The sequence below is a fragment of the Vreelandella aquamarina genome (genome assembly GCF_044805175.1).
Classification (GTDB): domain Bacteria; phylum Pseudomonadota; class Gammaproteobacteria; order Pseudomonadales; family Halomonadaceae; genus Vreelandella; species Vreelandella aquamarina_B.
Genome location: NZ_CP085232.1, coordinates 3,153,179 through 3,210,343, shown reverse-complemented (window position 1 = coordinate 3,210,343; position 57,165 = coordinate 3,153,179). Strand labels below are relative to the sequence as shown.

Below are 57,165 nucleotides of genomic sequence, written 5' to 3'. Positions count from 1 at the left end.
GCTATTAGCTCTGGCGCTGTTAGAAGCGCTGTGGATGGCCGGGCGCATTGCGCTACGCGATCCGTCAAGCTTCCGCGAAGCCACCTCCATCGACGATAACGAAGCGCATTAAGCGGCTACCCGGGAGATACCCTCGTGTTACTACTAAGTTTAGCGACTATTTTTACCCTGGTGCTGCTGCTGGGCAGCGGGGTGTGGATTGCCTTCGCCTTGATTGGCACGGCGTGGATTGCCCTGCAGTTTTTCAGCCCCTTCGACCCCGGCCCGATTCTGGCCTCTGATTTCTGGGGGGCAAGCTACGGCTGGGATTTAACGGCGTTGCCGATGTTTATCTGGATGGGGGAAATTCTGTTCCGCTCGGGGCTGGCGGATAATATGTTCCGTGGGCTATCACCTTGGTTGAACCGTCTGCCGGGCCGCCTGCTGCATACCAACATCATTGGCAGCGGCATGTTCGCAGCGGTGTGTGGCTCATCGGCGGCGACCTGCGCCACGGTGGGCAAAATGACCCTGCCGGAGTTAGAGCGCCGTGGTTACGACAGCAATATGGCAATCGGTACGCTCGCCAGTGCTTCCACGCTGGGCCTGCTGATTCCGCCCTCTATCGTGCTCATCGTTTACGGTGTGGTCACCGAGCAATCCATCTCGCGGCTGTTTATGGCGGGCATCGGCCCAGGCCTGATGATCCTGGCGCTATTTATGGCCTATTTGGTGCTCTGGGCGCTGCTCAAAGGCAACCGTGACGGCCTGACAGGCGCTGACGAATCCGATATGAGCTTTACCGAAAAGCTGCGCAATACCTGGTCGTTGGTGCCTATTTTGCTGCTAATCGGCGGGATTATCGTGTCAATTTACGGCGGGCTGGCATCGCCGACGGAAGCGGCGGCGGTGGGCGTGGTGCTGTCGATGATCATTGCCCGGTTCAACGGCCACTTTAATCGGGCGATTTTTACCGATTCGCTGTTTGCTGCGGTACGCACGGCCTGCATGATTGCCTTTATTATTGCCGGGGCGTCGTTTTTAACCTCGGCCATGGGCTTTACCCAGGTACCCATGAAGCTGGCGCAGGCGATTGGCGAAATGGGGCTGTCGCCCACCATGCTGCTCATTGCGCTCACGCTGCTGCTGCTCATCATGGGCTGCTTTCTGGACGGTATTTCGCTGATTCTACTGGTGACGGCGATTATCATGCCGGTGATCAGCGCGGCAGGCTTTGATTTAATCTGGTTCGGTATCTACTTGGTGATTGTGGTGGAGATGTCGCAAATCACCCCGCCGGTCGGGTTTAACCTATTTGTGATCCAGGGGTTAACCGGTAAGGACATTCTGACCATTACCAAAGCCACGCTACCGTTCTTCCTACTGATGCTGCTGGCGATTGCGCTCATGCATTTGTTCCCCAGCATTGCCCTCTACCTGCCTTACGCCATGACCAGCTAATTGCCGGGGTTTAATGGCCGTAAACTGATACACCGCCCCGGCCAGAGCGTTTGACGAAGTACATGCTCTGGTCGGCGGCGTCAATCAGCTCTCGTTCGTTGCCAAAACCACCGTCGGTGAGGCAGGCCACACCAATCGAGACGGAAACATGCACTGGCTCTTGTCCTACCCGTGCCAGGGGGCACTCCCGCAGCCGTCGGGTAATGCGCTCAGCAAAGCGCTTCGCTCCGGTGGCATCTTCATCTGGCAAGATCACCAGGAACTCTTCCCCGCCATAGCGGCCCGCCAAGTCGCCCACGCGAATGAGAGAGGTGAGGGTTTTGCCAAACTGGGCCAACACCTCATCGCCTGCTTGGTGCCCATAGTGGTCGTTAAGCGCTTTAAAGTGATCCAGGTCGATAAATACGACGGACATTGTTCGCTGGGTAGTGAGGCAGAGGTGGAAGCGCTCCCGTAGCTGCTCTTCAAGCCAAGCACGCGTAGCTAGCTGGGTGAGGGGGTCAGTACGGCTCCGCCGTTCCAATGCCGTGTAATCGTTGAGCAGAGTGTCATGGGCTTTTTGTTGAGCATCCAGGCGCGAGCTAAGCAGTAATGTGTGCTCATACAGCAGCTGCTGTGCGCTCTGGAGCAGCTCCAAACTGTCAATCACTGTCGGTGTGCTTAATCCTAGCGTCTCCGTCAGCGGAGGCACTGTTTGCTCTAAGTGCGTTAGCAGTGACGCTAATACCCAGTCATGGGAAGAGGCTAGCGCTTGTAGCTGCCGCATTACACTTGCTAAGGCCAAGGCTGGGTTGGTCGATAGCCACGCATCTGCAATAGGGCCCGACATACGCAAGCAAAGTGCTGCTGTATCGTCTGTCTTAAAACCATCATGGCTGTGGTAAATCGCGCTGACAACGCTATCATGTGCGCCCCATTTGGCCATGAGCCATGCGCCTACCAAGGCATGATGACAGCCGAAGTGACGCTTTTCATTCTGAATCAGCTGCTGATGTGAGAGATGGGCATCATAGGCATCAGCATAGAGACGTTCTGCATCGTCGGGGTAAGCCATTTGCAGGGCCAGTATGCCAATATCCTGAAGGAGAGCGGCGGTGAATACGCTACCTGCTTGATGCGGACAGAGCTGGTGAGCGAGGTAGCTAGCTGCTACTGCTGACGTGAGGGCGCGCTGCCAGAACTGTCGCCTACCGTGCGCCTCATCGCCGTTTCTAAATAAGCTGAAGCTTAGGACGGTGGCCAGGGTAACATCCAGGCCCAGGCGTTGGGTGGCATCGAAGCAAGTATGCGGAGGTTGCGCCGCGCCGAGGTAGTGCACGCTGCTAGCAACGCTCATGATACGGGCGGTAAGGGCGGGGTCATATTCGATGGCTTTGGCATAGTCGCTTAGCGTCGCATCAGCAGCGCGCGCGACATTTAATACCTGAAGCGCTGCCGCCGGGAGCGAAGGCAAACGTTGACACTGCAGCAGGGTGTTACTGAGAAAGCTGGGGAGCTGGTCAGCGAGGGTGGTGTAAAGCGTTTCGCTGACGGCAGTGGTCTCCGTCATCGTTATCTCCTTGTATGCCGTGCAGCGAAGCTGGAAATGCATGCGCTTGGGAAAGACGCTTCTAGCATATTGTGGAATATTGTGAATTACGCCGATATCGCATTAGGCAGCATTGTCAATCAGTAAGGTAGCTGTTTATGCTGCAAACGTCGCTGTGCTTTGTTAAAACAGTGGGAATGCTTAGCTGCTCTAACTGAAATAAGCGAGTGCGACAATGCGCATAAAAACAGAAGCAGCAGAAGTTTTTTGCCAGTTAGCAGAAGTCATTGGATGCACGGGTCACCCTAACTTCTTTGCCACACTGGTTGAACAGCTTGCTCGCCTATTAACGGTGGATCACGCGCTTGTAGCAGTGGTCGCTCAAGATAATATAGCTGAAACATTGGCCGTTTGGTCAAATGGGGCGCTTCAGCCCAACATCTCTTACTCATTAGCGGGTACACCCTGCGAAACGGTAGTAGGCCACCAGCCGTGCCTCTACCCCTGCAATGTCCAGTCGCGCTTTCCAGATGATGACTTGTTATGCCAGCTCAATGCGGATAGCTATATGGGGCTGCCGCTTTATGCCCCTGATGGCTCGGCGATTGGCCTACTGGCGGTGCTGAACAATCAGCCAGTACAGTTTGATGGCCTGGAAAATGAAATCCTTCGTATTGCAGCGGCCCAGGCGGGGGCGGAGTTAGGCCGCCGCCAAGCGGAAAGTGCACTACGCAAAAGCGAGACGGCCTCCAAAGAGAGTGAGCGTCGGCTGAATACGCTGCTTAATCATTTGCCAGGAATGGCCTACCGCTGTTTGAACGATGACGACTGGACGATGCAGCTGGTAAGTCAAGGAGCCGAAGCGCTGACCGGCTATCGGCCTGATGAGTTGGAAGAAAACCGTGTCATCAGCTTTACCAACTTAGTTCATCAGCATGATAAAGAGCGCCTACACAGAGACATACTCAGCGCCATTCGTCAGCGGCGTCCTTACCGTGTGACATACCGCATTCGCCATCGAGACGGTAGTGAACGCTGGATGTGGGAGCAGGGGCAGGCAGTCTTTACGGACACAGGCGAGGTGCACTGCCTGGAAGGTTTTATTACCGATGTGACTGATCAGCAAGAAGCGCAGCGGGTGCAGCAGGCGGTGGTAAAGGTGGCCTCAACGGTTACTTCCCGGGTGGGGGATGACTACTTTCAACAGCTGATTGCTACGCTGACCACTCTGTTAGAAGCCGATGCGGGCTTCATTGCGTTACTGGACCATCCGGTGTCGCCACCGCAGAGCGATACGTCTTACCCGTATGACCTGCTACCAGCCACAACCGCAAGTACGGTTAGTTTGGTGGCCAATGGTGCGGTGCGTAAAAACCACTCCTTTTTATTGCGTGATACACCGCTAGAACGAGTGGTGCTTGAGCAGGAGGGCGTGGTGCATCATGGGCAGCGGTTTATGCTGCCGGGAGCAGCACTAAGTGCCCAAGCGTGGATTGGTAGGCGGTTAGATAATGCCAAAGGCGAGGCTATCGGCGTCATGATGGTGTTTTATAAAGCACCACTGACGACCAACGCCTTTGCCACCTCGGTGTTACGCATTCTCTCCACCGGTGCTGCTGCAGAGTTAGAGCGCCGCCGTGACCATCGTCATATTCATCAACTAGCGTACACCGATAGCACAACTGGGCTGCCCAACCGCGCACGGTTTATGGAATTGTTGGCCAAGATGGGGCAGGCATCGGAGCAGCAGTGCTCGCCACTGGCGTTGCTGTTGCTGGATTTGCGCCGGTTTAAAGAGATTAATGACCTTCATGGCCATCAAGTGGGCGATCAGCTGCTTGCCACAGTGGCGGAGCGAATACGGCATCTTGAGTTGCCAGACGTACACTGTGCACGCCTGTCGGGAGACGAATTCGCACTGCTATTGCCGAGTATTGATCGCACGACATTAGATGAGCTAGTGAAGCAACTGAGTACACTGATTAAGCGGCCTATTCGCTTAGGCCATCGTGTATTTAACTTAGATATCAGTATTGGCTTTGCCCGCTACCCTGGCGATGTGGCTGACCCTGGTGAGCTGTTTAATGCGGCCAGTATTGCGCTACACCATGCCAAAAAGCTTGAGTCTAATCTCTCCCCCTATACCCAAACCATGCGCCATGCCCTAGAGCGTCGCCAGTGGATGACCGAGCGGCTGCATTTAGCGATCATAGAGCGCCGTCTTGAACTCTATTTCCAGCCACAGGTAGACCTGAAAACCCAAGCGCTGACCGGTGCCGAGGCGCTTTGCCGTTGGCACGACCCGGAGTGGGGCTGGGTGAGTCCGGGCGAGTTTATCCCCCTGGCCGAAGAGCGCGGGCTGATTCGGCTATTAGGCGACTGGGTGCTGGAAGAGGCCGCCCGCCAGTTAAGCGCCTGGCAAGCCGCTAAGACCCCACTGCCTGGCAGGCTATCGATCAACATAGCGGCCCAGCAGTTCGCCGATCCGCAGTTAACGGCCCATATTGCTAAGTTGACGCCGGATATCTCGCCCAGTGCCATTGCCCTGGAGCTGACGGAAAGCGATTTTATGCGCGACCCTGATCAAGCGGTGATGATTACCCAAGCCATGCGCCAGGCCGGGTATGCGCTATTTATTGACGATTTTGGTACCGGTTACTCTTCGCTCTCCTACCTGCGCCGTTTTGCTGCCGACGCGCTGAAAATCGATATCTCCTTCGTCCGCGCGATGCTTGATAACCGCCATGATCGGGCGATTGTGCAAACCATCATTGCCATGGCTAAAACGCTGGAAATGAAAACCCTCGCGGAAGGGGTCGAGTGTGAAGCACAAGCAGCGCTGTTGGCAGATATGGGTTGTCATCAGGTACAAGGCTACTGGTTTGGCCGCCCGTTACCGGCTGATGAGTTTGCCAAAACGTGGCTGAACCGCTGAGCGCCGTCATCGTCCTGTCATCATCGCTGGCATACCCTACGCGCGCCAAACCGCGACGATAGGAGTTTTCCATGCGCCTGGCCCTGTTTGACCTTGATGACACCCTCCTGGATGGAGACTGCAGCGACCGCTGGAATTTATGGATGATTGAGCAAGGGTGGATCAGCGATGTAGCGCCTTTTATAGCGCGCGCTGAGCAGATGCAGCAGGCCTACCATGCGGGAAAGCTCAAGTTGGAAGAGTATCTGGCCATGACCTTGGCACCGCTACGTGGGCGTCGGGTCATCGACGTGGAAAAAGAGGTCGAGCGCTTTGTCGCTACCCATTTACAGCCGCGCATTTTTGACCAAGCATGGCGCTGCCTGGATAACCACCGGCAAGCTGGTGATACCCTGGTGTTGATTTCCGCATCGTCACGTCATTTGGTAGCGCCGATTGCCGCCGTGCTGGGGATTGAGCACGTGCTTGCGGTGGAGCTGGAAGTCGCTACGTCTGAGGAGGGGAATATTTATACCGGACGCAGCCAAGGCGAACTCTCTTACCGTGGCGGCAAGGTGATTCGCTTCCAGCAGTGGCTGGCGGAGCAGGCGATTACACCTAGCCACACCACGTTCTACTCCGACTCCCGCAACGACCTGCCGCTACTGCAGCATGTGGATTGCGCCGTGGCGGTGAACCCCGACCCGGTACTTGCCGAGGTGGCTAGTGTTGAAGGGTGGCGGCGCTTAGACTGGCGAGCAGCCGCGCCTACCCCAGTTGCCAAGGCGGTTTAAACCGCCCGCCAAACCCAGTGAATCCACCGCCTGTTGGGCATTTGCTGGATCACAAAATAATCAGCGTAGCCAACCCCAAGAACGACAGAAAGCCCACCACATCGGTGACCGTGGTGAGAATCACCGCGCCGGAGAGGGCGGGGTCAATCTGCAGGCGCTTCAAAACCAACGGGATGAGGACGCCGGAAAGGTTGGCGAGGCTCATATTGATAAAGATCGCCAGGGTAATGACCAGGGTAATCAGCGGGTCGCTGAACCACAGGTAGGAAATACCGCCCACCACCAGCGCCCATACCAGGCCGTTGCTCATGCCTACCCATAACTCCTTGTTGTAGAGCCACTGCTTGTTGTTACCGGCAATTTGCCCAAGCGCTAAACCGCGAATGACCACCGTCAGGGTCTGGCTGCCTGCAATGCCGCCCATGCTGGCAACCACCGGCATGAGAATGGCGAGCGCAACGATTTGATCCAGCACCGCTTCAAACTGCCCGATAACAAAGGCGGCCAAAAAGGCGGTGAGTAAGTTAATACCCAACCAAATACCGCGGCTTTTGGCACTACGCAGAATAGGGGTAAATACTTCTTCCTCATCGCTGATCCCCGACATGTGCTTGAGCGTCATGTCGGCATCGTCTTGGGTAATTTCCAAAACGTCGGCAGCGTTTAACTGGCCTACGAGCAGCCCGTCGCTGTCGCATACCGGCACAAAGGGCAGCTCTTTGGAGCGCAGCAGGGCGGCGGCATCGCTGACTTTCATCTGGTCGTTGAGCGTGTAGGGAGCATCGTCCATGAACTCATCCACAGTGCTCTCCTGATTCTGCTTGACCAAGTCGATCAGTGTCAGGGTGCCCAGCAGGCGCTTCTCCTTATCGGTAATCATGATCTGCTGGGAGTCATCATCCAGCAGGTGGTGGATACGGATATAGCGTTGTACCGCTTCCAGCGAGACCCCTTGCTTTACATTGACCGTTTCTGGGTCCATGTAGCGGCCCACCACGTCCTCTTCATAGGCATGGAGGTTTTCAACCTGGGCGCGGATCTCCTGGTCTAGGCTGGCGTAAACGGTGGTCTTAACCTCTTCGTCAGCAACATCAAGAACCTCAGCGACTTCCTGGGCATCCAGGCCTTTAACAATTTGCTCAACGTCGCTAGCGGTCAGGTCTTCGATGTAGTCGGCACGGATGTCTTCATCTACTTCAGCGAGTACCTCACCGAGCAGTGCTTCTGGAACGTACTGCCACAGCAGGTCGCGGGTTTTGGCGGGAAAAGACTCAAGGGTGCGCGCAATCGCTAAAATATCGAGCTCAGCAAATAGCTCATTCAGGGCGGCTGTATCTTCTTCGTCTAGCAACTTTTGAAGATAGAGCAGCTGCTCCTCGGTGTTGGTGTATTTCTCTTCATCGCGCATAGAGTCCATCCTTTGGGGAAATTAATTTTTAACACAACTACTTGAAAGCGCTTGATGGCTCACGATGAATCTTATCGGCAGGCGGAGTTGAAAGCCACGAAGGCTTTTTTACCTTCGTGGCGAAGAGAGTATGGTGGTAAGTGGGGATATGAAGCGTTTAGTAACGTATTGCCTAGTGCTGCGTTGCAAAGGCCACGCGGACGCCATGCTGCAACCGCTGCTGGGCAGAAACCGGTGGTGTAGGATTGCCAATCATCTCGTCGGCGGCATCGGCCCAAGTAAGAATGCCGTGGGTAAAGCCAAGCGGGGCGAGTGCCCGGCTGACCCACTGTGTACCGCTAAAGCGCTTGGTTTCGCCCTGCGCATTGACCAGCAAGCTGACCGACTCATCGCGGTGTAGCCGCACGATATACCAGCCCATATCAATCCCGTGCAGCTCAACATCAGGCAGCGGCTCGGCCAGTTGAGAAAGCTCATCCAGGGTTAAACGAGGGGGAAGTGCGGGCATGACGTCACCTCATTAGCTTAACAATATCTATATGTAGTCTAATGAGTGCGTTGTATTTGTATAGATATTTTTAATCCGATGTCGCCGGTTGGTCTCTGCCCTGGCTACTGTGCCAAAGCAAGCCACAGTGATCTCCCCTGCTTGCCATCGGTGGAGTGGGAGAGCGCAGTAATCTCTGCCTGATACACCGTCGCGATGCGTTCAGGAACGAGCACGTCGCCGGGCCTGCCATCGGCAATGCGCTGACCTTGATGCAGTAACCAGATACGGTCTGCATAGGTGCCTGCGAGATTTAAATCGTGCAGTACACAGACAATAGCCATACGGTGTTGGGTCGCCCACGTGCGCAGCTGGCGCATTAAGCGCTGTTGTTGGCCGATATCCAGCGCACTGGTTGGTTCGTCCAGCAGTAGAAGGCCACCATCCTTGGCGGCCGGAGAACGGTGAGACAGCAGCTGACAGACCCCCCGGGCAATCATCACACGCTGTCGTTCGCCCCCAGACAGCGAGAGTACGCTACGGGGTGCGAGGTGAGTGATGTCCAGGTCATCCAGTAACGTCGATATTAACGCTCGACTTGGTTGGCTTCCCAGCGCTATCAGCTCTGTCACTTGCCAATCGAACCCCGTGAGTTCCTGCTGTGCGACGAGCGCGCGACGGCGGGCCAAAGCATCGATAGGCCACGATGTCAGTGGTTGCCCATCGAGCAAAAGCGCACCGTGTTCGCAGGGACGAAAGCCCGATAGCATGTTGAGCAGTGTACTTTTTCCGGCGCCATTAGGTCCCACAATGGCAAGTAGCTCACCTGGGTGCAGGGTAGCGCTAAACGGGGCAATGGCGGGAAGCGTGGTTAAACCGGCAGCTTGTAGCGTTAGCATGATGTAGTGCGGCGCATGAGCAGATAGAGAAAATAAGGGCCACCCAATAGGCTGGTCAGTAGCCCCACGGGCAGTTCGGCAGGTGCCGCGAGGGTGCGGGCAAGCGCGTCGGCCATGACCAATAAAATGGCGCCTCCCAACATTGAAGCGGGCAGCAGCAGGCGATGGCCGGGGCCAAGCCACAGCCTCAAGCAGTGGGGCACCAACAGTCCTAAAAATCCAATGACCCCGGTCAGTGCTACGCATAATCCCACCCCCAGCGAAGTTGCCAGCACGATGCGTCGCTTCAGCCGCGTGGCATCGAGGCCGGCAGCATAGGCGGTCGCCTCACCCAGCTGTAAGAGGTCTAGCGCTTTGGCGCTGCCTAGCAACAGCCAGAGGGCAAAAGCAATAAGCACCAAGGCAAGCGCGGTCGTGTGCCATAACGCGTTGGTTAGCGTACCCATGCCCCATAGGCTGAGTTGGCGCAGCTGTTCGTCGCTGGCGACAAAGGCCAGTACGCCGCCCGCGGCGCCCGCGAGCGTGTTGATGGCCAGCCCCGCCAGCAGCAGCGACATGACGGCACCGCCGCTTCCCCCTTGGCGTTTGGCAATGCCGAATACCACACCGCACACGCACAGCGCGCCGAGAAAACCTGCCGCAAATTGCCCATACAGGCTACCGGCACCTTCCTGAAACAGAACAATCCAGAGCGCGACGAATAGCCCAGCGCCACTGGCGAGGCCTAGCAGCGTCGGGTCGGCCAGCGGATTGCGAAAGAGGCCCTGCATTGCGGCACCGCTTCCGGCCAGCATGGCACCTACGGCCATGCCTAGCAGCAAGCGAGGGAGACGCAGCTGCCACCACACCTCAATACTCAAGGTATCGGCATGGCCGCTCAGCACTGCCCACGGAGTGATGCCTAATGCCCCAGTGCTGGCCCCCAACAGGAGCGCTGCGATGAGCGCAACAGTGAGTATGACCAGCACTTGCGTTGAACGGGGCATGAGACACAGTGGCCGTCGGTATAGATAGCTGTGCGTCGTCATGGGTTTACCTGTGCCGTCGCTTGGGCCACCAACTGCTCAACGCGTTGGCGCAGTGCGAGGAGTTGATCGGGCGCACGTGGGCCGAAGCCTAACAGCGCCTGATCATCGATTACGATTAACTGCCGCGCTTGACCAGCGGGCGTTAGCCGCATGCCGGGCAGTTGCCATAGCGCCTGTTTGCCTCCCAGCGCTTCTAGCCCTCGTGCCGACATCACGATGATGTCTGGCGCGTGATGGGCAAGCGATTCAGCCGAGACGCTGTGATAGCCCCGCATCTCTGCAAAGGCGTTATGCAGGCCAACGGCTTCCAAGGTGGCGTGAGCCGCAGTATCGCGTCCGGCTGCCCTGGGCGTTAGCCCGCTATGGTGCAAGATAAACATGGCCTTGAGAGGCGGTAGCGGCGGCTGTTCGGCGAGCCGTGCGAGCTTGGTATCAATTGCGGCTGCCAAGGTGTCGCCGGCCGGTTCATGGCCAAGATGCTGGCTGATCTCGCGCACCTTATCGGCAATCCCGTTGAGGGATGTCGAGGCGGGAATGATACTCACCTCAACGCCAACAGCGGCCAGTTGTTCGAGCACCTCGGGCGGCCCCGCGTGGCCTGCAGTGAGCACGCGGTCAGGCGAAACCGAAAGCACGCTCTCGGCAGAAAGCTGACGAAGGTAGCCCACCGAAGGCAGCGCGGCCATCTCAGGGGGGTAAACAACCGTATCATCCCTGGCGACCACGTTAATACTTGCTCCCAGGGCATCCACCGTTTCAGCGATATCGCCGCCGAGCACTACCCAACGCTCGCTGGCTTGGGCAGCGCTACTCAGCATCATAGCCATAAGGAAGCTGATCGCGTAGTGGCCAAGCTTCATGCGACGGCCTCATGGCGGTGTAACTCATTGAGCAGCTGTCGCCACTCGCTGCGCTCAGCGCGGCCCTCTTGGCGCTCTGCGTAGAGCTGCAAGACGAGCGAGCCTTGGGCATCAAAGGCTTCGACGCTGGTAACTCCGCCATCACGGTTAGGCTTGCTGACCATCCATAGCTGGTCAATGTCGGTGTCGTTAAGGTGCAGGGTGAAGCGTTCACCAAACAGGTTGAGCCAGCCACGCGCCCGCTGAGGAGCAGGCAGGGTGCCCGTGTGAATTTGCACGCAGCCGGGGCTGGCAACGAAAAGCATCAACGGTAACGACCGCTCACTGGCTTGTTGCAGTAGCGTTTCCAATGCTGCCACGGGGAGCGCCTGAGTAAAGCGTCCCTCCATCAGACGGTTGGCTTCCAGGCGCTCTAAATGATGACGCTGTAGCAGCGTGAAGAACTGATGCACATCGCGCATAGCACCCCACTCTTGGGCCAGCGTTGGCGCGCTGGGTAGTGGGCGTTGAGTGCGCGGCATGCATTGCGTAAAGGCCGGTGTATCTTGTGTGCCCATGGCAGCTAAGGTGCCCCAGGCTCTGGGGAGCGGCATTTCCAGCGCAAAGCACTTATGCACGGCAACGCCATGTTGGTTGAAGATTTGAACGCTCCAGCGCCAGGTTGTCTGTTCGCTCGTTGTGGAAGCGGGGTCGCGAATTAAGCATGCCCAGTGCCAGTGTGTGTAGAGCAAGCGCATGTCGAGGCCACCCGGGTCGAGCAGCAGACCTGTGTGAGCGCCGCCGCTCAGTTCGGGGTAGTCACCGGTTTGCTCGAGAACGGCCAGACGCGAGCGGGTGAGCGCTTTAACTCTGCCAAGCTGAGGCAAATAGGCAGCGAGCGCTTGTGGAGACAAAGGCAGTGTCCATACATCACGGCCCAAGCGTGCGGCTTGCAACTCGCCTTCACTAATGGCTAAGCGTTCGGCAATATCGATGGCGGGCAGGCGCGGCTGCGCCGCTCGTGCGGCATCAAAAGCGTCTAAGATTGCCGTTTGCTGCGATAACATCATGATTCACCTCCAGGATTACCACTGCCAGTTAAGCGTGGCGAGCAGGCTGCGCCCATCGCCCAAGCTGCCGTCAGGGCGATACCACTGTTTGTCGCCTACATTCGCTAAACGCAGCGAAGTGTCGACGGTGGGAGTCAGCTGCCACGCCACATGAACGTCGTGCAGGCCGTAACCTGGTAGGCGCGCATCGCTGCCCTGTTTGTCGAAGGATTGCGCGAAGCGGCCTTGCCAACCTAGGCGTAACTGATGGCTATACAGGGTCACTTCGCTGCCCAGCGTGAGCTCCAATGGCGTTTGGCTGCCCAGCGGCTCGTCGCTATCGCGATCTTTCCCCGATACCTCTGATAAGCCAGCGGTGCTGCTGATCATCGGAAACGCACGAGGCTGCCACGTAACGCGGGCATCAAAGCCCCAAAGCTGGGCTCGTTGAACGTTCACGGCTTGCGTGGTGCCGGCCATGATATCGACCTGAGTATCGATGAAGTCATCGGCGCGAGTGTCGAAATAGCTGGCGCGCACCTGCCAGTCGCCTTGCTGCCACACTAGGCCGCTTTCCCAGGTACTACTGGTTTCAGGGGACAGGTTGGGGTTGGGAACCCAGTAGTTATCCGGTGTGCAGAAGGAGGGGCCTGCACAAAAACCTGCAAAGTGGCGCTCATTGGCGTACAGCTCCGAGAGGCTAGGTGCGCGGAAGGCTTCGGCATAGCCTGAGAACAGCATCAGCGCGTCGTCGGGCCGCCATGCTAAGCGCAGCCGTGGTGACATTTGGTCATGGACACTGTCGGTGCCGTTTTGTCCGCTGGCGTCGTAACGGTCATAGCGGCCGCCCAGGCCGATATCGAACTGCCCGGCTCCCCCTTCCGCCCAATAACGGCCCGCCGTGAGCGTGGTGTCAAGATAGGCGGCCTGGGTGTCGATATCGGCGTTGGGAAAACCGTTCGCTTCGCCTGCCGGTCGCTGTCGGGCGCGCTCTAGCTCTGCGCCAAACACGAGGGTTTGGGTGAGCCAGCCGTGCTCTATGGTGTGGTAGCCGTCGCTCTGCAAACCGAGGCGTTCCAGCGTTCGGCTAGCCTGCGGCTCATCAATGTCTTGCTGGCTGAACGTTAATCGGGAGGTCACATCCGTCACGGCGCTTGGCTGCCAACGGTGGCCAAGTTGGGCGTTGTGGCTGGCAACCTCGCGGTCGCGTAAGGGGTTGCTGTCGGTGGCCAACCGCTGCTGCGGGTTCGCAGGTTGGGTCGTGTCTTCATGGTAATGTTGCCAACTAGCGAAAAAGCGCTGCTCGTCGCTGGGCTGCCAGCCGCCTTTGAGTAGCAGGCTGTTTAAGCTCGCCTCTTCCGGTGCCAGTGGGCCTCCTGCGCGGCGAATATCGCCCGACTCACTGTGACCCACGGAAAACACGCCATCTAAGTGGCCATTGTCCGTTTGTCGCTGCCCAAAGGCGGTCACACTGCCCCGTACTTCATCGTTGGCCGTCGCGCCACCCAGGGAAAGGCGGGCGCCGCTCTCTTTTCCCGGTGCCAGTAAGTCGTTTGCTTCTACGCTGGTAAAACTCACCACGCCACCCATCGCATTGCTGCCGTAGAGGCTGGAAAGGGCGCCCCGGGCGACCTGCACTTCTTGGATCAGCGCTGGGTCGAGAAAGAAATTACCCACATGGCCCGTGGATATATCCTGGCGAACGCCATCGAGTCGAACCAGCACGCCGTTGCGACCAAAGCCACGCATGCTCAAGGTTTGGCCATTTCGGCGGCCCTGGCCCGCCACATGCAAGCCGGGCTGGCGGCTAAGCACGTCTTCGACACGGGTGGCCGTGGAGAGCACAGCATCATCACGACGAATCACATCAATGATCAGCGGTGCTCGAGACAGGTCTGTAGGCGCTCGCGTGCCCGTGACGGTCATCGAGGTTAGTTCCGTCTCGCTTGCTTGTGCAGTGAGTAGTGGCAGTAAGGCAAGGCAAACGCCGAGGGGGTAGGTAGGTTTCATGGGCCAGCAGTTCCAACAAAGGGTGATGGAGTGAGTTGCTGGCTGGGTGCGATGGGCTACCTGGCTGGCTGAAGCGAAAAGGGGTTATGCCGTCAGAATTAGTTTGCCGCTTTTAGTGCGGCGTAAAATGTAGCGCCGCTGGTCATGATGAATCACCAGTTGGCCTTCTTGGCCTAGCAGTGCTTGGCTGGTGACCTCACGTTGGGCGCTAGGCGAGCCTTCAGGCGAGGCATATTTCTTCCTAGGCTGCATGAGATGTTATTTCCTGTGCTAATGATAACTATTAGCATTAATGTATCAGTATCTCTCACCTGCTTCAAGCGCTGAGCTGCCTTCCTTGGGGTGACATATACCCATGTGTCAGCTAGCCGTCATTAAATGGTCGCTTGACCGTCATACGCATTTCATTTTGCGCTACTAGCCTCCTTAGCAAACCGTTATGACGATGTCAGTGACTCTGCCAATGACTCTGCCAATGACTACGCCAACGAAAATGAGGGGGACATTATGAGCAAGGAAATCGAAGATCATCGCCTGTTTAACCAAAGCCACAACCAGCCGTTTGCTGAGGTGCTGGCCCAGCACGTTTCTCGTCGCGCTGTGATGCGGGGCGGCCTGGGGTTAGCAGCGGCCTCCATGCTGGGGTTTGGCGGTGCCGCTCAAGCGCTGGCGGGTGATCAGGCGAAAACGCCGTTAACCCTCGCCTTTGAAGCGGTTAAAGGCTCCCGCACGGATGCGGTCGTTGTGCCGGAAGGCTACGTGGCGCAAGTGCTGGTGCCTTGGGGCACGCCGCTGCAGGAAGGCCAGGAGTGGCAGGCTGACCAGCCCATGACGCCCGAGCGCCAAGCGATGAGCGTGGGGATGCACCACGACGGCATGGCCGGTTTTGCCCTGGATGCGGATAACGCCTCGCGCCGTTTTGTACTGGCGCTAAACAACGAGTACATCGACCAAGCAGCGCTATGGGCACCCCAAGGTGGGCCGACCAATGCCGAAGAGGGGGCGCGCCCCGCAGACGAGTCACGCACCGAAATCAATGCCCACGGCGTGACCATTGTTGAAGTGGAAAAAGGCGCCAATGGCCAGTGGACTCACGTTGCCAACTCCCCCTATAACCGCCGCTTCACCAGCGCCACGGTGATGGATCTCGCAGGCCCCGTGGCGGGTAGCGACTATGTGAAAACGCAGTTCTCCCCTGACGGCACGCAGACTCGCGGTACCAATAACAACTGCGGTAACGGCGTGACGCCCTGGGGCACCTATATCGCCTGTGAAGAGAACTGGCCCGATATTTTCGTCAACCGTGGCGAGCGCTTCCAGGATGATGCGCGCATCGGCATTCCCACCGACAAGAGCCGCTACGGCTGGGATACCTCGGCGGGCGACGCCACCGAGCAGAACGGCGAGTTTGCCCGCTTTGACATCACCCCACGCGGTGAGCGTGCCGAGGATGACTACCGCAACGAAGCGCGCACTTTCGGCTACCAAGTAGAAGTCGACCCCTACAGCGGCGCCCGCGCGGTGAAGCGCACGGCGCTGGGGCGCTTTCGCCATGAAGGGTGCTGGCTGGGTAAATTAGAAGCAGGCAAGCCTATCGTCTTCTATTCAGGCCACGACGCCCGTAACGAGTATGTCTACAAGTACGTCTCCGACGCCGCCTGGGACCCCGCCGATGCCAACCGCCCCGGTGAGGAGTACGACCGTCTCGCCATCGGCAGCAAGTACATGGACAACGGCACGCTCTACGTAGCGCGTTTCCACGCGGATGGCAGCGGTGAGTGGCTGCCGTTAACGCCGAGTGCCAAGACTCAGGATGGCCGCACGTTGGCCGCCGCGCTTGGCCTGGCCGAGAGCGATCTTGCCGGTATCATCATCAACACCTGCGATGCCGCCGACCTGATGGGGGCAACGCCGATGGACCGCCCCGAGTGGGCTACGGTAGACCCCGCTTCCGGCGAGGTGTACCTCACCCTCACCAATAACTCAAAGCGCAGTGAAGAGGGTACGGCTGCTACCTTCACTAACGAAGGCAGCGATATTGCCCAGCCGGGGGTAGGGTTTGCCACAGCCCCGACGAATGCCACTAACCCACGGGCCAACAACGAGGCTGGGCATGTGATTCGCTGGCGGGAGAGCCGCTTGCCCAACGCCTTCACCTGGGAAGTATTTGTGTTTGGCGCAGCAGCCGACGACGCGGATAACCACTCCGGGCTAAACGAGATGAACCAGTTCGCCAGCCCCGACGGCCTGTGGTTCGATGAGCGTGAAGATGGCCAAGGCATCCTGTGGATTCAGACCGACAACGGCTACGAAGGCGTTACCGAGCACACCAACGACCAGCTACTGGCCGTAGTGCCCAATGGGCTGGAGGATATTCGCGGCACCGGGCCGGTGATCAACAGCAGCAACCAGCAGCAGCTCAAACGCTTTGCGGTCGGCCCGAACGGGTGTGAAGTCACCGGCATCTTTGCCACGCCGGATAAAACCGCGCTGTTTATCAACATCCAACACCCCGGCAACTGGCCCGCCGATGGCAACGCCCTGGTGCAAGACGCCACCGCTGCCGCCAGCGGCCAGGTACGCCCCCGCGCCGCTACCGTGGTGATTCAGAAGCGCGATGGTGGGCCGGTGGGGGTGTAAACCGCTAGCGTGCTACCGCTGTTTCAAGCAGTCACCAAAGCCTCGCGAATGCGGGGCTTTTTTTAGGAAGGGCATATCAACGCCGCCCATACGCCGCTAAAAACACGTCCACGGCGCTGGTGACTTGGCGCTTGAGTTCCTCATCCGTGGGCGGTGGGCGCACGCCCATACGGACTTCTTTGATGAGCATCCCCTGCCACATGCTGCAGAGTTGATCGGCAGCTAGCGCGGGGGTGGGTAGGGTGAGGTGCCCGGCGCTGGCCAGCCCTTCCAGCTTTTCCCTTAGCCACTGGGTGATGGCCCAGGGGCCCGCCTCAAAAAACGCCTGTAGTAGCTTGGGGTGCTGCTCGCCCTGCTGGCTCATCACTCGCTCAACCGCCAATACGTGGGGTTCCAATAAAAAGCGCACCATACCGATACCCACTTCAATGAGCGATTGGCGTACCGCGTCGTGGGTGTCGGGGAGCTGCGCTAGCCCTTGCCGAATCGTCGCAGTTTCCCGCCGAATCACGCTGCCAAACAGCGCTTCCTTAGACGTGAAGTGCCCATACACCGTTACTTTGGAAACGCCTGCCTCCCGCGCAACGGCCTCCATGGTGACGGCCTCCAAGCCATTACGGAAAAACAGGCACGCCGCAGCGTCCATCATCGCATCGCGTTTCGCCATATCTTTAGGGCGGCCCGCGCTGCGCTTTTGGTCAGATGACGGCGGTTGAGCGTCTGTCATGCAATGAACCCCTGGCCATGCGTAAATAGTTATTGAACGGCAGCGTACACATATTATAGTGAACGATACCGTTCAAGAATAAATCATTTTGAGGCCAACATGGGCACGTTAAACACTTCCTGGGGCCACCGGCTGCGCGGCGCGCTGGCGGCACTGCTGATGATAGGCGCTACCGTCGCCGTGGTGGTACTGCTAACCAGCCAGCACAGCAGCGCACAGCAGGCGCGCCAGCAAGGGGCGGATAACGCCTTGCTCCAGGTGGCCACGCTTCCGCTCTCCCAGGCAGAAACGCTCAGGCGGGAGGTTCGTTTAACCGGACGGGTGGTCGCGCGCCAGTCGGTGTCATTAGCTTTTGAACCCGCCGGGCGGGTGGCAACCATACTGGCCGAGCGTGGTGATGCCGTAGAGCAAGGGGAGGTGCTGGCTACCCTGGATACTCGCCGCCTGGAGAGCCGTTTAGCCGAAGTGGCAGCGCGCAGCGAAGAAGCCCGCGCCAGCCTCGCCCTTGCCCAGCGCCAGGAAGAGCGTGAAGCGCAGTTGAATCAAAGCAACTTCGCCAGCCGCACGGCGCTGGACCAAGCCCGCACCGACCGTTTAACCCTGCAAGCGCGACTCTCTGCCCTAGCGGCCGAGCGCGATAGTCTCACGGCGGATTTAGAAGACAGCACCTTAAAAGCCCCCTTCGCTGGACGGGTGGTAGAGCGCCATATTGATGTGGGCAGCTTGGTGAGCAGCGGCACGGCCGCTTTCGATATCGTGGATACCCGCCAGCTAGAAGCCCACCTTGGCTTGCCAGCTCGGCTAGCGGCGACGTTCACCATGGGGGAGTCCGTCACGCTGCACGTAAACGGCCAGTCAATTACAGGCGAGGTGCGCACTCGCCTGCCCCAGGTGGATAGCGACAGCCGCACGCAAACACTGGTCGTGGCGCTGACAAGTGACAGCCGCGCGGTGCCTGGCGATCTGGCCGAGTTGAGCTACTCGATGACCGAACCCGCCAGCGGTTACTGGGTACCGCTATCTGCACTGCGTGCCGCCGACCGCGGGTTGTGGAACGTACTGGTTGCCGAACCCCAGGAAAATGAGCGCTACCGTGTGGCACAGGCTAGCGTAGAGCTGCTGCATACCGAAGGCGACGACGCCTTTGTACGTGGCACGCTGGCCCCCGGTATGCGGTTAATTAGCAGTGGCACCCACCGCGTTACGCCTGGGCAGCTGGTCACGCTTAGCGAGGAAGTGGCCCATGCAGCGCATTGAGTGGTTGTTTAATCGCCGCTTGTTGGCACTTTCGCTAGGCCTGCTGATTGTTGCCGGGCTGTCGGCCATCCAAACCCTGCCCAGGGCGGAAGACCCGCATCTGGTGGCGCGCAACGCCACCGTGCTGGCGCCGTATCCGGGCGCAACCCCCGAGCAAATCGAAGCCCTGGTGGCGCGCCCGATCGAGCAGGAACTCCGCACGATTGCAGAGATTAACGTGCTGGAGTCCACTTCTCGGCAAGGTATTGCCGTGATTAGCCTGGAGTTGGACGATGCGGTGACCAATGTCACGCCGGTCTGGAGCCGCGTGCGCGATAAGCTGGGTGATGTAGCGTCCTCGCTACCGGAAGGCGTACAAACGCCTGAGCTGTTGGATGACCGTAGCTACGCGTTCAGCATTGTGGCCGCGCTGCGCTGGACGCTGGATACACCGCCCAACCCGCAGCTGATGGAGCGCTACGCAGAGCGCTTGGAAGATGCGTTCCGACAGGTGGCGGGGACCGAATATACCCACCGTTTTGGTGTGGCTGGAGAGCAGGTCGAGGTAATGGTCGACCCGCTGGAACTCAACGCGTTAGGGCTCTCCGTGGGCCAACTGGCAGCGGCCATTGAAGCCAGCGACGGCCGCCGCACGGCAGGCGAGGTGGTCACGCAAGGGCATCGGCTCACGGTGGGCTTAAGCGGCGAATTTGATGCGCTTGACCGGCTGCGGGAGGTCAACGTCACTACTCGGCAGGGCCAGAGTGTCAAGCTGGGGGAAATTGCCGAACTGCGCCGTGGCGTGCAGGACCCACCCCGCGCGGTGGCGCTGCTCAACGGTGAGCGGGCCGTGTTTGTGGGTGCCCGCATGGAGCCTGGCCAGCGGATCGACCTCTGGGTGGCGCGGGCGCAGGCGCGGATGGCGACGTTTGCGGACGAGTTGCCGGTAGGGTTGGCGGTAGAGGAGGTGTTCGAGCAGGCCAGCTATACCAATCAGCGCCTAAGCGATGTGGCACTCAGCCTGCTGATGGGCCTGGTACTGGTGGTAGCGATTCTGTTTCTAACCATGGGCTGGCGCTCCGCGCTCACCGTCGGGCTAGCCATTCCGGCAACGGCGTTGCTCACTCTGGCGCTCTTTAAGCCGCTAGGGATAGACATCCACCAGATGAGCATTATCGGCATTATTGTCGCACTGGGGCTGATGGTGGATAACGCCATTGTAATGACCAATGCCCTGCGCGAGCGCTTCCTCCAAGGGGATTCCGCGCTGGCCGCCACCCGCGATGCGCTGCGCCATTTAGCGGTGCCGCTGCTCGCCAGCACGCTCACCACCATTTTAGCCTTTATGCCCATCGTGCTGATGCCAGGCCCCGCTGGGGAGTTTGTCGGGCCGCTCGCCATGGCGGTGATGGTGGCGCTGGTCAGCTCTTATCTGGTTTCGCTACTGCTGGTGCCCGCGCTATCCCCCATGCTGCTGGCCAAGGTAGCCGCCAAACCGCCCGCCCCGCGGGATAGCGCGATGAAGTGGGCGTTTCGCGGCGCGGTACGCAGCGCCCTGCGCTACCCTGTCGCGGCGATGGTGATCACCCTATGCGTGCCGGTGGGCGGAATGGCGCTGATGCCGACGCTAGACGTGGCGTTCTTCCCACCCGCTGACCGCGACCAGTTCCACATTGAAATACGCCTGCCCGCTGCCAGCAGCATTGCCAAAACAGAAGCGTTGGCCCACGAAGTAGACGGCATGGTGCGCGAGCTGCCGGGCGTGGTGCGCGTCTCCTCGTTTATCGGTGAAAGTGCGCCGATGATGTATTACAACGTGTTGACCCATGAGGATAACAACCCCGCGTTTCTGCATCTGATCGTCGATACGGAGTCGTTAGAAGTCACCAATCAGCAGGTGCCGCGGCTGCAGCAAGCCCTTGACCGACGCTTTCCCCAAGCCCAGAGCGTCGTGCGTAAATACGAGCAGGGGCCACCCTTTAAAGCGCCCATTGAGCTACGTGTGTATGGCGATGACCTGGAGGTGCTTTCATCCCTGGGGCTGGAGCTGGCGGGCCTGATGCATCAGCTACCCCAGGTCACCCACGTGCGCGCAGGAATGCAGCGTGACCTGCCCCGGCTCATGCTTGATATCGACCACACCGCGCTGGGCGATGTCGGGCTGACACCGCAGAACCTAGCGGAGCAGGTGGGTGCCGCGCTCTCCGGCCAGCCTGCCGGTATGTTGTTGGAAGATACGCAGCAGCTGCCGGTGCGAGTGCGTTATGCGGATGAGTGGCGTACCGATGCTGAGCGGCTTGCCGCACTGCGCCTGGTGAGTGACCAGGCCAGCGAGGGTTTGCCGTTAGCCGCCGTGGCCGAAAGCTACCTCGCCCCCTCCTGGAGTGTGATTACCCGCCGCAATGCCGAGCGTGTGCAGCTGGTGCAAGGCTATTTAGTGGCCGATGCGCTACCGGCAGTATCCATGGCGCAGCTGGATGCCAAGCTTCAGGCGGCGCTTGAGAAAGGTGAGCTGACGTTGCCAGCCGGGTATCGCCTCGAGATCGGCGGGGAAGCCGCCGAGCGCGATGAGGCGGTCGGTCAACTGCTGGCATCGGTGGTGTTACTGGTGATTGCGATGGTGGCTACGGTGGTGCTGGCGTTTAACTCCTTCCGCCGCGCTGCCATTGTGTTTATTGCCGGCGCCCAGGCCATGGGCATGGGGATAGTAGCGCTGCTGCTGAGCGGCCATGCGTTTGGCTTCGTGATTATTGTCGGTGTGATGGGCTTGGTGGGCGTCGCCATCAATGCCACGATTATCATTATTGCCGCCTTTGATGACGATGACGCTGCCCGGCAAGGCAATACGGAAGCCATGCTCGCGGTCATCAGCGGCCCCACGAGCCGGCATATTGTGTCTACCACCATCACCACCTTTGCCGGATTGATTCCGCTGATGGTCGCTGCCGGTGGCCTATGGCCGCCGTTTGCCCAAACGGTGGGTTTTGGACTACTGCTAGCTACGCTGGTGTCGTTTTTCTTCACGCCAGCGCTCTATCGGCTGTGGGTGGCGTCTTCTGGTGGTGAAAGCAGCCAGAGCTGATGCCATAGCATCGCCAGTTAAGCGCTCACTGCGCGTCAAGAGCAAAGGAGAGGATAAGGGGCCAAGCGGCCCCTTTATCGTTGATCAGTTTTTAGCGGGTGTGGCGGCGAAAGAGGCGGTGGCGGAGTGATCCACCGCGTCCGCCAGCATTTCGGCGGTAATAGCGGAGAGCGTCCAGCCCAAATGGCCGTGCCCCGTGTTATAGAACACCGTGGGCAGGCGTCCTGGGCCCACTTTGGGTAGCATGTTCGGCAGCATCGGGCGCAGGCCTGCCCAAGGCACTACGCGCTGGGTGCTGACGCCAGGGAAGCACTGCTCTACCCAGCGCACCAGCGGCTGAATGCGGTCGTTACGGATGTCGCGGTTCGCGCCGTTAAACTCGGCGGTACCGGCCACGCGGAAGCGGTCGTTGCCCAGACGGCTGGTCACTAGTTTGGTCTCGTCATCCAGCAGGCTCACCGTTGGCGCGGCCAGCTGTGAGGCTTCGTCGTCCAGCTGTACGGTGATGGAGTAGCCTTTGACCGGATAGATATTCACCCGATCGCCCAGCTTCGCGGCAATGGCGCGGCTGCCAATACCAGCACACACCACCACGCTATCGAAGCTGTGCCGCACCTCTTCGCCGTCCACCGAAGCGCTAACCCACGCGCTGTTCTCATCCGCCCCCAGGTCGGTGACTTGATGGCCGTAGTTAAGATGCACACCCCGTTTGGCGGCTGCGTTCGCCAATCCATTGGTGTACTTATGGATATCCCCCGTGGCGTCGCTTTCGGTAAAGAAACCGCCGTAATAGCTGCCAGCCAGTGTGGGTTCGATAGCGCGCATCTCTTCTGGGGTCACCGCGCGGCGCTCAAGCCCGCCTTTGCTTAGCAGTTGCGAGACCTTGGCGGCATGTTCGTAGCCGGCTTTATCGCGATAGATATGCAGAATGCCTTTGTGCTTCACATCGAAATCGATCTGCTCGTCCTTGGCCCACTGGAACAGGTGTTCCCGGGCAGCAATCGCGAGGCGAGCGGTCTCGGTGGTATTGTCGGCATAGCGGGGAATAGCGGCGATGAATTCTGAGAACCAGCTCAGCTTGTGCCAGGTAGGGCGAGGGTTGACGAGCAGCGGCGCGTCGTTTTTCAGCATCCAGCGCAGGCCTTTGATGACCGTGGGCCAGTGGTTCCATACCTCAGCATTGGAGGCGGAGAGCTGCCCGCCGTTGGCAAAGGAGGTTTCCATCGCGGCGTAGCGATGTTTTTCAAACACGGTTACATCGAAACCGCGTTTAGCGAGGGCGTAGGCGCTGGTAATACCGGTGATACCACCGCCAATCACTGCAATGCGTTGCATGAGTCTCTCCACAGATTGTATGAGCGTCGGGCGATACTCCCGGCCAAGTGATGGCTAGGTGTACCCCTTCCGTCATGGAACCTGAGAGATTCACGCATCAATAGTGAAGCGCTTGCTCCTTCGGTGGGCTGAGTGACGCCGTCATCAACCGCTCTTCGGAACGTATAAAGACATCTGCAGTCGCGGTCCGTGGGCCTGAGAGTTTCCGGGGTCGTTGCTCCTTCGGCGCTGGTGGAGAACACCAGTCTCTCCCGCGATTATCTGGTGAGTGTTTTAACGCGACAGAGACAAAAAGGAAATAGGCGAAAGGTGGAAGCCTTCAATAGTGCCGCTTTGCTAGACCGTGTGTTTTCACCGACAATATTCCCTACCTTCCAGCAACGGACCAACGCGCATGCAGGCAAACGGATTTTTTGAGGGCATCGGCGAAGCGATTGGTGAAGTCATTCGCGTCGTAGTGAAGTTCTTGGTGGGCATCTTCACCAACTTTTTTGGTGCGTTTGACGACTTTATCGGTGGGCTGACTCGGTCGCTGGGGATTAGCGACTCCTTCTTGAGCTTAGCGGTACTGCTTATTGGCCTGCTGGTGCTATGGGGCGGATTGCGGGCGTTTCTGCGCGGCTCCCTCATTGGCGGCATTCTACGCACGCTGATTGGGCTATTTATCCTGTCGTGGCTGATGATGTAGCGCTTATCAACAGCTGAGAGATTCGGCTTCTTGAATGTGTTTCATGAGCAGATGACGCATTGTCATTTGCTTGTTTGGAGCATTTTGTCATCATTTGCCCCCTTTTTGTGCAAAGGCGAGTGCGATGAAGACGTATCTTGGCAAGATGCGGGGAGAACGAACGGCGCGCCCTCGAGTCGGCTGGCAGGATGCTTGCTGGTCCTGGCTTGGAGCGTTTAGTGGCATGGCGCTCATTTGTTGGTTAAGCGCCGAGTGGCTCTCGCATCAACTACTTATCGTGGGCTCTTTTGGGGCAACATCGGTATTGATTTACGCTGCACCGGAAAGCCCGTTTGCCCAGCCTAGCCATGTGCTATTCGGCAGCGTGCTCTCCGCCTGTGTGGGCGTATGCTGCTACCAGTGGCTGGGCGCAACGCCTCTTTCCATGGCATTGGCGGTATCGCTCTCCATCCTGTTGATGCAACTGACCCATACGGTGCACCCACCAGGAGCGGCCGCCGCGCTGATTGCTGTGGCGGGTGGCAGCAGCGTGCATCAGTTGGGATGGTGGTATCCATTGATGCCTATTGGCTCTGGCAGCATCATTATGTTGGTGGTAGCGATACTGGTGAATAACTTAGCGCGCCACCGTCGCTATCCGCGCTACTGGTAACGTTGTAGCTGCTCTTCCAGGGCAAAAATATGCGCATCCTCGGTGCCCAACTCGCGCAGCGCTTGGGCCAGATTCAGCAAATAGGCGCTGTTAGGGCCGCTGGGGCCGTGGGCCTGGGCAATTTGCCGGGCAATCTCGGCCAGCGGCGCGTCACCTAAAAATGCTGGGTTGTCGTCGCTGGCCAGGTAAATCAATCCGTCAGTGGGCGCTTGGGTGGCATCGGGGTTGCCCGTCTCATCCAGAAAGGTCAGCGTAACTTTTTCCCGCAGATAGCCGTTTTTCTCTCGCACATCCAGCGGTGCCAACACCTCTGGGGTGATGCGATAGGCCATACCGTGGCATACCGCGCCTTCGGCACGAATCAGCGTCGCCACACGCCCCGGCGCTTCTGGCGTGCCGCGGTGGTCGTGGGAACCTTGCCAAAAGCGCCGCGCCCAGCCGGTAATCGCCGCAGGCCTGCGCTCTAAATAGTCAAAATCGGCCTTCCAAATCAGCGAACCGTAGCCAAAGAGCCAGATATCCGCATGGCCGTCGAAGAAGTTTCTTTGCTGGTTTAACGTCGTGGTATCAAGCAACATAAGCGATCTACATTTGTGACCAAAGTGGCTGTACGCGCATGGCGTTAACGGTAATTTATCATCCGGGTTATACGATTGATTTGCCAGCCAATTACTTTTTTTCATAGCGAAAGGCAGAGTACGTTGTTCATAACACCGCTACGGTGAGTGGGTCGACGAGTAACCAACGCCCCTATTTAGAAAGGAAACCTGTATGCGCGCTATTTTTCTGGTTGATAACGGCTCCTTGCGGCCCCAAGCGACCCACAACCTGCGCCGCGTGGCGGCGGTGTTGAGCGAGACGCTGGGGGAGACCGTTCAAGCGGCCTCGCTGTTGCACTCCAATAAAATTTCCCCAGAAGAGGTTGATGGCATTCCGGCCATTACGTTAGGCCCCGCTGCCGAACGCAGCGCCGAGGCAGGTGCGACCGAGATTATCGTGCTGCCGTTTTTCTTCGGCCCCAGCAAAGCGCTAACCGGTTACCTGCCGGAGCGTATGGCCGCGCTGCAGGCACGCTTTCCTAACGTGATGGTGCGGGTTGCGCAGCCGCTGGTGGATGAGCTGGGGAATAACGACCTGCGCTTAGCCAGGCTACTGGCCGATCACGTGCGCGCCCAACTGCCTGGCAAGGGCGCGGCCAAGGTAGCGCTGGTGGATCACGGTAGCCCGATCCCCGAGGTCACCGCTGTACGTAACCGCCTAGCCGGGCAGTTAAGCGTGCTGCTGGGTGATGAAGCGCGCTGTGTGGCGGCCGCCTCCATGGAGCGCCGGGAAGGTGACGAGTACCGCTTTAACGAGCCACTGTTGGAGCATTTGCTGGATACCCCCGAATTCAGCAGTGGGGAAGTGGTGCTGGCGATGCTGTTTCTCTCGCCAGGGCGCCATGCCGGTGAGGGCGGTGATATCGCTGAAATTTGCGCCGCCGCCGAGCAGCGCCACTGCGGGTTGAACGTCACGACCACCGCGCTGGTAGGAGAGCACGAGGGAATTGTTGAAATTCTCCACTCGCGCCTGCGCCAAGCGCTTGACGGGGAACGTTTTCTGCTCGAAATGGCCGCGCAGCCCCAAAAGGGCCGGTAAAGGGAGGCTTGCCAGGGAGGTGTAACGTTGCCCAAAGGCGCGTAGAATCGCGGGCTTTTGCAAGCGTGCTCGCTTTCCCACACGCGCTATTTCGCCACTTCCCTCGCCAACCAGGGCCTCTATCTTGATCGCAACCGCCAATATCACCATGCAGTTTGGGGCCAAGCCCCTGTTTGAAAATGTTTCCGTCAAATTTAATAACGGCAATCGCTACGGTTTGATTGGCGCGAATGGTTGCGGTAAGTCCACCTTTATGAAGATTCTCGGTGGCGAGCTGGAGCCCTCCTCTGGGCAGGTGATGCTGGATAGCAGTACTCGGCTGGGTAAGCTGCGCCAGGACCAGTTCGCCTATGAGAACGAGCGGGTGATCGACACCGTCATCATGGGCAACGCCGAGCTGTGGAAAGTCGCCGCCGAGCGCGAGCGCATCTACTCGCTGCCTGAGATGAGCGAAGAGGACGGCATGGCCGTGGCGGATTTAGAAGTACGCTACGCCGAGCTGGATGGCTACACCGCCGAATCCCGCGCGGGCGAGCTGCTGCTGGGCTTGGGTATTCCTATCGAGCAGCACACCGGTCCCATGAGCGAAGTCGCCCCTGGCTGGAAGCTGCGCGTGCTGCTGGCCCAGGCGCTGTTCTCCGACCCGGACGTGCTGCTGCTGGACGAGCCTACCAACCACTTGGATATCAACACCATCCGCTGGCTGGAAGAGATTCTAAAAGCGCGCAGCAGCACGATGGTGATTATTTCCCACGACCGCCACTTCCTGAACAGCGTGTGTACCCACATGGCGGACCTGGATTACGGCGAAATTACCCTGTTCCCCGGTAACTACGATGACTACATGACGGCGGCCACTGCTGCCCGTGAACGTCAGCATGCGGACAACGCCAAGAAGAAGGCGCAAATTGCCGAGCTGCAGCAGTTCGTTAGCCGCTTCTCGGCCAACGCGTCTAAAGCGAAGCAGGCCACCTCGCGGGCGCGCCAGATCGACAAGATCAAACTGGAGGACATCAAACCCTCCAGCCGGGTGAGCCCGTTTATCCGCTTCGATCAAAACAAGAAGATCCACCGCAACGCGGTAAACGTGGAGGCGATTACCAAAGGCTACGACGGCGAGCCACTGTTCAAGCGCTTCTCCATGACCGTCGAAGCGGGCGAGCGCATTGCCATTATCGGCCCCAACGGCATCGGCAAAACCACGCTGCTGAAAACCCTGGCGGGTGATCTACGCCCGGATGCCGGTGAAGTGAAGTGGACCGATGCCGCTGAGCTAGGCATCTTTGCCCAAGACCACGCCGATGACTTCGCCGTGGATGCCACGCTATTCGAGTGGATGGGCCAGTGGACCAAAGGCGGCGAGCAGGTGGTACGCGGCGCGTTAGGCCGCATGCTGTTCTCCAGCGACGACATCAACAAATCGGTGAAGGTGATCTCGGGCGGCGAGCAGGGGCGCATGCTGTTCGGCAAACTGACCCTCACCAACCCCAACGTGCTGCTGATGGACGAGCCCACCAACCACCTGGATATGGAATCCATCGAAGCGCTCAACCTAGCGCTGGAGAACTACCCCGGCACGCTGCTGTTCGTCAGCCACGACCGCGAGTTCGTCTCCAGCCTCGCCACGCGCATCATCGACATGCAGCCGGATGGCATTGTCGATTTCAGCGGCAGCTACGACGACTACCTGCGCAGCCAAGGCGTGGTGTAATGGCGTGGTGTAGTTGCGCCGCTAGCCAATGATTTGGGCTCCCTTGAGAGGGAGCCCGAGCGGTGATGGCGCTAGTGTCTCGGCTTACCCTATGCGGTCATAGCCGTTATCCATGAAGGGATAGTCGGTGTAGCCCTTCTCATCGCCGCCATAGAACGTTTCGTGGTTCGGCTTGGTGAGCGGGGCGTTCACGCGGAAGCGCTCCGGTAGATCCGGGTTAGCGATGTAGGGGCGGCCAAAGGCTACGGCGTCGGCGGTGTTTTCGTTGATGCGTGCCTCGGCGCGCTCGGCGTCGTAGTTACCGCAGTAAATCAGGCTGCCGCTAAAGCGCTCACGCATCTGCTCGCGGAAACCGTTGGGGAAGGTGATATCGCCACCCGCCCAGTTAGGCTCGTTCAGGTGCAGATAAGCCAGGCCGCGCTTGGAGAGCTGCTCTGCCATGTAGAATGCCATGGCTTCTGGCTCGTCGTCGGTCAAGCCGAATAGCTCGATAAACGGTGTCATGCGGATGCCAACGCGGTCAGCACCAAAGACTTCCACCACGGCATCAACCACTTCCAACGGGAAGCGGGCACGGTTCTCCAATGAGCCGCCGTACTGGTCGGTACGCTGGTTGGTGCCGGTGGCCAGGAATTGGTTCAGCAGGTAAGCGTTGGCGGCGTGGACTTCGACCATATCGAACCCAGCACGCTTGGCGCGGATGGCCGCTTGGCGGTAGTCATCTACAATGCCGGGAATTTCGTCGGTTTCCAGGGCGCGGGGCGTGCTAGTGGGGTGCTGGCCAGCGGTACCGTCTTCAAATTCAACAAAACACTGGGCGCCTTCGCCTTTCAGCGCACTGGGTGCTACCGGTTGCTGGCCGTTGGGCTGCACCATTTCATGGGAAACGCGGCCTACGTGCCATAACTGCAGAGCTATGCGGCCACCTTTGGCGTGAACGGCATTTACCACACCCTTCCAGCCTGCTTCCTGCTCATCGGTCCAGATGCCGGGGGTGTACACATAGCCACGGGCCGTGGGAGAGATATTGGTGGCTTCGCTGATGATTAAGCCCGCACCAGCGCGCTGACCGTAATAGGCTTCCTGCATCTTGCCCGGCACGCTATCCGGCGTGCGCGCTCGGGTCAGTGGTGCCATGATGACGCGGTTGGGAATCGTCAGGCTACCCAGCGAGATGGGGGTAAATAGCGTTTCATACGCCATAGGGCAAACTCCTTTTGATGTGGTTAGTGTCATCGTGGCGCATAGAATAGACCAGTTTACTAGTAAGCGCCAACGACGATGCCATGCTCGTGTTAATGGGGACGTGGCGCGCAAAACAAAACCCCGCCAAGGAAATGTTGGCGGGGTTTTCAGTTATAGGCAGGCGTTGTTAGCGCCGCTGCCAAGGCCAGCGGCGTTTGGCGGGAGTGTCGATTTGGCCGATAGCGCTGGTCAGCGGCAGCATAATCGCGCCGAGCTGGCGGTGGCAGACGGCGCTGCTGAGCACGCCGGGGCACTGTTTTAGCAGCAGGTCACACTGCTGCGAGGCGATAAAGAGCTGCTCGACGACCGCAGGTGCGAACAGGGGTTTGGCCTGCTGGCAGCAGCGAGTTAGCTCTCGGGAAAGCATCGAGAGCATGCTGGTGTCTAGCCAACAGGGCAGCGGGTCTTCCAGCCGTCCGGCAATCGAGTGCTGAACGGCTTCAAACGATGTGCGTAAAAACAGCAGGGTTTGACGAAGCTGGCGCTGCTCACTGGTCATGTGACGTCCCTTTACCTCAATGGCTCTTTACCTATCTATTATCTACCCATGCTAGGGCAGATAAAGAGATTGTTTCTCATTTGCATCTTTGGTGAAGATAGCCTCCCTTAATCGTGCTGTCAATCACAGGCTATTTTTAGGCTGGTGTATCGCTTGCCCGGTAGAGCTGCCAATCGTTGTTGGTAAGCGGCTTGGCACCCTGCTCGGTGACCACCACGGTATCGCTCAAGCCAACGCCCCATTGGCCGGGCACCCGCAGGCAGAGCGGTAAATGAAACACCATGTTGGTTTCAAAGGTGCGCGTTTGGCCTTTAGCAATGTAGCCCGTGCCTTCTACCCAGCTAGGCGGAAATTGAGCCCCAACAGCGTAGCCAAACACACCGGAGAAGAAGAGCTGGTCGCGCTGAGGGGCGAGCAACGCATCGGCGGCTTGGGCGGCGGCATCAAAGGAGTGGCCGGGGCGCATCGTCTCGCACAGTGTTTCAAAGATAGACCGGCACAGGTCCTGAGTGGCGGTGAGGGCTGAGCTTGGGGAGCCGGTTACAGCGGTGCGCATCATCGGAGCGGTATAGCGTTGATACGCCGCGCCAAACTCTAAAAACACCGGCTCGTTGGCCTGAATCACACGGCGCTTATGGTTAACGTGAATCACCCCAATGCGATGTCCGCTGGTCACGATAGGTTGCAGGCTCATAAATTCGCTGCCGTTTTCGAGCAGTGCCTTCGCGCCGATGGCGGCGATGTCGTTATCGGTCATGCCGGGGTGAATGGCAGCGATGGCCGCGTCTAAACCGGCAGAGGTAATGCGGGCGCTCTCTTTGAGCATCTCAAGCTCGGCACTGCTTTTGACGATCTTGATAGCATCGAGCAGGTCGCCCGCCTCATAAAAGCGCTCTTTACCTACCGCCTGGGCCAGTGCGTCCATCACGCCGACCCGCAGCCCGCTGCTCCAGCCGTCAATGCCAATGCGTGGGCAGGGGGTTAACAGGTCGGCCAGCGGGGCGATGATTTCATCGAGGTTTTCCCACCGGTAGCCGATAATCTCGTCGACACGGGCGGTCACTACCGCAGCACCTGTTTCAATTGAGGCCACCTGGAGAACAAGCTTCTCCTGCGTACAGACCAAGCAGGCATGAACCGACACCTCAAAGGTGTGATAACCGGTTAAATAGTTAATATCGGCGGGGTCGGTCAGCAGCAGTGCGTCTAGCTCGCGCTGGGCCATGGCATGGCGCACTTTCTCAAGGCGCGCTTGGTACTCAGCGTGTGCAAAGGGTAGTTCGCTTTGGGCAAGCGTAGTTGCAAGGGCTTCGCGGTAGTGATGGTAATCCATGGCGACCTCCAGTGTTAGATAAGGCCAGTATAGAGAGTACGAGAGCGAGTCCTTGATAAAATGCTTCAACCCTTGTGTTAACGTTTGACTACGACAGAGCGGCTAATTACGACAGAACGGCCACACCTGATAGAACTTGCGGCACTGAAACTCTGCTTGGCAGCTGTTGAGCTGAGTCTGGTAGCGGTGCGCGAGGCTAGCCACTTGCCGGCCTGCATTTAATACATGGGGTTTATTGCGGTAGGTGCCCCGCTGGTAGCCCCCGGCACCCTCATGGTAGGCGTAGTAGAGGTGTTCGGGGTTGTTCAATGAAATACCTGTTTGGGCATGAGTGCGGGCGTTATACCAGCCAATGAAGTCGGTGGCGTGCTTCATGTGCGTGCGCCGGGCAAACAGGCTGCCCGCTTGGTCTTCGTACTCGCCCCATACCGGATCTTGGGCTTGGGCGTAGCCTTTAGCGGAAGAGGGACGCGGGCCGGGGATAAAGCCAAGATAATATTTGCGCTCGGGGCGTACATGGCTTCGAAATGAAGATTCTCTCTGAATAAACGCCATCTGGGTTGAGATAGGAGTGCCCCACTTCGCCTGGGACTCCTGGGCGTAGTCGTACCAACTGGGTTGCTCGCGGAAAATTTCGCAGATGTTGGTCTGATCCTGAGGTGGGTTAGGCGCAAAGGTGGCGCAGCCGGAGAGCAATAGCGCAATACTTAAACTTACCCATAAACGCCACGTTAATGAGCCAGATGGCATGCCTGCAGAAAAACGAGTAACTAGGCCGTGCATGGGAAAGTCCTTGTGAGTCAATGGGTGGTTATGCACACTCAGATATTAGATGTCAAACAGGGTAGGCGTTGAGCCTTGATAAGTCAGCTTTCCTGGACATCAAACAGCATTTGCGTCACCAATTCAGTAGGAACCGTTTAACAGGAGCGTCATAATGTATATCGCCATGAACCGTTTTCGGATTGCCCCAGGCCGCGAAGAAGATTTTCTAGAAGTGTGGCGCAACCGCGATTCCCACTTGGACGAAGTGCCGGGCTTCAAGCAGTTTCAAATGCTGCAGGGCGAAAGTCAGGAAGATCATACCGTTTTTATCTCTCACAGCGTGTGGGAGTCCGAAGAGGCCTTCCGCGCCTGGACCAAGTCAGAGGCCTTCCGCAAGGCTCATGCTAATGCCAAAGCGCCGGAGGGCATCTATCTTGGCCCACCCAAGTTTGAAGGATACGAGGTAGTGCTGTAAGGCGCTTTCAAGGCTTTGTCTGCGTCGTGAACGCTGCTTGCAATGCTACAAGCGGGCAAAGCAAGACTGGCGGAGTCTGATAAGCTCTGCCAGCATGAACCCAGAAGGCGATAACTGGTAATCACCGTCACTGCATGGCGGTTAGGAGGTTAAGTTGAGCAGTGCTAACACCGCTAGTAAGAGCGTTTGACGTTGTCTTTAGCTGCCGTGTGCAGCTACCCCACCAAGTATTGTTTTAAGATTCTTTTACCCAGAGCGCAGAATCAACGCTATTTTTATGCTGCAGCCAGCCCCTGGCGAGCAAGACAGATCATTTTGAAGGAGTACCCTCTGTGACCCGTGATGTTACCGACGCGAAGCGTGCCGAGGTTGAGCTGCAAATAGCTGCCGCTGCGTTTCAGGCGCATTTAGGCATTATGGTGACCGATGCGCGGGGCAATATCCTTAAAGTCAACGACACCTTTAAGCGTATTACTGGTTATAGCGACGAGGAGATGATCGGCAGAAATCCGCGCATGTTCAGCTCTGGACACCATAATGCCACGTTCTATCGGCGACTTTGGAACAGCGTTGCAGAAACGGGTAGCTGGGAAGGGGAAATTTGGAATCAGCGTAAAAACGGCGAGCTGTTCCCTGAGTGGCTGACGATTAGTGCAGTGTATGATGCCGACGGTAACCTCACGAACTACGTTGCCACGATGAGTGATATCAGTGAGCGCAAGGCGGCCGAGCAGGAGATCCACCAGCTTGCTTTTTATGACCCCATTACGGGTTTCGCTAACCGGCGGCTGTTTATTGACCGTATTGGCACAGCGCTAAAAGAGCTGAACCGCCATCAGCGCTGCGGTGCATTAATTCTGATTGATATTGATAACTTTAATCACGTTAACGACACCTTGGGCCACCATGCCGGTGACCAACTGTTGCAGAGCATTGCTCGCCGCTTTGGGCAAATGCTACGGGATACCGACACCCTAGCAAGGCTGGGGAGCGATGAGTTTGCAGTGCTGATTGAAGGGATGGACGGTAGCCCCCGGCAAACTCAAAAACTGGCTGAGCATATTGCTCAAAAGCTGTTAGCAGCGCTGGATGAGCCAATCAAAGTGGGAGATGAGAGTGCTACCGTAACGGCGAGTGTGGGCATTACGATTATGTCGGATAGCCAGCTCAGCGCGGATGATTACCTGCAACAGGGGGATATGGCTCTCTCTCAGGCTAAATCCAGCGGTCGGCAGGCGCTGCGTTTCTTTGATCCTTCCATGCAAGCCGTTCTGCTGGCTAAGGTAAAGCTAGAGGCAGATTTGCGCCAAGCGATGGAGAATCAGCAGTGGCAGCTGCACTACCAACCTCAGGTTAACAGCCAGGGCAAATTAACCGGGGTAGAAGCTCTGCTGCGCTGGCATCATCCTGAGCGTGGCATGGTCTCACCCGGTGAGTTTATACCGCTGCTGGAAACCACCGGGCTGATTAACGATGTAGGCGAATGGGTACTGGAAGAGGCCTGTCGCCAGCTCGCTCAGTGGGCAGATATACCGCTACTAGATAGACTGACCATCTCGGTTAATATTAGCCCGCTGCAGTTCCGTGAAAGTGATTTTTTGCAGCGGGTGGAACAGGTATTTGAGCGCACGCAAGTGCCTTTAGAGCAGCTAAAATTAGAAGTGACTGAGACGCTTTTCGTGGCAGCGCGCGACGACGCACGGGATAAGATGCTCAGCTTGAAAGCCAAGGGGGTGCGCTTTTCGCTAGACGACTTTGGCACCGGATACTCGTCTCTTGCCTACTTAGCTCAACTGCCGTTGGATCAGCTAAAAATAGATCAATCTTTCGTACAGCAAGTGCTAGACAGCAAGGCGAATGCAGCGATTGTAGAGAGTACCATCGCCTTGGCGAAGAGCTTACACCTGGATGTGATTGCAGAAGGCGTGGAAACGAGTGAACAACAAGCGTGGCTACTAGCGCATGGTTGCCACGCTTTTCAGGGATATCTTTTCGGCCGCCCTGCGCCTGCAGCAGAGATCGAATCGGCCTTATTAGCTCAGTCGCGCACCTGATGGACTCAGCTTGGCATGGTTCAACTTGGCGTGAAGTGTGGAGAGCAGTTCGGAATGCTCAACACTCTCGGGAGTAATCACCTCAAGCCGTGAGTCTTGCCGCCAGGCGCTGCTGGCTACGCTTAAGGCACCCTCCGCACGGTTAAGCTGTTTCCAACCATCCGCGGTGTGGAAGACCCCTTTTACCCGCGCGGAGGAGGGTAGTTCGCTCAAATACATGGCAAGGCGGTCAAGGTCAAAGCGCTCAGTGGGGTGCCAGCGCAGGCCCGTGCTGGTGTAGCCAAGGGCGCTGGCGGTTTGCTGCTGGGGCTGTCCAGGCGGTGGAGGGAAGTCGAAAAAAGCGCCTTCTAGGCTGGGGCTGGCAGCCAGTGCCTGATGCGCTTGAGGCATGGCGGGCTGCTGTTCCTGGCGAGCTTGGCCGCTGCCTAAGAGCAGTGCCACGGGCAGCCCTCCCGCCTCAACGGTATGCACCCATTTGCGCGGCGGCCAGAGCCCGTCGATAAATTCCTGCGCTTGTTGATGCTGAGCCGCGCTTGCCTGGTCACCCATGGTGATAGCGATGGCATCGGCCATATGGAGCTGGTCTTGGAAGGTATCGTGCTCACGCACCCGCGCTTCATCCAAGCGCCTGGGGTCAAGCGTAGCGATAATATCCTGCACTTCTACCACGTCTTGAAACGCTTCGCCGCGCAGTAAGTCGAGCAGACCAGCAGGGTGGCCGAGGCCGGAGGGCTCGATAATGACTCGGTCGGGCTTGCTGCGTGCCAATAAATTGACCAGGGCAGCCTGGAGCACAAACGCTAGTTGGCAGCATAGGCAGCCACCGGGTAAACCCTTCACCACCACATCGTCGCGGGTCTCGAACATGGCTTGGTCAATACCGATCTGACCAAACTCGTTGACCAGAATGGCCCATTTTTCATCCACAGGCTTTTGCTCGATTAGGCTGTGGATAAGCGTGGTTTTACCGCTTCCTAAAAAGCCGGTGACGATGTGAACGGGAACGCATGGGGCAGCTGCCAACGGTTAACCTCCGGTCATGTTCATAAAACGTACCACCTGTACATCGCCATCGGTGGTGAAATGGTGGCGCTCGGGCTTGAGCGGCAGCGCGTTGATAATAGCGGTTTTCAGCGCCTGCATATCGCCAGGGTGGCGGCGCAGCACAGCACGCAGGTCGACCGAGTGCTCGTTGCCGAGGCAGAGCAGCAGGCGGCCCTCTACCGTTACCCGAACGCGGTTACAGCTATCGCAGAAATTGTGGCTGTGGGGCGAAATAAACCCAACTCGGCTGTCGCTGTCGGCCATCTTGAAATAGCGCGAGGGCCCCGGGGTGCTCTCGGTGGTGGGCGTTAGCGGGTAGCGGGTTTCGATCAACGCCTGAACATCGTCGCTGGAGTAGAACGTCTCTGCCCGGGAGTGATCCGAGACATCGCCCAGGGGCATCTCCTCAATAAAGCTGATATCCAACCCTTCCTGGCGGGCAAAGGTCACCAGGTCGAGTACTTCGTCCTCGTTGCGCCCTTTTAAAATCACCGCGTTCAGCTTGATACGCTGGAAGCCAGCCTCTTGGGCCGCGTGAATGCCATCGATTACCTTGGCCAAGTCGCCGGTGCGGGTAAGCTGCCGAAAGCGCTCGGGGTTCAAGGAGTCGAGGCTGATATTGAGTCGGCGCAGGCCGCCTTCGTACAGCCGCTTGGCATGTTTGCGTAGGCTGGCGCCGTTGGTGGTCATGGTGAAATCGTCTAGCCCCGGCAGGCTGCCAATCTCGTCTACCAGTTGCTCAATCCCTTTGCGCACTAGCGGTTCGCCGCCGGTTAAGCGAATCTTCTCGACGCCCAACTCGGTGAAGGCGCGTGCCACCATCGCTAACTCTTCCAGTGTGAGTACTTGGGCGCGGGGAAGAAAGGTCATCTCCTCGCTCATGCAGTACACGCAGCGGAAGTCGCAGCGGTCCGTGACGGAGATACGAACGTAGCGGACACGGCGGCCAAAATCGTCAATCAGTTGTTCGGTCATTGCCAGCTCGTTATAGGTTGAATGCAGACCGTCTCGCCTGGCTGGACGTCTGCTTGGTCATCGCCTAGCTCAATTAAGCAGTTGGCCATCACCATGGAAGTCAAAATGCCCGAGCCCTGGGCGCCGGTGCTGCGAACATGCAGCACACCCAGGTCATCACAAGTATAAATGCCGCGCAGAAAGTCGCTGCGTTCCAGGCGGCTTTTTAGCGGCGCTTGGGCAATCGCGGTTAGCCGTTGTGGTGGCACGGGGGGCTGCCCCTGGAGCCGTTGCAAAAGCGGCACCACAAACTGGCTGAAGGTGACCATTACGGCCACTGGGTTGCCGGGTAGCCCCACAAACGGCGTGCGGGAGTCGCCTAGCTGGCCGCAGGCCATCGGGCGGCCAGGGCGCAGTGCTACCCGCCAAAAGGCAAGCTGCCCCAGCGTTTCCAGCGCCTCGCGGGTGTAGTCCGCCTGACCCACGGAGACGCCGCCGCTGGTGATCACCAAATCGCACTGCGTCGCTGCGTCTGCCAGCGCGCGCTCAATGGCGTGCGGGTCATCGGGAAGAATACCCAAATCCACCACGTCGGCCCCTTGCTCGCTGAGCATTCCTATCAGCGTAAAACGGTTGGTATCGTAAATACCTGCGCTGGGTAGCGGCTCGCCCGGGGGCGTGACCTCGTTACCGGTGGAGAAGATGGCTACCCTGGGGCGCTGGTACACCGCGACCTCGGCATAGCCCAGCGAGGCCACCAGCCCCATGCTGGCAGCGTCTAGGCGGGTACCGGCTGCAAGGGCCACCGCGCCCTGGGTAATGTCTTCTCCGGCTTGGCGCACGTTCTGGCCGACGTTGACCCGCTCGGGGGAGTTAACGGCCACGCTAGTATCACCCTCTACGAGCTGTTCACGCATAATCACGGTATCGGTGCCGCTGGGCAGCGGTGCGCCGGTGGTAATACGCACGCACCAGCCTGGAGGCACCTCGCCTTCATACGCTTGCCCGGCGAAGGCATCGCCCGCAACAGGCCATTGGGTTTGAAAGGGCGGCTGCTTTGGCCAAGCCACGGCGATGCCATCCATCGCCGCATTGGTATTCTGTGGCACGTTAATAGGCGCGGTGATATCGGTAGCGAGCCTGCGGCCGTAGGCGCTGCCTAGCGCGACCCGCTCTACCGCTACCGGTTGCTCAACCAGTGTCATCAGCGCATCGCGGGCAGCATCAACGCTGAGCATCTGCTCGCCAAGCTCAAAACACGACAGGCTCATGGCGCCTCCTGGGAAGGCGGGGTCAGCGCAAGCTCCAAGCGGGCTTTCTCCTCTTCGGTATTCAGGTTGGCGAAGGCTTCAGGGCAGTCGGACATATCCACTCGGCACCAGGCGTGGCGGGCGTACCAGCGGTCTATTTTGCGCTCACCCTCTGCCAGCGCGGCGGCCAGGTCATCGGCAAGCGTTGTACGCAATAGCGCCACCACCGGATGCAGGCGCTCGCCATCAAACGCTACCGCAATATCGTGTTCGCCACTCTCGGTAGTGATGCCTGCCACCATTCGCGCCACTAGGTCATGGGGGAGCGCGGGGGAGTCGCAGGGCGCTACCAGTAGCCACGGCGTGCAAGCGGCGCGCAGCCCGCTGTAAATGCCCATGAGCGGGCCTTTAAAGCCGCCTTCGGCATCCTCGATCACACGGTCGGCAAACAGAGCGTACGCATCGCCATTGCGATTGGCGTTAATCACCAGCTCATGTACCTGGCCTTCGAAACGCTTGACGGTATGCGCCACCAGCGGCAGTCCGGCAAACGGCTCTAGGCCCTTATCACGGCCACCCATGCGACGGCCTTCTCCGCCCGCGAGGATCATACCGGTGAGCTCGTGTTTGGCGATCATATGCCTGCCTCCTTGGATGAGCGTGCACTCGGCGGCTTGGGGGGAATCGCGTCCAGCGTTAGGCGGCCTGCGGCATGGATCGCCTGGAAATTTTTGCCTTTCGCACGGGCAATCAGCATCACCCCAAAACGTTCGGCAAGCTCGACGCCTTTTTGTGTGACGCCCGAACGCGAGACCAGCACGCTGATCCCCATTTGCGCCACTTTCAGCACCATTTCCGAGGTTAAACGCCCCGTGGTGTAGAAAATGTCGGCGCTGCGGCTGTCGGCTTGGTTCAGCCACTGGCGGCCCGCCAGCGTATCCACCGCGTTGTGGCGGCCTACGTCCTCAACAAAATCCAGCACCCTTGCCTGATGGCAAAGGGCGCAGCCGTGCACCGCGCCGGCGCTACGGTAGGTGTCGTTATAGGTGTTCAAGTTGGTTAATAATTGATACAGGGTGGACTGTGCCAGTGGTGTCTCGGGCAGCGCAGTGAGAGAGGTTTGCTCTAGGAGTTTACCAAAGACCGTGCCCTGCCCGCAGCCGGTGGTGACCGTGCGCGTGCTTAGGCGAGTTTCTAAATCTTCGGGCAGATGGCGGGTGACCACGACGGCGGCTTCGACGTCCCAATCGACCTGGACGGCGGTTAAGTCCTCTGCACTTCTCAGCAGCCCCTGATTGCGTAGGTAGCCAACGACCAGAGCCTCTGGGTCGTCGCCCAGGGTCATCAGGGTAACGATTTCACGCTTGTTAAGATACACCGTCAGCGCGCGCTCGGCGGCAATAGCCTGCGGGCGGGTGTCGCCGTAGGCATCCATGACATCAATAGTAGTCGTGGCCGGTAAGCGGGCTCGGCTTAACTGAAGGGCGGGCATCCGCAATCCTCACTGAATACCTAATACGCTGTGTGGCCTAAGCAAACACGGCGAACAATAATAGTTGAGTAAAACACTCTGAGTTGACGATGATGGCGCTCAAAAGGCTTACTTGTCTACCCGTTCAAGGTCTAAGGTGGTGAAACTCCATGAGTGATAATCTGCGTGCGTTAAGCGTTACCTTAGTGGCAGAGCCCAAGCAGGTGAAAAGTTTCACGCTGACCCAGTGGCGCATAGCCGAGCTGGTGCCCGGCGACCAGGGGGAGTGCGTGTTGAACCTGCAGCTATATATGACCGAGCGGGCGGCCTACCGATTTAACTTAACCTCGCCGACGCCGCGCCTGTTTGTGCGAGCTGGTTTTACCGGACAGACCCCTAAGCCGGATGCGGTGACCGCCAGCCAGGATGTAGCCGCGGGTTGGCTGGATGGCGAGCAACAGGTATTGGAAGCGCCGATGCCGATGGCGATTCAGGTGTGGATAGAGCATTATCTCGCCCGCCACGGAGAAGCGCCCGTTGAAACCCGTAAGAAAAAACGTAAAGGGGCCGGCCGTGGTAAAGAGACGCCGACCAAGGAGCAGCCGCAGTGAGCCGTTTGGAGCGCTGGTCGCGTAAAAAGCGCGGCATTGAAAGTGACGATATCGAGAAGGATGTCGAGCAGAAGGAGAAAATGGAGCTTGCCGATCATGAAGAGGGAGGCTCCACGTTAGCTGCTGAGCAAGAGGCTACAAAGCAAGAAGCGACTGAGCCAACAATAGCTGAGCAAAAAGTAGCCGCCCCGCCGCCTCCGGGCAGCCTTGATCACACGCTACCTGACCCGGATACCCTACCTGCGGGCAGTGATTTCAGCGCCTTTATGGTGCCAGGCGTCAGTGCTGCCCTGCGTCGCCGTGCGCTGCGTCGGCTGTGGGCCACCGGCAACTACAACGTACGCGACGGGCTGGATGATTACGATGCTGACTACACCCAGCAGCTAAAGCCTATGGCCAGCGAGCTGGCGGGCAAACTACGCCGCTGGGCCAATAAAGCGGAGGAGGCGCTAGAGCGTGCAGAGCACCGTGATAACGACGATTCCTCGGACCATGCCAACGCAGACGGTGTAAACGCTTGCACTAGCGATGACAGTTTTGTACAAAGTGCCCCACTAGACGACCAGTCTGATTTTTGCGATCACGCCCCAGACGAGCGTAAAAAAGGCGTCTAGTGTTTTAAATCAGTAGCTTAATATATGCCTGCTAAGCTTGCGTTGACAGCGGTACGACCAATGGAAGTGGCAAAAACGCGATAGGCACCATACGCTGATGAAGTAAGCCGCGTCGTTATAATGGCGGTACATGCCAAAAAGGCAAAAAAAACTTATTATTTTATTATAACAAAAACGACCTCTTGACCGTGAGAATGCATGAACCAACGAATCCAACTGGCGTCGATTGACGACCAGCGCAATGTGGCCGCTCGTGAAACGGTGCGTCGGCGTATCTCATGGCCGGTGAACTTGACGCCTGCCAATGTGACTTATCACAGCCGTGGCCATGCGTTGCTGCTTGGCAGCGAGCGCGATACTCGGCAGGCAGCGCGTACTCTGCAAGGGCGCGGGCTTGCGTCATTGACACTGGTGTTCACCGCCCCCAATGCTGCAGAGGCTGATGGTGAGATCAATGACAGCGACTTGTTCGCTGCTACCGAGATGCTTACCACCCAGGCGCTCACCCGTGCCCAGTCTGAAAAGCTACGCATAAGCGGCTACTTGGGCATGTTCAAGGCGGTGCTTGACGGCGACGAGCCTGTTGATCTTGCACGTGCGTTGATTGAGCGCGAGTCGTTCGATGTAGTACTGGACTTAAATGCCACGCCCCTTTTGGCGGTGGAGTTACTGCCGCCTGGCTATGTAGCCATGCAGTGGCAGAACAATGAGCAGCGCAGCGACACCCTCGACAGTTTTGCTGACTTGATAGGCGAATTCGACAAGCCGCGCTACTTCCAGGTTAATAATGACCTCTGTGCCCACTCCGCCAGTGGTAACGTAGGCTGTACCCGTTGCCTGGATGTTTGCCCGGCAGATGCGATTTCCAGCATCCAGGGTCGCATTGAGTCGCGTATCGAGATCGACCCTTTCCTGTGCCAGGGGGTGGGTAGCTGTACCAGCGCCTGCCCCACGGGGGCCATTGAGTTCCGCCTACCTGAAACCCGCCGCCAGCAGGATACTCTCGCCGCTTGGCTGACCGCCTACCGGGAAGCCGGTGGTGAGGTGCCGGTATTGCGCTTTATTACCCACGAATCGCTGGATGCCGAGCGCGCTGCAGGCGTTACTACTCCTGGGCACGTGATTGATGTGCCCTTGGAAGAGCTGGGAGCGGCCGGGCATGACCAGTGGTTAACCGGATTAGCGAACGGCGCCGCCGAAGTGCGTATTCAGCTCCACGACGGTATGCCGCCCCGATTAAGCGCATTTTTAGAGCACCAAGTCGCCCAGGCCCACGGGCTGCTTGCCGCACTCGGCCATGACACCACCCGCATCAAGCTACTACCGGTAGACGCTGGCAGCGAGCGCGACGCACTGCCGAGCCTAACGCCCCTCACCGATACGTCACTGGCATTTACCGAGCCGAACAAACGCGCACGTCTTAACTTAGTGCTAGCTCGGTTAGCCGAGTTGGGTGCGCCCAGCGGTGAGCGTCACGCCGTGCCAAAGGGGGCGGCCTACGGCGGCATTAACGTCAATAGCGCTGCCTGTACGCTTTGCCATGCGTGCGTCAGCAATTGCCCGACGCCCGCGCTTAAATCCGGCGGCGATACGCCAGCGCTGAGTTTTCTTGAAGCCGATTGCGTTCAGTGCGGCCTTTGCGAACAGGCCTGCCCAGAAGATGCCATCACCCTGACGCCTGGCTTCCTTGCTGCGTCTGAGCGCGTAACGCGGCATATCTGCCATGAAGAAGCGGCGTTCGAATGCATCGGCTGTGGTAAGCCGTTTGCCACCGCCAGCACGGTTGCCACCATTAAAGCCAAGCTGGCCAACCACCCCTACTTTGCCGGTGACGCCATGGCGCGCTTGGAAATGTGCGAAGACTGCCGGGTAAAAGACGTATGGAAAACCATGGCACGCGACCCTGACGCGCAACTAAAGGTGTAATGCGATGAGCGATGCAATGCCAACGCTAAGCGAAACCGACGCACTGCGAATGGATATTTACCAACTGCTCGCCAGCCTGCTGCGCCAAGCGCCCGATGGTGAGCTGCTGGCGTGGCTGGAAAGCCTGGATATCGAACAGGATGGCAGCCGTATTGCCGAGTGTTGGGCTGCGCTTTCACAGGCGGCTGGCCAAAGCGATGTCGAACGCCTAAAGCGGGCGCATTTCCGCCACTTAGTGGGCGTCATTCAAGGAGAGGTGGTGCCTTATGCCTCTTGGTATCGCAATGGCGAACTGATGGAAGCCGCGCTCGTGGTGCTTCGCCAAGATCTGCGGGCGCTGGGCTTCGAGCGCAGCGAACACACCCGGGACCCGGAAGACCACCTAGCTGCCCTCTGCGAAGTTATGGCAATGCTGGTTGAAGGGCAAAGCAGCGAACAGTTCACCTTTTTCCAGCGGCACCTTGCCCCCTGGGCCAGCCGCTGCTGGGATGACCTTGCAAAAGTAGATACTGCTTTCTATTCAGCGCTGGGGCAGTTGGGTAGCGCTTTTATGGAGAGCGAGCAGGCACGTTTGAATCATCAAGCGGCCTATCAGCCGGTGCGAATAGTGGAGCCTGCTCCCTATAACGCCGGTGCAGCGCGCAAAGCCACACCGTGACGTGACCGTGCGCAGCGGTAAGCGAACAACAGGGCCTGCGGGCCACGTATAAAAAAAGGGCATGAAAGAGGAGAACCCCATGCACAAGTCACACAATCCTGAGCGCCGCCGGTTTATGAAAACCGTTGGTTTAGGCACCGCCGCCGCAGGCGCAGCCGCTGCGGTAGGCCACGTCACGCTGGCGCAGGCGGATGACAAGACCCCGGTTCAGCGCGATAAGCAGGCGGTGAATTACCGCGAGACCGACCATATTCGTGCCTACTACGCCTCGCTGCGTGACTGACGGCGAACTGCCAGGAGATTTGCCATGCGTCTAACTCGCAAAACCAACACCCCTGCTGCCTCCGGGCTGGGTATTTCACGCCGTCAGTTCCTAAAGCGCACAGGCGCTGCGACCGGCGGTGTTGCCGCGGCCGGTTTTATGGGCGCGCCGATGATGCAGCGCGCTGAGGCGGCGGAAAAAACGCCGGTACTTGATTCGCCGGTGGAAACCAAGCGCACTATCTGTTCCCACTGTTCCGTGGGCTGCGGCGTGTATGCCGAAGTGCAAGAGGGTATCTGGACCAAGCAGGAGCCAGCCTTCGACCACCCGATTAACCGCGGTGCTCACTGCGCCAAAGGGGCGTCGCTACGCCAGCACGGCCACTCTACCCGCCGCCTCAAGTACCCGATGAAGCTGGTGGCCGGTGAATGGCAGCGCATGAGCTGGGATGACGCGGTCAACGAGATTGGTGACAAGCTGCTTGAGCTGCGCGATGCCCACGGCCCCGACAGCGTTTACTGGCTAGGCTCGGCGAAGTTCAATAACGAGCAAGCGTACCTGATGCGCAAGCTCGCCTCCATGTGGGGCACCAACAACACCGACCACCAGGCGCGTATTTGCCACTCCACTACCGTAGCGGGTGTGGCTAATACCTGGGGTTATGGAGCGATGACCAACTCGCTCAACGACATGCAAAACAGCAAGGCGATCCTATTCATTGGCTCCAACCCCAGTGAAGCCCACCCGGTCGCCATGCAGCATATTCTGATCGCGAAAGAGCGCAACAACTGCGAGATCATCGTCGCTGACCCGCGCTTTACCCGTACAGCAGCCAAAGCCAACAAGTATGTTCGCATTCGTCCCGGTTCGGACGTTGCTTACATCTGGGGCCTGTTGTGGCACATCTTTGAAAACGGCTGGGAAGATAGCGAGTACATTAGCCAGCGCGTTTACGGCATGGACGATGTGCGTGCGGAAGTCGCCCAGTTCCCGCCCAACGTGGTGGAAGACATTACCGGCGTGCCGGAAGCGGACATGTACGACGTGGCCAAGCGCCTTGCCGACAACCGTCCTGGCTGTGTGGTGTGGTGTATGGGTGGTACCCAGCACACCACCGGTAACAACAACACTCGCGCCTACTGCATTTTAGAGCTGGCGCTGGGTAACATCGGTAAATCCGGCGGCGGTGCCAACATTCTGCGTGGCCACGACAACGTTCAAGGCGCGACCGACTTAGGGCTAGGCTGTGACTCGCTGCCGGGCTACTACGGCTTGGCGGAAGGTGCATGGCAGCACTGGGCTAAAGTGTGGGACGTGGACTACGAGTGGCTGAAAGGTCGCTTTGATGACACCGAATACGCTGATGGCAAGCCCATGTATAGCGCTGGTATTACCGTATCACGCTGGGTAGATGGCGTGCTGGAGGAGGATGAAAATATCTCCCAGCGCACCTCGCTGAAAGCAATGTTCTACTGGGGCCATGCGGTAAACTCGCAAACCCGCGGCGTTGAAATGCAGAAGGCGATGCAGAAGCTGGAGATGATGGTCATCGTTGACCCTTATCCCACCGTTGCCTCCGTTATGCACGACCGCACTGATGGCGTTTACCTGCTGCCTGCGGCGACACAGTTCGAAACCTCCGGTAGCGTGACCGCCACCAACCGCTCGATCCAGTGGCGCGACCAGGTTATTGAGCCGCTGTTTGAATCGAAGCCTGACCACGAAATCATGACCCTGTTTGCCAATAAGCTCGGCTTTGGCAACGAGTTCGTGAAAAACTTCGCAATGGAAGGCAACCGTCCGGTCATTGAAGATGTGCTGCGGGAAATCAACAGCGGCATGTGGACCGTTGGTTACACCGGCCAAAGCCCCGAGCGCCTGAAAGAGCACCAGCAAAACTGGCACACCTTCAGTTTTGAAAACCTGCGTGCCCAGGGTGGCCCCGCTGATGGCGACTACTACGGTCTGCCGTGGCCCTGCTGGGGAACAGCGGAGTTCAAGCACCCAGGTTCGCCCAACCTTTACGACACCAGCGTGCCGGTGATGGAAGGCGGCATGGGCTTCCGCGCCCGCTTTGGTATCGAGCGCGATGGTGTCAATCTGCTGGCGGAAGGCTCTGCGCCGGTGGGTGGGGAGATTGACGACGGCTACCCGGAGTTCACCGACCAACTGCTTAAAGACCTGGGCTGGTGGGATGACCTTACCCCGGAAGAGAAAGCCGCCGCAGAAGGGCAGAACTGGAAGACCGATCTCTCCGGTGGTATCCAGCGCGTCGCCATTGAGCATGGCTGTGCGCCCTACGGTAATGCCAAAGCCCGCGCCGTGGTGTGGACCTTCCCAGATGCGGTGCCGAAGCACCGCGAGCCGCTCTACACCACCCGCCGTGATTTGGTGGAGCGCTACCCCACATGGGACGACTTTGACTCCATCATGCGTCTGCCCACGCTCTATCGAACCATCCAGGAGCGCGACAACAGCGCGGACTACCCGATTATCCTGACCTCCGGCCGTTTGGTGGAGTATGAAGGTGGCGGTGAAGAGACGCGCTCTATGTCATGGCTGGCCGAGCTGCAGCAGGAGATGTTCGTCGAAATTAACCCTGCCGATGCCAACGACATTGGTATCCGTGACGGCGACCAAGTGTGGGTCGAAGGTGCCGAAGGCGGTCGGGTCAAGGTAAAAGCGCTAGTCACACCGCGTGTTGATCGCAAAGTTGCGTTTATGCCGTTCCACTTCGGTGGCATGTTCCAGGGTGAGAGCCTGCGGGACCGCTACCCGGATGGTTCAGACCCTTACGTGATTGGTGAAGCTGCCAATACGGCAACGACCTACGGCTATGACCCGGTGACACTGATGCAAGAGACCAAGTGCACCATTTGCCGCATTGAGCGCGCCTAAGCGCACAGCACGCGACCTGACCTGACAGCATGATGCCGGTGCGGTAGTGCCCGCACCGGCAATAGGAGAACACCATGGCTCAAATGAAATTTATGTGTGACGCCGAGCGCTGCATCGAGTGCAACGGCTGTGTCACTGCCTGTAAAAACGCTAACGATGTCGAGTGGGGCATTCAGCGCCGCCGCGTGGTTACCTTAAACGACGGCGAAGCGGATGAAATGTCGATCTCCGTCGCCTGTATGCACTGCGATGACGCCCCTTGCATGGCGGTTTGCCCCACTGACTGTTTCTATAAAACAGACGATGGCATCGTTCTGCACGATAAAGACCTCTGCATCGGCTGCGGTTACTGCCTGTACGCCTGCCCCTTCGGCGCGCCGCAGTTCCCTCAGCAGAACGCCTTTGGCGAGCGTGGCAAGATGGATAAGTGCACCTTCTGCGCCGGCGGCCCCGCAGAAACAAAAGAAGAGGAGTACCAGAAGTACGGCTCCAACCGTATTGCGGAAGGCAAGCTGCCGCTATGTGCGGAAATGTGCTCCACCAAAGCGCTGCTGGCGGGGGATGCTCAGGACGTAGCTGATATTTTCCGTCAGCGCGTTGTGCACCGTGGCCACAAAGATGGTGCGTGGTCGAACAACCCACAGGCCAGTTCTGACAACCTTGCCTACGATGCTGCCCGCAAAGGGTAAGGAGGCGTGTCATGACAACCTTGACCATGACAACCGCACAGGTGCCCTCGCGGGCACCTAGCGACACTGCCAACTGGGTACAGCGCTGCTGGCGTTTGTGCTTGATGCTAGTGCTGCTGGTAGCCAGCCTAGGGGTTACCCAGCTTGCAGTGGCTCAAGCGGACCCAGACCGTGAAATGACCACCGCCGCCCCAGGTATTACTGCCGACCAGTGGCGCCAAGTGCGTAGCGGTGAAACCGGGCCGAACTATCGAGACTCCCGTTACGAGAGTAACTACAGCCTGATTAATGCCAGTGGCGAAACATGGCGTCAGATCCGCAACCGCTGGGTATCGCCGTTTGGCTTAATTACCGTCCTAGGTATGGTAGGCATTATCACGCTGTTCTACCTCGTGATGGGGCGTAAGCACCTGGACGAGCCTCGCACGGGCCGAAAATTGCTGCGCTGGTCACTCTTCATGCGCTCGCTGCATTGGACGGTCGCCGTGCTGTTCATTACTCTGGCGTTAACCGGGCTTAACCTTCTGTATGGTAAATTCGTATTCCGCGCGCTGTTTGGCGATGCGGCATGGGCGTGGATGATCTCAACGTCGAAAGTGCTCCATAACTATCTGGGGCCAATGTTTGGCATTCTGCTCATCGTGCTGCTGGTGAAATTGTTGAAGGACAATATTCCGAAAAAGCATGACCTACAGTGGTTTAAGCAGGGGGGCGGACTTGTCGGGAAAGGGCATCCCGATGCAGGTTTTGCCAATGGCGGTGAAAAAGCCTGGTATTGGCTGCTGGCGACAGCGGGCCTGCTGGTCGTGGCAAGCGGTTTCGTGCTCGACTTTCCTAACTACGGCCAAGCGCGCGACACCATGCAGTGGGCCAACGTCATCCACGCCGTCGGTGCGCTGGGCCTGACGGCGGTAGCGCTAGGCCATATCTACATTGGTACAGTGGGTACTGAAGGCTCCTTGGAAGGCATGACCACTGGCTATGTCGACGAAACTTGGGCCAAAGAGCACCACAACCTGTGGTATGAAGAGGTCAAAGATCAAGCGATCAGTGAGGAGGAAGTGGCGGCGCGTAAAGCAGGCGGCAACGGCGCGCCTTCGGCAGCCAAGTCAAGTTGATCTACCAGATCGATAAGGCCAGCCAGCACTTATGAAAGCCCTTCGACACCGCCTTCGGGCGGTGTCTTTTGTTATGCTGCACATCAACGGTTTTTAAAGAGGAAGTGACATGGCGACATTTGATGAACTGGATGCCAACACCCGCACTGAGCTTGAAGCCGCCGCGTTTCGCCGGTTGCTGAAGCACTTGGATGATAATAAGGACGTGCAGAACATCGACCTGATGATTTTGGCGGACTTTTGCCGTAACTGCCTCTCTAAATGGTTGGTGACGGCTGCAGAAGAGCGCGGCACGTCGCTGGAGATGGAGGCCGCCCGTGAGTACGTTTACGGCATGCCCTACAGCGAGTGGAAGGCGAACCACCAGGGGGAGGCAACGCCTGAGCAGCTAGCGGCACTTGAGGCGCGCCAAGCTAAGAAAAAGGTGAAAGCCCAGTCTGAGAACGGGCATAAGGAGTAGCGCCATGGAAGCAATGGAAGCGCTGAATATTGCGGTACTCACCGTCTCGGATACCCGCACGGAAGAGACCGACCGCTCGGGACAATCTCTGGTACAGCGGTTAACTGAGGCGGGTCATCGCCTGGCCGACAAGCGCATCGTGCCAGATGATGTGTATCAAATCCGCGCGGTGGTCGCCCAGTGGATTGCCGACCCTGGCGTACAGGTGGTGCTGACTACCGGCGGCACTGGGTTTACCGGGCGCGATTCCACCCCGGAAGCGGTCTCGGTGCTGCTGGATAAGCGTATCGAAGGTTTTGGCGAGCGTTTTCGCCAGCTCAGCGGCGATGAAATCGGCAGCTCCACGATCCAAAGCCGGGCGTTAGGCGGCTTTGCCAATGCCACGGTGGTGTTCTGCCTGCCTGGCTCTACCGGTGCTTGCCGCACTGGCTGGGACGGGATTCTGGCCGAACAGCTCGATAGCCGCCATAAACCCTGCAACTTTGCCAACTTGGTGATTCCTGGCCGGGGGCAGCATGGCTGATCTGCAGCCGATTGAAGCGGCGCTTGAGGCGCTGCTGGCCGATGTTGCACCACTCTCCACTGAGCAGGTAGCGCTGGATGACGCTGCTGGCCGCGTGCTGGCCGAACTGGTGACGGCCACACTGGATGTACCGCCGTTTGATAACAGCGCAATGGATGGTTATGCGCTGCGCGCTAGCGATGCGGGCAAGCGGCTACCGGTCAGCCAGCGGATTGCCGCTGGCGATACAGCTCAGCCGCTGGCGGAAGGAACCTGCGCACGGATCTTTACTGGCGGGCAGATCCCGCCAGGTGCCGACTGCGTGGTGATGCAGGAGCGGGTTATTCAGGAAGAGGGCGAGGCACACATTCCAGCGGATGTGCCGGCAGGTGACAACGTGCGCTTGAAAGGCCGTGATGTGCGCCAGGGCGACCTGCTGCTTAACGCAGGTGAGCGTCTCGAAGCCGCTGCGCTAGGGCATTTAGCAGGGCAGGGAATCACCGATGTTAGCGTGCGTCGCCGCCCTCGGGTGGCGCTGCTCTCTACCGGCGATGAGATCATTGACCCCGGCACACCGTTAAAACCGGGTCAGCTGTATAACTCCAACCGCCCCATGCTCAAACGCTTGCTGGAAACGTTCGGAGCCGAGGTGGTTCAGTTGGTGAGCGTGCCCGATGACTACGCCCAAACCGTGGCGCTGTTAAACCACACGGCTGCCGAGGCCGATGTAGTGGTGAGCACTGGCGGCGTTAGCGTTGGGGAAGAGGACCACGTCAAAGCGGCGCTGGAGTCGCTGGGCCAGATCGATATGTGGAAGCTGGCGATTCGTCCCGGTAAGCCGCTGGCGCTGGGTCGTCTGCCTCGCAGTGATGGCAGCCAAGCGCGTTTTGTAGGGCTACCGGGCAATCCGGTGTCCGGATTTGTGGGTGCATGGCTGTTCTTGCGCCCGTTGATGGGTGCGCTGTTGGGCTGCCCTGCGCTAGCGGCGCTGCCGTGCTTGGCAGCTACGGCTACCTTCACCACCGAGACCGGCCCGCGCCAGCACTATATGCGGGTGGCGCTGCGCTTTACGTCCAGCGGTATTGAAGCCGATGCGTTTGATGACCAAAACTCAGCGGTGCTTTCATCCTGTATAGCCGCCGATGCCCTGGCGGTGATTGACCCGCATACCCGGGTAGAGAAGGGTAGCCCAGTGCGCTGCTTATGGCTGGTGGGGTGAAGCAGTGGCGGAAGGCGGGCTTAGCCGTGCGCCGTTGAGCAGCAGGGTGAGCTGCCTCCCTTCCAGCGCGACGCCACACAGCGCCGGAAGGCGGGAGCGTGCGGCCAGCAGCGGCGGTAACGGGTGAATCGCTGTGCTGGGCAGGTGGATAATCTCACTGTCGCCGGTAATACCTAGCTGCCAAGGGCCTTCGGTGTCTTGAAGGGTTAGCCAACCCGTTGGGCGGCTGTGTGCCTGAAGCAGTAGTTCGTCGGCAGTGATATGTCTTGGTTGGGTGGGTGCACTGTCAATCCGCAGGACATGGCGCGCCTCAATGGCCAAACGGTAACTGCCTGCATAAAAAAGCACGCAGGTGACGTGGCCTGTAACGGCAGATGAGTATGCGGAGGGCACTGCCTACCCCAACCCTTGCTGGTAGGCTTTAAACAGCGCATCTGGGTCGAGCAGAGCGGTGGCGCTTTGGTGTTCACTAGGCTGCCACAGTGCGCTGACATAAGGCCGTAACGCGCTGGGCAGTGTTTCGGGAGGCGTTTTAAAAGCGCTGACAGGCAGGTCGCAAACATCGTCAAGTCGGTCGATACGTACTGCGCTATGGATGCCTGCCCCATGGACGACCAAGATCATGCCCTCCGCATTTGCGTGGGTGTCGGTTAGCCCGAGTAAAGACTGTAGCGTAATCAGCGACTCGATATTGCCGCGCAAGTGGATTACCCCCTCCGTAGAGGCAGGTAAGCCCGGCACAAAATAGACAGGCGTATCGCCCTTGAGAATTTCACTCACTGCCTGTCCAGGGAGAGCAAAGGGCTGGCCAGAGAGCTGAAACAACACTACCTGCTGGCTTGGCTCATCCACGTCGACAATCGTTGTCTCATCACTGCGCTCGCTGAGCGCTTGCTCAAAGGTCACACCCTGTGACTCATGGGTGGGCTGTGGGGAATCCGTCATCGTCCTGCTCCGTGCTAGTAACCACCTGATTACGCCCCTGGTGTTTGGCGCGATAGAGTGCTTGGTCGGCACTTAGGCGCAGCAACTCTGTAGAGGGTTGAATGGGAAAGCTGCTAACCCCAGCGCTGAAGGTACAGCGAAAGCGTTCTCCACCCGCGTGGAAGTCGACTTGCTCGAAATCAACTCGCAAAGAATCAATCAGTTCACTGGCGCGCTGAACGTTAATGCCTTTTAGTAGTACCACAAACTCCTCACCGCCATAGCGGCCAATGATGTCGGACATGCGCAGGCGGGTTTTGAGTAGTCGAGCCAGGGTGATGATCACTTGGTCACCTGCCAGATGGCCATGCGTGTCGTTGACCGTCTTGAAGTGATCGATATCGATCATGGCCATGGCGTGCTGGGTGTTATCTCGGTAGCCTTGCGCCAGCGCCTTACTAATGAGGTCGGTGGTGGTGCTATGGTTGTAAAGCCCGGTCATGCTGTCGCGAGTCATTAGCGAACGCAGTAGGCGTAAGCGTTCAGCGCGCAGCTTAACCGCTGATACAAGCTCATCGGGTACAACGGGCTTGGTAATAAAGGCTTCAACGCCTGCGGTCATCGCTGAAAGCTGCTTTTGGCTATCGGTCTCGCTGGAGAGATAGATAATTGGCAGGCCAACATACTCAGGCTGCTGGCGAATAATGCTGGCGAGCTCCTCACCTGAGCAAACAGGCATATAAACATCGACCAACAGCAGGTCGGGGCTAAAGCGCTCAAGGGCATTGAGCGCATCAGCAGGGTGATTGACCTGCTGTACGATCATTCCAGCCTCTTCTAAAAGCAGGGCATGATAGGCCGCTACTTCCGGTTCATCATCCACCACCATCACGCGTAGCGGCTCCTCGTCTGGAGGAGCGGTCAGCTCATCAATGGCTAGCATGAGGTCCAGCGGCTTAACCGGCTTGGTGAAGTAGCCATCACAACCTGCCCGCACGGCGCTTAGCCGCGAGTGAAAATCGTTGTGGGCGGAAAGCACAATAGAGGGCAGCTGCTCGTCGGTCAGTTTGTTTAGGCTGGTCAGCGTTTCGGTGCCCGCGGTATGCCCATGGGGGAACTGCACGTCCATAATAATCGCATCAGGACGGCGGGTAATCACAGCATTAAAGAAAGCGTCGGTATCTTCAAAATGCACTACCTCATGGCCAAAACAGCGCAGGTGATGGAGCAGTTGACCGACTTGGTCGGGTTCGTCGTCGCATAGGTAGATCAAGCGCTGGCGTTTATTGCGGGATTGCGCCGGTGTGGGTGAGAACTCCACGCTGTTTAGTGCGGCCAACGCCTTCTGCTGGTCAGGCAGTGACTGCAGTTGCTGCTGCTCATGATCCAATTGCGCCAAAATGTGCTCAATGACCTCTTCCGAAGGCGCTGATTGATTGAGTGCGTCTTCACCCTGGTCTGCCAGCAAGGCAATGCGCTCAAACCCTAGGGAACGGCTGGTGCCTTTCAAACTGTGGAAAAAGCGGTGCAATTCGGGGGCCAGACGTGCTTCAGCCTCCGCAGATGTGCGGCTTTGCTGCCACTGAGCGGTGGTTTGCTGCAGCCGGGAGGGAAGCTGTTCAATAAACCGTTGGCGCAGCTGGTTGAGCTTATCGTGCAGCGAAGGTGCTGGAGGTGACATCAGACTACCTGTGCAAGTGAGCGAGCAGTGAGCGTGCTAAATAGTACATGCCGCTAACCATGGAGCGCTTGGGCAACGGCTTGCTCAAGCGTGGTTTCAAGCGCTGCATCTTTTTGCAGGCAGGCACTAAGCCCTGGCGTTTGACGCAACTGGTCATCTGGCGTGTCACCCGTCAGCAGAATAAAGGGCAGCGTAATACCCTGCTCTCTCAGCATGTCCAGCAGCTCAATGCCATTAATCAGCGGCATATACATATCACTGACAATCAGCGCAATGTCGTCATGGGCGTCCAACTGGTTAGTGGCCTCCATCGCGTCGTTGGCTAGCAGAGTTTCATGGCCTTGAAACTCTAGGAGTGCCGCGGTCATTTCCCCAGCTAGTGGGTCGTCGTCTACGACCAGTATTCGCATGGTAATCCTCTGTGTTGAAGAAGGCCTAGCCCAATAGGGCTTTGAGCGTCTCCACTAAGTTATTCTGGTCAAAGCTGCCTTTCACGATGTAGGCGTCGGCGCCCACTTCCATACCGCGTTGACGGTCAGCCTCTTTTTCCCGTGAGGTAATAATGATAATTGGCTTATGACGGTAGTGGTCATTTTCGCGTAGACGGCTGGTCAGCGCAAAGCCATCCATCACTGGCATTTCGACATCGGTGAGTACGGCATCAAAGGATTCGGCGAGAGCTTTGTTTAAACCGTCTCGGCCGTTTTCTGCTAGCGTCACCTGATAGCCCCACGCTTCGAGTACATCTTTTTCGATCTCGCGGGTGTTGAGCGAGTCATCCACGATAAGGACGCGGTGCTTTTGAGGAGCCGCCGTCGTCGGTTTGCTATCACGCTGCACAACATGCCGGGCTTGCTCTAAAAGGGCGGGAACGTGCAATAGACTGACCAGCTCATTGCGCCCTTGAGACACCATGCCGGATACCAGCGGTAGGTAGCGTAGGTGTTCGGGGAGCGGCTTAATGACCATGTCGCGCTCATCGACTAGCGCATCGACAATCAGCGCCAGCTTCTGCTGGCGCTGGTGCACGACCAGCAACAATACGTTTTCTGGCAGGCGTTCTGGAGTCGGGAGTGATAATAACGCCGCGAGTGAGACGACTGGCACAAACTCATTGCGTAGAATGAGGGTGGGTTGTCCGGCAGCGTCAATAAAGCTACTTGATGAGCGTTCGACTAGCGCTGCAACGTGGGGCGCTGTGACGCCTAAGGTAGTTTGCCCAACCTTGACCAGGAGTACCCGCATCATAGCGAGCGACAGCGGCAGACGAAGAGTAAAACGCGTTCCTTTGCCAGGTTCGCTGGTGAGCTGTAAATCGCCGCTGAGTTCGTCAGCAATGGTGCGTTTAACCACGTCCATACCGACGCCACGACCAGAAAAATCGGTAATCATGGTTTTCGTAGAGAACCCGGGTAGCAATATTAGTTCCAGGGTTTGCTGTTCACTCAGCGCTATCAGCTGCTCTTCGGTGAGTAGCTGTTTTGCCAGGGCTTTTTGGCGCACGGCCTCTAGGCTAATCCCCGCACCGTCATCGCGCATTTCTACCACGACCCAACCACCGTCCTGCCAGGCTTCTATCGTTAGCTGGCCGCGTGGTGGTTTGCCTGCGGTTTGGCGCTGTTCAGGAGTCTCTAAGCCATGATCCAGGGCGTTGCGTAGCAGGTGGATCAAAGGGTCGGAGAGCCGATCAATCATTTGGCGGTCTAGCTCGATTTCACTACCTCGCACTCGGCAGTCTACGGTTTTACCTAATGAATGTGCCAGCTCTCGGGCCAGTTGAGCAAGTGGGTCAAAGACCACGCTTAGCGGCAGCATGCGCATTTGCAGTGCCCGCTCGTGTAGGTCGCTCATCAGTGAGTCATGGCTTAGCACGCTATTTTTTAACTCGCGGCTGAAAGCGTGAAAGGTACTTTGGTGCTCTGCCGGTAGTGCCTTCCCTAGCCTTTGGGCTTGCTCCACTAAGCTATGTAAATGGTGGTGGCCGGAGAGGACCTCGCCCATCAATCGGATCACGTCATCCAAGCGGTCTACACGCACGCGCACGGTGTCAGTGAGGGCTAGTGAAGAGGAGGCAGGAGGAGTTTGCTCACTATCAGCCGCCACTGGTGTCTCTACAGTGGGGGCGGCTGGCGCAGTAGGCTGAGTGCTTTCAGGTAGCGTGCCCGTCGCGGCGGCTTCCAGTGCTTGGCAGAGGGCGTGGTCGGTGTCTGGAAGCTCTTCAGGCTTCGCGCCCTGATTCAGCTGAGCGACTAGATCTGCCAAGGCATCAATAGCTTGATTAAGCAGGCTGATGGCAGCCGGTGAAGGCGTTTGACTACCATCACGAAAAGCACTCAGTAGCTCTTCGGTGCTGTGGGCGATGGCCGTGATAGGAGCGAGCTTCAGCATCCGCGAGGAGCCTTTTAGCGTGTGCGCTGCACGAAATAGCTCGTTGATGCGCTCCTTGTCGGCATCTCCCTGCTCTAGTGTGCTTACCCCTTCACGCAAACGGGGGATATGGTCGGCGGCTTCTTCCACAAACCGCTGAATGAAACGTCGAATATCCAGCGCCATTAACCAACTCCCTGTATGGCGGTTTGCTCATCTAAGTAGCGCTTTGCGAGGAAACAGGCGTCCCCAGGCGGTAGCGGTGGGCTAATGGCTTGTAGCGCGCCGGTGGCTTTAGGCGAGGTTTCCAATAGGCGCACCACCGCCGCATACCCCCGTTGGCGCTGTGTCGGGTTATCAGGCAGTTCACCTTGGCGCAGCAGCTCAGCTTGATAAAAATGGGCAGGCCAGCACTCTGGGGCGACATACAATGCCCGTTTGAAGTAGTCAAACGCCTGCTGAGGCTGCTGCTGCCAGCGGGCAACCAAGCCTGCTAGCAGCAGTGCATCCACGCACCAGGGCTGCGCTGCTAGCAATGGGGCAAGCAGGTGGTCGGCGTCGCTAAAGCTATTCTGGTTGAGCAACTCATGGGCATGGCGTAGCGTGTCATGGAAAGAGTGCGTGGGCGGCTGAGGGGTTGTTGCCTCTGGCTTGCAAGGAGGAGGCTCGGCGTGAAGCGGGGGGCTATGCTCAATCGCAAGCTCACTGCTCTCTTTGGGTGTAGAAGGCAAGGAAGGCGAAGAAGGAACGCTGTCTGATTCATCAACAAGTTCAATGCTCATAGGGGTAGGGCGGTGCCTATGGGCAGGCTGAACAGTCGCCGATGGCTGTGCTTGAAAGTAAAAAATCCCTTGCTCTTCGACAAGCGATAACACACCCAAGTCGTTGCCCAGGGTTTCGGTGACCCCGCATAGCACAATACCGCCAGGAGCCAGCAGCTGCTTTAAGTGCTGCTGAATCGCCCGCCGGGTCGCTTCGTCAAAATAGATCGAAACGTTACGGAACAGGATCACATCAAAGGGGCCATCTAGCTCCTGCTCGCCGGGTGCTAGCAGGTTAAAGGGGCGAAATGTGACCCATTGCCTTAGTGCATCGACTAACTGAAAACTGCGCCCAGCCGGGGAAAAGTAACGCGCTTTAAGAGCGGTGGGCAGCGCGCGAAAAGCCATTCCGCCGTAAACACCTGCTTGGGCTTTGTTCAGCACCTGATGATCCACATCGCCCCCGGTAATCTGGAACAGCTGCTTGGCGCGCTTACCGTAACGCTCCAACAACGCTATCGCGACGCTGTAAGGCTCTTCTCCCGACGAGCAGCCGGCGCTTAATAGGCGCAGCGGTGGCTGCTGTTTAACCAGTTGGCGGGGCAAGTAGGTGTCGATAAGCCAATCTAGCGCTTCGGGTTCACGGAAAAAGTAGGTCTCATTTACTGTTAATTGGCTAATAAAGCGGTCAAATAGGGAGCTATCTTGCTCTAGCTGGGCAATCAGCACTGCCGGATCATAAACACCGGTAAGATCGTTGAGTAAAGCGACAGCCCTGGCTAGCCGCGCTTCGGCTAGCCCCTCTAGGTGTAGTCCGCAGCGCTGATGTACCAGTTGTTTAAAGGGAGCCAGCATACTCATTGTGGCCCCTGCCAAGATGAATGCGGAGATCCAACCTCACGCAGCAGCTGGTCGGGTAGGTCGCTCAATGCGACAACTTTCTGTACGGCACCTGCGTCCACAGCTTCCTGATTCATCCCATAGATCACTGAGCTTGCTTCATCCTGGGCAAGTGTTGTGCCTCCGGCAAGCTGTATGGCGCGCATACCGCTGACCCCATCACGCCCCATGCCCGTCAAAATGACACCGATCGTGTCAGACCCATAGACACTCGCGGCGCTATGCAGGAGCACGTCGCAGCTAGGGCGATAGAGGGCACCTTGGGAACTGGGCAGCAGACGAAAACGGTGCTGAGGAGTAACGCATAGGTTGCTTTCTGAAGGTGATAAATAGATATGCCCCGGCGCTATCTGTTCGTCTTCTTTGGCGACGCTGACGGG

51 protein-coding genes, 1 pseudogene and 2 riboswitches (2 of these 54 only partly in view) are annotated in these 57,165 nt (G+C 58.3%); of the genes and pseudogenes, 24 read left to right on the top strand and 28 right to left on the bottom strand.

The window, feature by feature from the left end:
- Window positions 1-112 carry the final stretch of a TRAP transporter small permease gene (locus LG300_RS14835; protein ID WP_404376077.1) on the top strand. It extends 452 nt beyond the left edge of the window, so the window shows 112 of its 564 coding nt (coding positions 453-564); its start codon lies beyond the left edge, outside the window; its stop codon occupies window positions 110-112.
- 23 nt (window positions 113-135) lie between these two features.
- Window positions 136-1,440, top strand: coding sequence for a TRAP transporter large permease (locus LG300_RS14830; protein ID WP_404376076.1), 1,305 nt, complete (start codon window positions 136-138; stop codon window positions 1,438-1,440).
- Between the two features lie 10 nt (window positions 1,441-1,450).
- Here the strand turns inward: LG300_RS14830 and LG300_RS14825 are convergent, their stop codons facing one another.
- The gene (locus tag LG300_RS14825; RefSeq protein ID WP_404376075.1) at window positions 1,451-2,989 is read right to left on the bottom strand and encodes a diguanylate cyclase; all 1,539 of its coding nucleotides are present in this window, start codon (window positions 2,987-2,989) and stop codon (window positions 1,451-1,453) included.
- 214 nt (window positions 2,990-3,203) lie between these two features.
- Here LG300_RS14825 and LG300_RS14820 point away from each other — a divergent pair, with 214 nt between their 5' ends.
- Window positions 3,204-5,903, top strand: a complete 2,700-nt coding sequence (locus LG300_RS14820) for an EAL domain-containing protein (RefSeq protein ID WP_404376074.1) — start codon at window positions 3,204-3,206, stop codon at window positions 5,901-5,903.
- A 71-nt stretch (window positions 5,904-5,974) separates the two neighbouring features.
- Window positions 5,975-6,676, top strand: a complete 702-nt coding sequence (locus LG300_RS14815; protein WP_404376073.1) for an HAD family hydrolase — start codon at window positions 5,975-5,977, stop codon at window positions 6,674-6,676.
- Window positions 6,677-6,725: 49 nt separating this feature from the next.
- Here the strand turns inward: LG300_RS14815 and mgtE are convergent, their stop codons facing one another.
- The 8 genes from mgtE to hemP form a co-directional block, all read right to left on the bottom strand.
- On the bottom strand, window positions 6,726-8,084 hold the full coding sequence (gene mgtE / locus LG300_RS14810) for a magnesium transporter (protein ID WP_404376072.1): 1,359 nt from the start codon (window positions 8,082-8,084) through the stop codon (window positions 6,726-6,728).
- Window positions 8,085-8,256: 172 nt separating this feature from the next.
- A complete protein-coding gene (locus LG300_RS14805) occupies window positions 8,257-8,592 on the bottom strand; it encodes a DUF6482 family protein (protein ID WP_404376071.1) in 336 nt (111 codons plus the stop codon).
- A gap of 104 nt (window positions 8,593-8,696) precedes the next feature.
- Window positions 8,697-9,470, bottom strand: coding sequence for an ATP-binding cassette domain-containing protein (locus LG300_RS14800; RefSeq protein ID WP_404376070.1), 774 nt, complete (start codon window positions 9,468-9,470; stop codon window positions 8,697-8,699).
- The gene (locus LG300_RS14795) at window positions 9,464-10,456 is read right to left on the bottom strand and encodes a FecCD family ABC transporter permease (RefSeq protein WP_404376069.1); all 993 of its coding nucleotides are present in this window, start codon (window positions 10,454-10,456) and stop codon (window positions 9,464-9,466) included. The genes LG300_RS14800 and LG300_RS14795 overlap by 7 nt, the downstream gene beginning before the upstream one ends.
- Before the next feature lie 38 nt (window positions 10,457-10,494).
- Window positions 10,495-11,358: a hemin ABC transporter substrate-binding protein gene (locus LG300_RS14790; protein WP_404376068.1), complete on the bottom strand. Its 864-nt coding sequence runs from the start codon at window positions 11,356-11,358 to the stop codon at window positions 10,495-10,497.
- Window positions 11,355-12,407 (bottom strand): ChuX/HutX family heme-like substrate-binding protein, encoded by a 1,053-nt coding sequence (locus tag LG300_RS14785; protein WP_404376067.1) that lies wholly within the window; start codon window positions 12,405-12,407, stop codon window positions 11,355-11,357. The genes LG300_RS14790 and LG300_RS14785 overlap by 4 nt, the downstream gene beginning before the upstream one ends.
- 15 nt (window positions 12,408-12,422) lie before the next feature.
- A complete protein-coding gene (locus LG300_RS14780; protein WP_404376066.1) occupies window positions 12,423-14,396 on the bottom strand; it encodes a TonB-dependent receptor domain-containing protein in 1,974 nt (657 codons plus the stop codon).
- 84 nt (window positions 14,397-14,480) lie between these two features.
- The gene (gene hemP / locus LG300_RS14775; RefSeq protein WP_404376065.1) at window positions 14,481-14,648 is read right to left on the bottom strand and encodes a hemin uptake protein HemP; all 168 of its coding nucleotides are present in this window, start codon (window positions 14,646-14,648) and stop codon (window positions 14,481-14,483) included.
- Between the two features lie 255 nt (window positions 14,649-14,903).
- On the opposite strand from hemP, the gene LG300_RS14770 reads away from it, so the two are divergent.
- Window positions 14,904-17,036, top strand: a complete 2,133-nt coding sequence (locus LG300_RS14770; RefSeq protein WP_404376064.1) for a PhoX family protein — start codon at window positions 14,904-14,906, stop codon at window positions 17,034-17,036.
- Between the two features lie 76 nt (window positions 17,037-17,112).
- On the opposite strand, the gene LG300_RS14765 is transcribed toward LG300_RS14770, so the two are convergent.
- On the bottom strand, window positions 17,113-17,763 hold the full coding sequence (locus LG300_RS14765) for a TetR/AcrR family transcriptional regulator (protein WP_404376063.1): 651 nt from the start codon (window positions 17,761-17,763) through the stop codon (window positions 17,113-17,115).
- A gap of 99 nt (window positions 17,764-17,862) precedes the next feature.
- Here LG300_RS14765 and LG300_RS14760 point away from each other — a divergent pair, with 99 nt between their 5' ends.
- Together LG300_RS14760 and LG300_RS14755 are read left to right on the top strand one after the other, a co-directional pair.
- Complete coding sequence (locus LG300_RS14760; protein WP_404376062.1) at window positions 17,863-19,020, top strand: efflux RND transporter periplasmic adaptor subunit; 1,158 nt, start codon at window positions 17,863-17,865, stop codon at window positions 19,018-19,020.
- Window positions 19,007-22,081: an efflux RND transporter permease subunit gene (locus tag LG300_RS14755; RefSeq protein ID WP_404376061.1), complete on the top strand. Its 3,075-nt coding sequence runs from the start codon at window positions 19,007-19,009 to the stop codon at window positions 22,079-22,081. Before LG300_RS14760 ends, LG300_RS14755 begins: the two co-directional genes overlap by 14 nt.
- An 84-nt stretch (window positions 22,082-22,165) precedes the next feature.
- Here the strand turns inward: LG300_RS14755 and LG300_RS14750 are convergent, their stop codons facing one another.
- Window positions 22,166-23,416, bottom strand: coding sequence for a D-amino acid dehydrogenase (locus tag LG300_RS14750; RefSeq protein ID WP_404376060.1), 1,251 nt, complete (start codon window positions 23,414-23,416; stop codon window positions 22,166-22,168).
- A 59-nt stretch (window positions 23,417-23,475) separates the two neighbouring features.
- Window positions 23,476-23,585, bottom strand: a riboswitch (glycine riboswitch).
- A 4-nt stretch (window positions 23,586-23,589) separates the two neighbouring features.
- A riboswitch (glycine riboswitch) is annotated at window positions 23,590-23,680 on the bottom strand.
- Window positions 23,681-23,810: 130 nt separating this feature from the next.
- Here LG300_RS14750 and LG300_RS14745 point away from each other — a divergent pair.
- Together LG300_RS14745 and LG300_RS14740 are read left to right on the top strand one after the other, a co-directional pair.
- Window positions 23,811-24,104 carry a hypothetical protein gene (locus LG300_RS14745; protein ID WP_404376059.1) on the top strand — a complete coding sequence of 98 codons (294 nt, stop codon included), beginning with the start codon at window positions 23,811-23,813 and terminating at the stop codon, window positions 24,102-24,104.
- A 124-nt stretch (window positions 24,105-24,228) separates the two neighbouring features.
- Complete coding sequence (locus LG300_RS14740; protein ID WP_404376058.1) at window positions 24,229-24,756, top strand: HPP family protein; 528 nt, start codon at window positions 24,229-24,231, stop codon at window positions 24,754-24,756.
- On the opposite strand, the gene LG300_RS14735 is transcribed toward LG300_RS14740, so the two are convergent.
- A complete protein-coding gene (locus LG300_RS14735; protein ID WP_404376057.1) occupies window positions 24,747-25,334 on the bottom strand; it encodes a gamma-glutamylcyclotransferase in 588 nt (195 codons plus the stop codon). The two genes, LG300_RS14740 and LG300_RS14735, sit on opposite strands and share 10 nt — an antisense overlap.
- 193 nt (window positions 25,335-25,527) lie before the next feature.
- Here LG300_RS14735 and LG300_RS14730 point away from each other — a divergent pair, with 193 nt between their 5' ends.
- Together LG300_RS14730 and LG300_RS14725 are read left to right on the top strand one after the other, a co-directional pair.
- Window positions 25,528-26,394: a sirohydrochlorin chelatase gene (locus LG300_RS14730; RefSeq protein WP_404376056.1), complete on the top strand. Its 867-nt coding sequence runs from the start codon at window positions 25,528-25,530 to the stop codon at window positions 26,392-26,394.
- 124 nt (window positions 26,395-26,518) lie between these two features.
- Window positions 26,519-28,105 (top strand): ABC-F family ATPase, encoded by a 1,587-nt coding sequence (locus LG300_RS14725; protein ID WP_404376055.1) that lies wholly within the window; start codon window positions 26,519-26,521, stop codon window positions 28,103-28,105.
- A gap of 84 nt (window positions 28,106-28,189) precedes the next feature.
- Here the strand turns inward: LG300_RS14725 and LG300_RS14720 are convergent, their stop codons facing one another.
- The 4 genes from LG300_RS14720 to LG300_RS14705 form a co-directional block, all read right to left on the bottom strand.
- A complete protein-coding gene (locus LG300_RS14720) occupies window positions 28,190-29,308 on the bottom strand; it encodes an alkene reductase (protein WP_404376054.1) in 1,119 nt (372 codons plus the stop codon).
- 169 nt (window positions 29,309-29,477) lie between these two features.
- A complete protein-coding gene (locus LG300_RS14715) occupies window positions 29,478-29,849 on the bottom strand; it encodes a hypothetical protein (protein ID WP_404376053.1) in 372 nt (123 codons plus the stop codon).
- 136 nt (window positions 29,850-29,985) lie between these two features.
- On the bottom strand, window positions 29,986-31,182 hold the full coding sequence (locus tag LG300_RS14710) for a M24 family metallopeptidase (RefSeq protein WP_404376052.1): 1,197 nt from the start codon (window positions 31,180-31,182) through the stop codon (window positions 29,986-29,988).
- A gap of 102 nt (window positions 31,183-31,284) precedes the next feature.
- Window positions 31,285-31,965 carry a lysozyme-like domain containing protein gene (locus LG300_RS14705; protein ID WP_404376051.1) on the bottom strand — a complete coding sequence of 227 codons (681 nt, stop codon included), beginning with the start codon at window positions 31,963-31,965 and terminating at the stop codon, window positions 31,285-31,287.
- A 154-nt stretch (window positions 31,966-32,119) separates the two neighbouring features.
- Between LG300_RS14705 and LG300_RS14700 the strand changes: the two genes are divergently transcribed.
- Together LG300_RS14700 and LG300_RS14695 are read left to right on the top strand one after the other, a co-directional pair.
- Complete coding sequence (locus LG300_RS14700; protein ID WP_120386264.1) at window positions 32,120-32,422, top strand: antibiotic biosynthesis monooxygenase; 303 nt, start codon at window positions 32,120-32,122, stop codon at window positions 32,420-32,422.
- Window positions 32,423-32,754: 332 nt separating this feature from the next.
- A pseudogene (locus LG300_RS14695) lies at window positions 32,755-34,476 on the top strand (putative bifunctional diguanylate cyclase/phosphodiesterase); the annotation flags it as partial.
- Here the strand turns inward: LG300_RS14695 and LG300_RS14690 are convergent.
- From LG300_RS14690 to LG300_RS14670, 5 genes are read right to left on the bottom strand one after another with little or no spacing between them, the layout of a single operon-like run.
- Window positions 34,456-35,499: a CobW family GTP-binding protein gene (locus LG300_RS14690; protein ID WP_404376050.1), complete on the bottom strand. Its 1,044-nt coding sequence runs from the start codon at window positions 35,497-35,499 to the stop codon at window positions 34,456-34,458. The pseudogene LG300_RS14695 and the gene LG300_RS14690 sit on opposite strands and share 21 nt — an antisense overlap.
- Before the next feature lie 3 nt (window positions 35,500-35,502).
- Window positions 35,503-36,495: a GTP 3',8-cyclase MoaA gene (gene moaA, locus LG300_RS14685; protein WP_404376049.1), complete on the bottom strand. Its 993-nt coding sequence runs from the start codon at window positions 36,493-36,495 to the stop codon at window positions 35,503-35,505.
- A complete protein-coding gene (glp, locus tag LG300_RS14680) occupies window positions 36,492-37,745 on the bottom strand; it encodes a gephyrin-like molybdotransferase Glp (RefSeq protein ID WP_404376048.1) in 1,254 nt (417 codons plus the stop codon). Before glp (LG300_RS14680) ends, moaA begins: the two co-directional genes overlap by 4 nt.
- The gene (gene mobA / locus LG300_RS14675; protein WP_404376047.1) at window positions 37,742-38,362 is read right to left on the bottom strand and encodes a molybdenum cofactor guanylyltransferase MobA; all 621 of its coding nucleotides are present in this window, start codon (window positions 38,360-38,362) and stop codon (window positions 37,742-37,744) included. The genes glp (LG300_RS14680) and mobA overlap by 4 nt, the downstream gene beginning before the upstream one ends.
- On the bottom strand, window positions 38,359-39,216 hold the full coding sequence (locus LG300_RS14670; protein ID WP_404376046.1) for a formate dehydrogenase accessory sulfurtransferase FdhD: 858 nt from the start codon (window positions 39,214-39,216) through the stop codon (window positions 38,359-38,361). The genes mobA and LG300_RS14670 overlap by 4 nt, the downstream gene beginning before the upstream one ends.
- A 149-nt stretch (window positions 39,217-39,365) precedes the next feature.
- On the opposite strand from LG300_RS14670, the gene LG300_RS14665 reads away from it, so the two are divergent.
- From LG300_RS14665 to glp (LG300_RS14615), 11 genes are all read left to right on the top strand, one after another.
- Window positions 39,366-39,806: a DUF3305 domain-containing protein gene (locus tag LG300_RS14665; protein WP_404376044.1), complete on the top strand. Its 441-nt coding sequence runs from the start codon at window positions 39,366-39,368 to the stop codon at window positions 39,804-39,806.
- The gene (locus LG300_RS14660) at window positions 39,803-40,420 is read left to right on the top strand and encodes a DUF3306 domain-containing protein (protein ID WP_404376042.1); all 618 of its coding nucleotides are present in this window, start codon (window positions 39,803-39,805) and stop codon (window positions 40,418-40,420) included. The genes LG300_RS14665 and LG300_RS14660 overlap by 4 nt, the downstream gene beginning before the upstream one ends.
- 198 nt (window positions 40,421-40,618) lie before the next feature.
- Entirely contained in the window at window positions 40,619-42,346 is a 1,728-nt protein-coding gene (locus LG300_RS14655) for a 4Fe-4S binding protein (protein ID WP_404376041.1), read from the top strand.
- A 4-nt stretch (window positions 42,347-42,350) separates the two neighbouring features.
- A complete protein-coding gene (locus LG300_RS14650) occupies window positions 42,351-43,004 on the top strand; it encodes a molecular chaperone (protein WP_404376040.1) in 654 nt (217 codons plus the stop codon).
- A 79-nt stretch (window positions 43,005-43,083) separates the two neighbouring features.
- Complete coding sequence (locus LG300_RS14645; RefSeq protein ID WP_404376039.1) at window positions 43,084-43,287, top strand: twin-arginine translocation signal domain-containing protein; 204 nt, start codon at window positions 43,084-43,086, stop codon at window positions 43,285-43,287.
- Between the two features lie 24 nt (window positions 43,288-43,311).
- Window positions 43,312-46,164, top strand: a complete 2,853-nt coding sequence (locus tag LG300_RS14640) for a formate dehydrogenase subunit alpha (protein ID WP_404376038.1) — start codon at window positions 43,312-43,314, stop codon at window positions 46,162-46,164.
- A gap of 74 nt (window positions 46,165-46,238) precedes the next feature.
- On the top strand, window positions 46,239-46,853 hold the full coding sequence (gene fdh3B, locus LG300_RS14635) for a formate dehydrogenase FDH3 subunit beta (RefSeq protein ID WP_044630041.1): 615 nt from the start codon (window positions 46,239-46,241) through the stop codon (window positions 46,851-46,853).
- 11 nt (window positions 46,854-46,864) lie between these two features.
- Entirely contained in the window at window positions 46,865-47,971 is a 1,107-nt protein-coding gene (locus tag LG300_RS14630) for a formate dehydrogenase subunit gamma (protein WP_404376037.1), read from the top strand.
- Window positions 47,972-48,080: 109 nt separating this feature from the next.
- Window positions 48,081-48,431, top strand: a complete 351-nt coding sequence (locus tag LG300_RS14625; protein ID WP_404376036.1) for a DUF1244 domain-containing protein — start codon at window positions 48,081-48,083, stop codon at window positions 48,429-48,431.
- A gap of 4 nt (window positions 48,432-48,435) precedes the next feature.
- Entirely contained in the window at window positions 48,436-48,954 is a 519-nt protein-coding gene (gene moaB / locus LG300_RS14620; RefSeq protein WP_404376035.1) for a molybdenum cofactor biosynthesis protein B, read from the top strand.
- On the top strand, window positions 48,947-50,152 hold the full coding sequence (glp, locus tag LG300_RS14615; protein WP_404376034.1) for a gephyrin-like molybdotransferase Glp: 1,206 nt from the start codon (window positions 48,947-48,949) through the stop codon (window positions 50,150-50,152). The genes moaB and glp (LG300_RS14615) overlap by 8 nt, the downstream gene beginning before the upstream one ends.
- Here the strand turns inward: glp (LG300_RS14615) and LG300_RS14610 are convergent.
- The 7 genes in view from LG300_RS14610 to cheB are tightly spaced (at most 53 nt apart) and all read right to left on the bottom strand, a layout consistent with a single transcriptional unit that may run on beyond the window.
- Window positions 50,135-50,500 (bottom strand): hypothetical protein, encoded by a 366-nt coding sequence (locus LG300_RS14610; protein ID WP_404376033.1) that lies wholly within the window; start codon window positions 50,498-50,500, stop codon window positions 50,135-50,137. The genes glp (LG300_RS14615) and LG300_RS14610 overlap by 18 nt on opposite strands.
- 48 nt (window positions 50,501-50,548) lie before the next feature.
- Entirely contained in the window at window positions 50,549-51,097 is a 549-nt protein-coding gene (locus LG300_RS14605; RefSeq protein WP_404376032.1) for a chemotaxis protein CheW, read from the bottom strand.
- Window positions 51,069-52,757, bottom strand: coding sequence for a diguanylate cyclase (locus LG300_RS14600; RefSeq protein ID WP_404376031.1), 1,689 nt, complete (start codon window positions 52,755-52,757; stop codon window positions 51,069-51,071). The genes LG300_RS14605 and LG300_RS14600 overlap by 29 nt, the downstream gene beginning before the upstream one ends.
- 53 nt (window positions 52,758-52,810) lie before the next feature.
- Window positions 52,811-53,167, bottom strand: a complete 357-nt coding sequence (locus LG300_RS14595; protein ID WP_404376030.1) for a response regulator — start codon at window positions 53,165-53,167, stop codon at window positions 52,811-52,813.
- A gap of 25 nt (window positions 53,168-53,192) precedes the next feature.
- A complete protein-coding gene (locus LG300_RS14590) occupies window positions 53,193-55,310 on the bottom strand; it encodes a response regulator (RefSeq protein WP_404376029.1) in 2,118 nt (705 codons plus the stop codon).
- Window positions 55,310-56,746, bottom strand: a complete 1,437-nt coding sequence (locus LG300_RS14585; RefSeq protein WP_404376028.1) for a CheR family methyltransferase — start codon at window positions 56,744-56,746, stop codon at window positions 55,310-55,312. Before LG300_RS14585 ends, LG300_RS14590 begins: the two co-directional genes overlap by 1 nt.
- Window positions 56,743-57,165: the end of a chemotaxis-specific protein-glutamate methyltransferase CheB gene (gene cheB / locus LG300_RS14580; RefSeq protein WP_404376027.1), read on the bottom strand. It continues 639 nt past the right edge of the window; only the last 423 of its 1,062 coding nucleotides appear in the window; its start codon lies beyond the right edge, outside the window; it ends in the stop codon at window positions 56,743-56,745. The genes LG300_RS14585 and cheB overlap by 4 nt, the downstream gene beginning before the upstream one ends.

Excerpts from the sequence above, each read along its gene's own strand:
- LG300_RS14825 (WP_404376075.1), bottom strand. The coding sequence starts at position 2,989 with ATGACGGAGACCACTGCCGTCAGCGAAACGCTTTACACCACCCTCGCT.
- LG300_RS14820 (WP_404376074.1), top strand. The coding sequence starts at position 3,204 with ATGCGCATAAAAACAGAAGCAGCAGAAGTTTTTTGCCAGTTAGCAGAA.
- LG300_RS14815 (WP_404376073.1), top strand. The coding sequence starts at position 5,975 with ATGCGCCTGGCCCTGTTTGACCTTGATGACACCCTCCTGGATGGAGAC.
- mgtE (WP_404376072.1), bottom strand. The coding sequence starts at position 8,084 with ATGCGCGATGAAGAGAAATACACCAACACCGAGGAGCAGCTGCTCTAT.
- LG300_RS14805 (WP_404376071.1), bottom strand. The coding sequence starts at position 8,592 with ATGCCCGCACTTCCCCCTCGTTTAACCCTGGATGAGCTTTCTCAACTG.
- LG300_RS14800 (WP_404376070.1), bottom strand. The coding sequence starts at position 9,470 with ATGCTAACGCTACAAGCTGCCGGTTTAACCACGCTTCCCGCCATTGCC.
- LG300_RS14795 (WP_404376069.1), bottom strand. The coding sequence starts at position 10,456 with ATGCCCCGTTCAACGCAAGTGCTGGTCATACTCACTGTTGCGCTCATC.
- LG300_RS14790 (WP_404376068.1), bottom strand. The coding sequence starts at position 11,358 with ATGAAGCTTGGCCACTACGCGATCAGCTTCCTTATGGCTATGATGCTG.
- LG300_RS14785 (WP_404376067.1), bottom strand. The coding sequence starts at position 12,407 with ATGATGTTATCGCAGCAAACGGCAATCTTAGACGCTTTTGATGCCGCA.
- LG300_RS14780 (WP_404376066.1), bottom strand. The coding sequence starts at position 14,396 with ATGAAACCTACCTACCCCCTCGGCGTTTGCCTTGCCTTACTGCCACTA.
- hemP (WP_404376065.1), bottom strand. The coding sequence starts at position 14,648 with ATGCAGCCTAGGAAGAAATATGCCTCGCCTGAAGGCTCGCCTAGCGCC.
- LG300_RS14770 (WP_404376064.1), top strand. The coding sequence starts at position 14,904 with ATGAGCAAGGAAATCGAAGATCATCGCCTGTTTAACCAAAGCCACAAC.
- LG300_RS14765 (WP_404376063.1), bottom strand. The coding sequence starts at position 17,763 with ATGACAGACGCTCAACCGCCGTCATCTGACCAAAAGCGCAGCGCGGGC.
- LG300_RS14760 (WP_404376062.1), top strand. The coding sequence starts at position 17,863 with ATGGGCACGTTAAACACTTCCTGGGGCCACCGGCTGCGCGGCGCGCTG.
- LG300_RS14755 (WP_404376061.1), top strand. The coding sequence starts at position 19,007 with ATGCAGCGCATTGAGTGGTTGTTTAATCGCCGCTTGTTGGCACTTTCG.
- LG300_RS14750 (WP_404376060.1), bottom strand. The coding sequence starts at position 23,416 with ATGCAACGCATTGCAGTGATTGGCGGTGGTATCACCGGTATTACCAGC.
- LG300_RS14745 (WP_404376059.1), top strand. The coding sequence starts at position 23,811 with ATGCAGGCAAACGGATTTTTTGAGGGCATCGGCGAAGCGATTGGTGAA.
- LG300_RS14740 (WP_404376058.1), top strand. The coding sequence starts at position 24,229 with ATGAAGACGTATCTTGGCAAGATGCGGGGAGAACGAACGGCGCGCCCT.
- LG300_RS14735 (WP_404376057.1), bottom strand. The coding sequence starts at position 25,334 with ATGTTGCTTGATACCACGACGTTAAACCAGCAAAGAAACTTCTTCGAC.
- LG300_RS14730 (WP_404376056.1), top strand. The coding sequence starts at position 25,528 with ATGCGCGCTATTTTTCTGGTTGATAACGGCTCCTTGCGGCCCCAAGCG.
- LG300_RS14720 (WP_404376054.1), bottom strand. The coding sequence starts at position 29,308 with ATGGCGTATGAAACGCTATTTACCCCCATCTCGCTGGGTAGCCTGACG.
- LG300_RS14715 (WP_404376053.1), bottom strand. The coding sequence starts at position 29,849 with ATGACCAGTGAGCAGCGCCAGCTTCGTCAAACCCTGCTGTTTTTACGC.
- LG300_RS14710 (WP_404376052.1), bottom strand. The coding sequence starts at position 31,182 with ATGGATTACCATCACTACCGCGAAGCCCTTGCAACTACGCTTGCCCAA.
- LG300_RS14705 (WP_404376051.1), bottom strand. The coding sequence starts at position 31,965 with ATGCACGGCCTAGTTACTCGTTTTTCTGCAGGCATGCCATCTGGCTCA.
- LG300_RS14700 (WP_120386264.1), top strand. The coding sequence starts at position 32,120 with ATGTATATCGCCATGAACCGTTTTCGGATTGCCCCAGGCCGCGAAGAA.
- moaA (WP_404376049.1), bottom strand. The coding sequence starts at position 36,495 with ATGACCGAACAACTGATTGACGATTTTGGCCGCCGTGTCCGCTACGTT.
- glp (WP_404376048.1), bottom strand. The coding sequence starts at position 37,745 with ATGAGCCTGTCGTGTTTTGAGCTTGGCGAGCAGATGCTCAGCGTTGAT.
- mobA (WP_404376047.1), bottom strand. The coding sequence starts at position 38,362 with ATGATCGCCAAACACGAGCTCACCGGTATGATCCTCGCGGGCGGAGAA.
- LG300_RS14670 (WP_404376046.1), bottom strand. The coding sequence starts at position 39,216 with ATGCCCGCCCTTCAGTTAAGCCGAGCCCGCTTACCGGCCACGACTACT.
- LG300_RS14665 (WP_404376044.1), top strand. The coding sequence starts at position 39,366 with ATGAGTGATAATCTGCGTGCGTTAAGCGTTACCTTAGTGGCAGAGCCC.
- LG300_RS14655 (WP_404376041.1), top strand. The coding sequence starts at position 40,619 with ATGAACCAACGAATCCAACTGGCGTCGATTGACGACCAGCGCAATGTG.
- LG300_RS14650 (WP_404376040.1), top strand. The coding sequence starts at position 42,351 with ATGAGCGATGCAATGCCAACGCTAAGCGAAACCGACGCACTGCGAATG.
- LG300_RS14645 (WP_404376039.1), top strand. The coding sequence starts at position 43,084 with ATGCACAAGTCACACAATCCTGAGCGCCGCCGGTTTATGAAAACCGTT.
- LG300_RS14640 (WP_404376038.1), top strand. The coding sequence starts at position 43,312 with ATGCGTCTAACTCGCAAAACCAACACCCCTGCTGCCTCCGGGCTGGGT.
- fdh3B (WP_044630041.1), top strand. The coding sequence starts at position 46,239 with ATGGCTCAAATGAAATTTATGTGTGACGCCGAGCGCTGCATCGAGTGC.
- LG300_RS14630 (WP_404376037.1), top strand. The coding sequence starts at position 46,865 with ATGACAACCTTGACCATGACAACCGCACAGGTGCCCTCGCGGGCACCT.
- LG300_RS14625 (WP_404376036.1), top strand. The coding sequence starts at position 48,081 with ATGGCGACATTTGATGAACTGGATGCCAACACCCGCACTGAGCTTGAA.
- moaB (WP_404376035.1), top strand. The coding sequence starts at position 48,436 with ATGGAAGCAATGGAAGCGCTGAATATTGCGGTACTCACCGTCTCGGAT.
- glp (WP_404376034.1), top strand. The coding sequence starts at position 48,947 with ATGGCTGATCTGCAGCCGATTGAAGCGGCGCTTGAGGCGCTGCTGGCC.
- LG300_RS14605 (WP_404376032.1), bottom strand. The coding sequence starts at position 51,097 with ATGACGGATTCCCCACAGCCCACCCATGAGTCACAGGGTGTGACCTTT.
- LG300_RS14600 (WP_404376031.1), bottom strand. The coding sequence starts at position 52,757 with ATGTCACCTCCAGCACCTTCGCTGCACGATAAGCTCAACCAGCTGCGC.
- LG300_RS14595 (WP_404376030.1), bottom strand. The coding sequence starts at position 53,167 with ATGCGAATACTGGTCGTAGACGACGACCCACTAGCTGGGGAAATGACC.
- LG300_RS14590 (WP_404376029.1), bottom strand. The coding sequence starts at position 55,310 with ATGGCGCTGGATATTCGACGTTTCATTCAGCGGTTTGTGGAAGAAGCC.
- LG300_RS14585 (WP_404376028.1), bottom strand. The coding sequence starts at position 56,746 with ATGAGTATGCTGGCTCCCTTTAAACAACTGGTACATCAGCGCTGCGGA.